48 protein-coding genes (2 of these 48 running past the window's edge) are annotated in these 57,671 nt (G+C 61.8%); 32 read left to right on the forward strand and 16 right to left on the reverse strand.

What is annotated here, in order from left to right; genetic code table 11:
• Positions 1 to 577, reverse strand: partial view of an amino acid ABC transporter substrate-binding protein gene (locus TM49_RS04330; RefSeq protein WP_052699712.1) — the 5' portion only. Its footprint begins 446 nt before the window's first position; only the first 577 of its 1,023 coding nucleotides appear in the window; its start codon is at positions 575 to 577; its stop codon lies beyond the left edge, outside the window.
• A 43-nt stretch (positions 578 to 620) separates the two neighbouring features.
• Positions 621 to 1,781 carry a trans-sulfuration enzyme family protein gene (locus TM49_RS04335; RefSeq protein WP_045679687.1) on the reverse strand — a complete coding sequence of 387 codons (1,161 nt, stop codon included), beginning with the start codon at positions 1,779 to 1,781 and terminating at the stop codon, positions 621 to 623.
• Between the two features lie 93 nt (positions 1,782 to 1,874).
• Here TM49_RS04335 and TM49_RS04340 point away from each other — a divergent pair, with 93 nt between their 5' ends.
• Positions 1,875 to 2,774: a LysR substrate-binding domain-containing protein gene (locus TM49_RS04340; RefSeq protein WP_045679688.1), complete on the forward strand. Its 900-nt coding sequence runs from the start codon at positions 1,875 to 1,877 to the stop codon at positions 2,772 to 2,774.
• 272 nt (positions 2,775 to 3,046) lie between these two features.
• Here TM49_RS04340 and TM49_RS04350 read toward each other — a convergent pair whose 3' ends face one another.
• Positions 3,047 to 3,853 (reverse strand): AraC family transcriptional regulator, encoded by an 807-nt coding sequence (locus tag TM49_RS04350; protein ID WP_045679690.1) that lies wholly within the window; start codon positions 3,851 to 3,853, stop codon positions 3,047 to 3,049.
• Between the two features lie 75 nt (positions 3,854 to 3,928).
• On the opposite strand from TM49_RS04350, the gene TM49_RS04355 reads away from it, so the two are divergent.
• From TM49_RS04355 to TM49_RS04370, 4 genes are read left to right on the forward strand one after another with little or no spacing between them, the layout of a single operon-like run.
• Entirely contained in the window at positions 3,929 to 4,228 is a 300-nt protein-coding gene (locus TM49_RS04355; protein WP_144409472.1) for a hypothetical protein, read from the forward strand.
• A complete protein-coding gene (locus TM49_RS04360; protein ID WP_045679692.1) occupies positions 4,225 to 6,255 on the forward strand; it encodes an FUSC family protein in 2,031 nt (676 codons plus the stop codon). The genes TM49_RS04355 and TM49_RS04360 overlap by 4 nt, the downstream gene beginning before the upstream one ends.
• Positions 6,252 to 6,461, forward strand: coding sequence for a DUF1656 domain-containing protein (locus TM49_RS04365; RefSeq protein WP_045679693.1), 210 nt, complete (start codon positions 6,252 to 6,254; stop codon positions 6,459 to 6,461). Before TM49_RS04360 ends, TM49_RS04365 begins: the two co-directional genes overlap by 4 nt.
• A complete protein-coding gene (locus TM49_RS04370) occupies positions 6,458 to 7,369 on the forward strand; it encodes an efflux RND transporter periplasmic adaptor subunit (RefSeq protein WP_045679694.1) in 912 nt (303 codons plus the stop codon). Before TM49_RS04365 ends, TM49_RS04370 begins: the two co-directional genes overlap by 4 nt.
• A gap of 47 nt (positions 7,370 to 7,416) precedes the next feature.
• On the opposite strand, the gene TM49_RS04375 is transcribed toward TM49_RS04370, so the two are convergent.
• The gene (locus tag TM49_RS04375; protein ID WP_045679695.1) at positions 7,417 to 8,343 is read right to left on the reverse strand and encodes a LysR substrate-binding domain-containing protein; all 927 of its coding nucleotides are present in this window, start codon (positions 8,341 to 8,343) and stop codon (positions 7,417 to 7,419) included.
• A gap of 134 nt (positions 8,344 to 8,477) precedes the next feature.
• On the opposite strand from TM49_RS04375, the gene TM49_RS04380 reads away from it, so the two are divergent.
• The 5 genes from TM49_RS04380 to TM49_RS04400 all read left to right on the forward strand — a co-directional run bounded on the left by TM49_RS04380 (position 8,478) and on the right by TM49_RS04400 (position 13,499).
• Entirely contained in the window at positions 8,478 to 9,725 is a 1,248-nt protein-coding gene (locus TM49_RS04380) for an MFS transporter (RefSeq protein WP_045684761.1), read from the forward strand.
• Positions 9,726 to 9,729: 4 nt separating this feature from the next.
• Complete coding sequence (locus TM49_RS04385; RefSeq protein ID WP_045679696.1) at positions 9,730 to 10,491, forward strand: SDR family oxidoreductase; 762 nt, start codon at positions 9,730 to 9,732, stop codon at positions 10,489 to 10,491.
• Positions 10,492 to 10,768: 277 nt separating this feature from the next.
• The gene (locus TM49_RS04390) at positions 10,769 to 11,596 is read left to right on the forward strand and encodes an NAD(P)H-binding protein (RefSeq protein WP_045679697.1); all 828 of its coding nucleotides are present in this window, start codon (positions 10,769 to 10,771) and stop codon (positions 11,594 to 11,596) included.
• A 118-nt stretch (positions 11,597 to 11,714) separates the two neighbouring features.
• Positions 11,715 to 12,293 carry a TetR/AcrR family transcriptional regulator gene (locus tag TM49_RS04395; protein WP_201777029.1) on the forward strand — a complete coding sequence of 193 codons (579 nt, stop codon included), beginning with the start codon at positions 11,715 to 11,717 and terminating at the stop codon, positions 12,291 to 12,293.
• A 363-nt stretch (positions 12,294 to 12,656) separates the two neighbouring features.
• Entirely contained in the window at positions 12,657 to 13,499 is an 843-nt protein-coding gene (locus TM49_RS04400; RefSeq protein ID WP_144409473.1) for an enoyl-CoA hydratase/isomerase family protein, read from the forward strand.
• A 109-nt stretch (positions 13,500 to 13,608) separates the two neighbouring features.
• Here the strand turns inward: TM49_RS04400 and TM49_RS04405 are convergent, their stop codons facing one another.
• Positions 13,609 to 14,088 (reverse strand): MarR family winged helix-turn-helix transcriptional regulator, encoded by a 480-nt coding sequence (locus TM49_RS04405; protein ID WP_045679699.1) that lies wholly within the window; start codon positions 14,086 to 14,088, stop codon positions 13,609 to 13,611.
• Between the two features lie 103 nt (positions 14,089 to 14,191).
• Between TM49_RS04405 and TM49_RS04410 the strand changes: the two genes are divergently transcribed.
• The 13 genes from TM49_RS04410 (at position 14,192) to TM49_RS04470 (ending at position 26,343) form a co-directional block, all read left to right on the forward strand.
• Positions 14,192 to 14,917 (forward strand): SDR family oxidoreductase, encoded by a 726-nt coding sequence (locus tag TM49_RS04410; protein ID WP_045679700.1) that lies wholly within the window; start codon positions 14,192 to 14,194, stop codon positions 14,915 to 14,917.
• Between the two features lie 55 nt (positions 14,918 to 14,972).
• Complete coding sequence (locus TM49_RS04415; protein WP_082074614.1) at positions 14,973 to 15,626, forward strand: MBL fold metallo-hydrolase; 654 nt, start codon at positions 14,973 to 14,975, stop codon at positions 15,624 to 15,626.
• Between the two features lie 523 nt (positions 15,627 to 16,149).
• Positions 16,150 to 16,416 (forward strand): type II toxin-antitoxin system ParD family antitoxin, encoded by a 267-nt coding sequence (locus TM49_RS04420; RefSeq protein WP_045684767.1) that lies wholly within the window; start codon positions 16,150 to 16,152, stop codon positions 16,414 to 16,416.
• Positions 16,413 to 16,706 carry a type II toxin-antitoxin system RelE/ParE family toxin gene (locus TM49_RS04425; protein WP_045679701.1) on the forward strand — a complete coding sequence of 98 codons (294 nt, stop codon included), beginning with the start codon at positions 16,413 to 16,415 and terminating at the stop codon, positions 16,704 to 16,706. Before TM49_RS04420 ends, TM49_RS04425 begins: the two co-directional genes overlap by 4 nt.
• 535 nt (positions 16,707 to 17,241) lie before the next feature.
• On the forward strand, positions 17,242 to 17,331 hold the full coding sequence (gene kdpF / locus TM49_RS04430) for a K(+)-transporting ATPase subunit F (protein WP_045679702.1): 90 nt from the start codon (positions 17,242 to 17,244) through the stop codon (positions 17,329 to 17,331).
• A gap of 20 nt (positions 17,332 to 17,351) precedes the next feature.
• Positions 17,352 to 17,540 (forward strand): hypothetical protein, encoded by a 189-nt coding sequence (locus TM49_RS04435; RefSeq protein WP_045679703.1) that lies wholly within the window; start codon positions 17,352 to 17,354, stop codon positions 17,538 to 17,540.
• Between the two features lie 40 nt (positions 17,541 to 17,580).
• Positions 17,581 to 19,653 (forward strand): potassium-transporting ATPase subunit KdpB, encoded by a 2,073-nt coding sequence (gene kdpB / locus TM49_RS04440; protein ID WP_045679704.1) that lies wholly within the window; start codon positions 17,581 to 17,583, stop codon positions 19,651 to 19,653.
• Positions 19,654 to 19,779: 126 nt separating this feature from the next.
• Entirely contained in the window at positions 19,780 to 21,453 is a 1,674-nt protein-coding gene (kdpA, locus tag TM49_RS04445) for a potassium-transporting ATPase subunit KdpA (RefSeq protein WP_179945014.1), read from the forward strand.
• A gap of 16 nt (positions 21,454 to 21,469) precedes the next feature.
• On the forward strand, positions 21,470 to 22,024 hold the full coding sequence (locus TM49_RS04450) for a potassium-transporting ATPase subunit C (RefSeq protein WP_045679705.1): 555 nt from the start codon (positions 21,470 to 21,472) through the stop codon (positions 22,022 to 22,024).
• A 187-nt stretch (positions 22,025 to 22,211) separates the two neighbouring features.
• The gene (locus tag TM49_RS04455; RefSeq protein ID WP_045679706.1) at positions 22,212 to 24,932 is read left to right on the forward strand and encodes a sensor histidine kinase; all 2,721 of its coding nucleotides are present in this window, start codon (positions 22,212 to 22,214) and stop codon (positions 24,930 to 24,932) included.
• A complete protein-coding gene (locus tag TM49_RS04460; protein ID WP_045679707.1) occupies positions 24,929 to 25,621 on the forward strand; it encodes a response regulator transcription factor in 693 nt (230 codons plus the stop codon). The genes TM49_RS04455 and TM49_RS04460 overlap by 4 nt, the downstream gene beginning before the upstream one ends.
• A gap of 62 nt (positions 25,622 to 25,683) precedes the next feature.
• The gene (locus TM49_RS04465; RefSeq protein ID WP_045679708.1) at positions 25,684 to 26,136 is read left to right on the forward strand and encodes a PTS sugar transporter subunit IIA; all 453 of its coding nucleotides are present in this window, start codon (positions 25,684 to 25,686) and stop codon (positions 26,134 to 26,136) included.
• Positions 26,137 to 26,139: 3 nt separating this feature from the next.
• Complete coding sequence (locus TM49_RS04470) at positions 26,140 to 26,343, forward strand: hypothetical protein (RefSeq protein WP_045679709.1); 204 nt, start codon at positions 26,140 to 26,142, stop codon at positions 26,341 to 26,343.
• An 87-nt stretch (positions 26,344 to 26,430) separates the two neighbouring features.
• Here TM49_RS04470 and TM49_RS04475 read toward each other — a convergent pair whose 3' ends face one another.
• The 10 genes from TM49_RS04475 to TM49_RS04525 all read right to left on the reverse strand — a co-directional run bounded on the left by TM49_RS04475 (position 26,431) and on the right by TM49_RS04525 (position 44,659).
• A complete protein-coding gene (locus tag TM49_RS04475; RefSeq protein WP_144409474.1) occupies positions 26,431 to 32,913 on the reverse strand; it encodes an autotransporter outer membrane beta-barrel domain-containing protein in 6,483 nt (2,160 codons plus the stop codon).
• Between the two features lie 466 nt (positions 32,914 to 33,379).
• Positions 33,380 to 34,669: an SGNH/GDSL hydrolase family protein gene (locus tag TM49_RS04485; RefSeq protein ID WP_082074616.1), complete on the reverse strand. Its 1,290-nt coding sequence runs from the start codon at positions 34,667 to 34,669 to the stop codon at positions 33,380 to 33,382.
• A 21-nt stretch (positions 34,670 to 34,690) separates the two neighbouring features.
• Positions 34,691 to 35,440, reverse strand: a complete 750-nt coding sequence (locus TM49_RS04490) for an SDR family NAD(P)-dependent oxidoreductase (protein ID WP_045679712.1) — start codon at positions 35,438 to 35,440, stop codon at positions 34,691 to 34,693.
• Positions 35,441 to 35,457: 17 nt separating this feature from the next.
• Positions 35,458 to 35,793 carry a cupin domain-containing protein gene (locus tag TM49_RS04495; RefSeq protein ID WP_045679713.1) on the reverse strand — a complete coding sequence of 112 codons (336 nt, stop codon included), beginning with the start codon at positions 35,791 to 35,793 and terminating at the stop codon, positions 35,458 to 35,460.
• Positions 35,794 to 35,939: 146 nt separating this feature from the next.
• On the reverse strand, positions 35,940 to 37,496 hold the full coding sequence (locus tag TM49_RS04500; RefSeq protein WP_045679714.1) for an extracellular solute-binding protein: 1,557 nt from the start codon (positions 37,494 to 37,496) through the stop codon (positions 35,940 to 35,942).
• 148 nt (positions 37,497 to 37,644) lie between these two features.
• On the reverse strand, positions 37,645 to 39,978 hold the full coding sequence (locus TM49_RS04505) for a DUF4962 domain-containing protein (RefSeq protein ID WP_045679715.1): 2,334 nt from the start codon (positions 39,976 to 39,978) through the stop codon (positions 37,645 to 37,647).
• A gap of 142 nt (positions 39,979 to 40,120) precedes the next feature.
• Positions 40,121 to 41,704 (reverse strand): extracellular solute-binding protein, encoded by a 1,584-nt coding sequence (locus TM49_RS04510; protein ID WP_082074617.1) that lies wholly within the window; start codon positions 41,702 to 41,704, stop codon positions 40,121 to 40,123.
• 32 nt (positions 41,705 to 41,736) lie between these two features.
• Positions 41,737 to 42,621: a carbohydrate ABC transporter permease gene (locus tag TM49_RS04515; protein ID WP_045679716.1), complete on the reverse strand. Its 885-nt coding sequence runs from the start codon at positions 42,619 to 42,621 to the stop codon at positions 41,737 to 41,739.
• A gap of 10 nt (positions 42,622 to 42,631) precedes the next feature.
• Positions 42,632 to 43,546: an ABC transporter permease gene (locus tag TM49_RS04520; protein WP_045679717.1), complete on the reverse strand. Its 915-nt coding sequence runs from the start codon at positions 43,544 to 43,546 to the stop codon at positions 42,632 to 42,634.
• Between the two features lie 9 nt (positions 43,547 to 43,555).
• On the reverse strand, positions 43,556 to 44,659 hold the full coding sequence (locus TM49_RS04525; protein WP_045679718.1) for an ABC transporter ATP-binding protein: 1,104 nt from the start codon (positions 44,657 to 44,659) through the stop codon (positions 43,556 to 43,558).
• 178 nt (positions 44,660 to 44,837) lie between these two features.
• Between TM49_RS04525 and TM49_RS04530 the strand changes: the two genes are divergently transcribed.
• From TM49_RS04530 to TM49_RS04555, 6 genes are all read left to right on the forward strand, one after another.
• Positions 44,838 to 45,524, forward strand: coding sequence for a GntR family transcriptional regulator (locus tag TM49_RS04530; protein WP_045679719.1), 687 nt, complete (start codon positions 44,838 to 44,840; stop codon positions 45,522 to 45,524).
• Between the two features lie 449 nt (positions 45,525 to 45,973).
• Entirely contained in the window at positions 45,974 to 46,951 is a 978-nt protein-coding gene (locus tag TM49_RS04535) for a TRAP transporter substrate-binding protein (RefSeq protein ID WP_045679720.1), read from the forward strand.
• 115 nt (positions 46,952 to 47,066) lie between these two features.
• The gene (kduD, locus tag TM49_RS04540) at positions 47,067 to 47,828 is read left to right on the forward strand and encodes a 2-dehydro-3-deoxy-D-gluconate 5-dehydrogenase KduD (RefSeq protein ID WP_045679721.1); all 762 of its coding nucleotides are present in this window, start codon (positions 47,067 to 47,069) and stop codon (positions 47,826 to 47,828) included.
• 209 nt (positions 47,829 to 48,037) lie between these two features.
• On the forward strand, positions 48,038 to 49,129 hold the full coding sequence (gene bglB, locus TM49_RS04545) for a beta-galactosidase BglB (protein WP_045679722.1): 1,092 nt from the start codon (positions 48,038 to 48,040) through the stop codon (positions 49,127 to 49,129).
• Positions 49,129 to 49,965, forward strand: coding sequence for a 5-dehydro-4-deoxy-D-glucuronate isomerase (kduI, locus tag TM49_RS04550; RefSeq protein ID WP_045684772.1), 837 nt, complete (start codon positions 49,129 to 49,131; stop codon positions 49,963 to 49,965). The genes bglB and kduI overlap by 1 nt, the downstream gene beginning before the upstream one ends.
• Positions 49,966 to 49,991: 26 nt before the next feature.
• The gene (locus TM49_RS04555; RefSeq protein ID WP_144409475.1) at positions 49,992 to 52,460 is read left to right on the forward strand and encodes a hypothetical protein; all 2,469 of its coding nucleotides are present in this window, start codon (positions 49,992 to 49,994) and stop codon (positions 52,458 to 52,460) included.
• 59 nt (positions 52,461 to 52,519) lie between these two features.
• Here the strand turns inward: TM49_RS04555 and TM49_RS04560 are convergent, their stop codons facing one another.
• A complete protein-coding gene (locus TM49_RS04560; RefSeq protein ID WP_045679724.1) occupies positions 52,520 to 53,557 on the reverse strand; it encodes a LacI family DNA-binding transcriptional regulator in 1,038 nt (345 codons plus the stop codon).
• Positions 53,558 to 53,732: 175 nt separating this feature from the next.
• Between TM49_RS04560 and TM49_RS04565 the strand changes: the two genes are divergently transcribed.
• The 3 genes from TM49_RS04565 to TM49_RS04575 form a co-directional block, all read left to right on the forward strand.
• Positions 53,733 to 54,236, forward strand: coding sequence for a TRAP transporter small permease (locus TM49_RS04565; RefSeq protein ID WP_045679725.1), 504 nt, complete (start codon positions 53,733 to 53,735; stop codon positions 54,234 to 54,236).
• A 1-nt stretch (position 54,237) separates the two neighbouring features.
• Entirely contained in the window at positions 54,238 to 55,560 is a 1,323-nt protein-coding gene (locus TM49_RS04570; RefSeq protein ID WP_045679726.1) for a TRAP transporter large permease, read from the forward strand.
• 70 nt (positions 55,561 to 55,630) lie between these two features.
• Positions 55,631 to 57,671, forward strand: the 5' portion of a protein-coding gene (locus TM49_RS04575; protein WP_045679727.1) for a glycoside hydrolase family 31 protein. The gene runs 365 nt beyond the window's last position; the window shows 2,041 of its 2,406 coding nt (coding positions 1-2,041); its start codon is at positions 55,631 to 55,633; its stop codon lies beyond the right edge, outside the window.

The following is a 57,671-nucleotide window of genomic DNA, read 5'->3' on the forward strand; positions in this document are numbered from 1 at the left end:
CATCGCAACGGCCGGAGAAGAAGGCCTGGCGGCCGGCGGTGGTGTTGTCGAAGACAACGGGCTGAAGATCGAGATCGTTCTTGGTCGAGACGTCGTTGACGACAACCTCGGTGGTCGAGCCGGTCTGCACGCAAACGGATGCGCCCGCCATGTCCTCGACGCTGGTGATGCCGAGCGATTTCGGCATCATGAAGCCGGTGAATTCATAGTAATTCGGCGTCGTGAAATTGATGCCGTTGGCGTCGCGCTGCAGCGTCCAGGTGAGCGTGCGCGGCAGCATGTCGATCTCGCCGGTCTGAAGGGCCGGAATGCGCTGCTGGCCCGAAAGCGGCACGAAATCGACCGCATCCTTGTCATCGAGCACGGCCACGGCGACGGCCCGGCAGGTTTCCACGTCGAGGCCACGCCAGTAGCCATTGTCATCCGGCGCGCCGAAGCCGGGCGTGCCCTGGCTGGAGCCGCAGATCAGCCGCCCCCGCTCCTTCACGGTGTCAAGCGTCGAGGTCGATTGCGCAAATGCCGGCGTGGCGAATGCGGCGATCACCGCCATCGCGGTCAATGTGGTCTTGCAGGTCATGTTCCCGTCTCCTTGTTGGATTTTATATGCTGCATGTGACTTCTCAGCCACCGAGCGCAGTGAAGAAGCCGTCGAGGTCTTCCCTGAGATCGGAGGGATCTTCCACGCCGATATTGACGCGCAGAATGATGCGGTCCTTGTGGGGATGCGGCATTTGCCGCGATGTCTTGACGCTCATCGGCGCAATCAGGCTGCGGGTGCCGCCCCAGGAGGCGCCGATCGCGAAATAGCGCAGGCCATTGAGCGCGGCATCGAGGCGCGCTTCATGCGCGGCCGGCAGAACGACCGAAAACAGGCCGCTGGCGCCGGCGAAATCGCGTTTCCAGATGGCATGTCCGGGACTAGAGGCGAGTGCGGGAAACAGCACCGGCCCGACATCACGGCTTTCCAGCTCCACCGCGATCTCGCCGGCCACGCGCCCGACGTGGGCGAGGCGCACCGCCATGGTTTCCATCCCGCGCAGCACCAGTTGCACCGCGTCGGGCGAAACGCCGAAGCCCAGCATACGCATCGTGTCGCGCAAGGCCTTGCGCAGATCCAGATCGTTGACGCTGACCGAGCCCATCAGCAGGTCCGAGTGGCCGCCCGGATATTTGGTCAGCGCCTGCATCGAGAAGTCGACACCATGGTCGAGCGGCTTGAACAGCAGCGGCGTCGCCCAGGTATTGTCGATGCCGGTCAGGATGCCGCGCCTTTTCGCAATCGCGGTGACGGCCGGCACGTCCTCGATTTCCATGGTTGTGGAACCGGGCGATTCCATCCAGATCAGCCTTGTGTTGTCGCGCACAACGTCCTCGATGCCAGCACCAATACCCGGCTCGAACACCGACCATGCGATGCCACGCGGCTCCAGGAAATTGCGGCAAAGGCCAATGACCGGGGGATAGGCGTTGTCGGCGACCAGAACATGGTCGCCGGGCTTCAGGCACGAGAGCATCACGACCGCGATCGCGGCCTGGCCGGACGGCAGGATGACCGTCTTCAGGCCGTTTTCGAGTGCTGTAAGCTGCGCCTCCAGCACGCGCTGCGTCGGCGTGCCGTGCAGGCCGTAGGAATAGCCGTCGAGATCCCGTTGCGACCGGGTGGCATAGGCTTCGGCGTCCGGAAAGACGATGGTCGAGGCCCGGTGGGTCGGAACGCCGAGGGCGGCATAGCCTTCTTCGCCGATCTTCGGGTGATGAACGCTCTTGGTTGCGTCGCGCATGTGAACTCCTGAAATAACGATGCCATCGTTGCCTTTTGTTGGCAGCAGGAATACTGATCAGGGCACATAGTTCTATGCGGAAACCTTATAGGCATGAATTTTCGCCAGCTCGAAGCCTTCAATGCCGTGATGATCTCGGGCTCGACCGTCCGGGCCGCCGAGCTGATGGGCGTCACCCAGCCGGCCGTGTCGCGTCTGATCGCCGAGCTGGAAGCGGCGGTGCGGTTTCCGCTGTTCGACCGGGTGCGCGGTCGGCTGATCGCGACTCCCGAGGGGACACTGTTCTTCCGGGAGGTCGAGGTCAGCTTCAAGGGACTGGACCGGCTGCAGGCCACCGCAGCCAGCATACGGGATTATGGGGCCGGCACGCTAAAGATCGCCTCGCTGGCGGCTGCCGGCGCTATTCTGGTGCCCGCGGCCATCCGCGCCTTCCGGAGGCAGAATCAGGGCGTGAGGATCACCTTCCAGATCACCTGGTCGTCGGCGATCCGGAACGGCATCACTGACGGGCAATACGATCTGGGGCTCGCAGCAGACGAGATCGATCGATCGGGCATCGACAGCCAGTTGTTCGGCAGCTTTCCGGGCCTCGTCGCCATGCCGAAATCCCATCCGCTGACCCTTCACAAAGCAATCACACCCGATCTGATCGCGGAATGGCCGCTGATCGGGCTCAGCCCGGAGGACCGGGCGAGGCAGCGCTTCGACGAGACAATGAAGCAAGCCGGGCAAGAGCCGAAATATGTGATCGAGACCCCGAACGCCGCCACCATCTGCGCGCTGGCGCAGGAGGGAGATGCCGTGGGTCTGGTCAACCCGCTGGTTATCGGCGACACGGAAAGCCGTGCGATCGCGCTCCGCCCCTTCACGCCCGAGGTGATGTTCCGCGTCTACCTTCTCTTTCCCGCCGACATCCAGAAGTCCGCCCTCGTGCGCGGTTTCACGGCCGAACTTTTCCGGCTGCGAAACAGGTACGAGCTGCCGACGGCGTAGGAAAGCGGAAAGCAGACTGCTGGGCGGCCGCTGTGCTCCAGCTACACGGTTCATTCTGATGGGCTGCTTCAGGTCTTGATGGGATACGAACCATCGACGCCTTCGTTCAGCTTCTCCATCAGCGGCATCATTTCTTTATCCCGCCCATTCGTGAACTGACGAGTTCCAGAGCGATCGGTCTCAAAGGGAGGAGCGGTTTCCTTGCCGAGAGCGCGATTTTGATCCCGGTCGCGTTGGCCGCGGATCCGCACATCAACCGGCCGGCCACTCCATCACCCGCCAAAGACCCTGAGATACCTAGCCGGCGAGGTACCGAGCGCCTTCCTGAACATCGTGATGAAGGCCGACACCGATTCGTAGCCGAGATCGCCCGAGACCTGCTGAACCGTCGCGCCGGCGGAAAGACTGCGGATGGCGATGATCAGCTGCAATTGCTGGCGCCAGCGACCGAAGGTCAGACCAGTCTCCCGCTGGACGAGCCGGGCGAGCGAATTCTCGCTCATGGCCACGCGGGCCGCCCATTGCGCGACCGTGCTGCGATCGCCCGGATCATTCGCCAGCGCCGACGCGATACGGTTGAGCCGTGGCTCGTCCGTCAGCGGCAGGTGCAGATGCTCTACCGACATCCGCGAGAGCGCCGACAACAGCAATGTCGTCATGGTGTCGGCCTCGGCCTTTGCAACATCGGTCTGATCCGCCATCTCGATAATCAATTCCCGGACAAGCGGCGAAAGCGACAGCGTGCAGCATCGATCGGGAAGATCGGCCGCGCCCGGCTCGACAAACAAGAAGAACAGGCGGGCATTGGCCGTCGCGACATTGCTGTGGGTCATTCCGCCCGGCACCCAGATACCGCAGTGCGGCGGCACCATCCACATCCCGCTCGGAACACGGCAGGTGACGCCGCCCCTCAGCGCCATGACGAGTTGCCCCTTGCGATGGTGATGTTCAGGCGCTTCCCGTTCGTTTTCTGACACATCGATCCTGATGGCACTCGCCCGCGCCGTTGACCTGTCAAGGTCATTATCGCTGCGCGCCCAGGAAAGCGCCATCGGTGTTTGGTTGAATTTCGCTATCATCTTGATGAATGTCTAAATTCATCAATCGCAATTGTCGATACCATTTCCCGGAAGATATGAATTTCGGAGATGACAATGGACATTCGTCAATATCGTCAGCACACGGAAACAAACGCATCCGATGAAGCCGCACCACGTCAACGAGCGTTGCGGAAGCTGGCCGGCCTTTTCCGCGCCAAAATCCGTTCGTGGTTCACGCCACCCGCCTATGACGGGCCGATCATTTCATGTTCGGACCCGGAGGAGGCCTATCGGCAGGCCTGCCTTTCCGCGCCGCCATTCTGCTATGTTTCTCCGGCGCTTTACGGCCTCGGCCCAACAGCCGGTGAAGGAAAGGATGCGCATCCGGCGACACAACCGGGCGATGAAGCATGAGCGGCCGATCAGTCGTCACCACCGCGAATGTCGTCTTCTCCCTCAAGACATTCCTGGCGGCCATGCTGGCCTATTTCATTGCGATCCGGTTTGGTCTGCCGCGCCCCTTCTGGGCGGTGGCGACCGTTTATATCGTCGCGCATCCGATCTCTGGCGCGATCGTGTCGAAATCGGTCTATCGGCTCATCGGAACCATGATCGGGGGCGTCGCAACGCTTGTCATGGTTCCCAATCTTGTCCAGGCGCCGATCCTGCTGTCCTCAGCCATCATTGCCTGGGTCTCTGCCTGCACCTTCGTCAGCCTTCTGGACCGCACACCGCGCAGCTACGTGCCTCTGCTCGCCGGCTACACGGTGCTTCTTGCGGGATTGCCTCTGGTCACGGCGCCAGCCGACACGTTCGAAACCGTCGTATCACGCATCGAGGAGATTGGTCTGGGGATTATCTGCGCCTCGCTTGTAAGCCAGCTCATCCTCCCGGTTCATGTCGGTACCGTGCTGATGGGCCGGATCGACGGATGGGTGGCGAATGCGCACAGGCTGTTGTCCGAGACGGCGGCCGGCGCGGCAGATAAAAGACAGAAAAGGACTGAGCGGCACGGACTGGCGGCGGAAGCCGCGGATATCAGATCATTTGCGACCCATCTCCAATATGATGGTTCCCGATATCGGCCCGCCGTATCGCTGGTCCGGTTGTTGCAGCACCGCATGATTACGCTTCTGCCCTTGTTGGGCGAACTGGACGATTTGCGAACGGCACTGACAAGGCTGAACGCGCCCGCAGCGGGAAAGGCTTTGTCATTGATCGCCGAGGCCGGTCAACTTTCTCCAAGATCCGCAGAAGCACGCGATGCCGAGATCAACGCGCTCGTGCGCCCCGATGCAAACCGGTCTTGGGAAACACTTGTCCTCGCCAATGTCTCCCGAACGCTTAAGGACATTCTGCGTGTCTCGGATGAATGCGATGCACTGCGGGAAGCCATCGACGAGGAGAATGCGGCGAGAACGGCGCACCGTTTCTCAGATTTCGACGGGATACCGGCCTATCATCGCGACCTCGGCATGGCTTTTCTGTCCGCTTTTGCTGTCGCGACCTGCCTCGCCACATCGATCAGCTTCTGGATTGCGAGCGGCTGGTCCGACGGCATGACATTCGCTCAGATATCGGGCGTCCTGTGCTGCCTGCTTGCCACCATGGACAATCCGATACCCGCCATGCGCAAGTTTGTCGACGTGACCATCGGCGCGGTGATCGCAGCCTTCATCTATGGCTTCGCGGTCCTTCCGATGATCGATGGCTTTGTGCCGCTCGTTGCCGCGCTGGGCCTGTTCCTGATCCCGGCGGGCCTATGTCTCGCCGTACCGTCGCTGGCCATCGTCGGCATGGGGCTTTGCATCAATTTCCCCCTTCTTCTGGCGCTGCAGGCCAAACAGAGTGCGGATTTCCTCACCTTCGCCAACACGGGGGTTGCCACCATACTCGCGATGATCTGGACGATCATCGTCTGTGGGCTCACACGCTCCGTGCGGGCGGAAACGAATGCCAGAAGGCTGTTTGCCGTCACCCGGAAACATGTCGCCAGGATTGCAGCCGGTCGACATGCCGACGGCCATATGACGCAGCATAAGGTTCTCGATGTCACCGGGCTGTTTGCCTCAAGGGCGGGGAGCCTGCCGCCAAGCTCCGAAGCCTCAAACCCAGATATGATCCGGGTTCTGAGAGCGGGACTTCATCTGACGGCCATGCAGGATCTCCTGGACGACGTCTCGCCCGCTCTGCGTATCAGGGCGAATACCCTCTTCAATGCCGCGAAGAGCCTCTACCGCCGAAAGCCAACAAAACAGTCTGACGCTTTGGAAGCGGCGCTCACGCTTCTGGACGACCTCATCCTCTCTGCTCAGGGCGGGCATATTTCGGAAATAGAGCGGGAATTTCTGGTGCGCGCCGCAGCCCTGCGTCTTTGCCTCGCGCCGGAGGGCGAGCCTTCAGCTTCAATGCCCCACCCGGAAAGGAGAATGGTTGCTTGACCGGACAGATCGACCTTTGCGGTGTTTTCATCCCGTCGCTCGCCGCGCTCGCGCTTGCCGCGTACATCGTCTTCCGCGCCCTTGTCTCCGTTCTGGTCAAGGTCGGCTTCTATCGCATGGTATGGCATCGCGCCCTGTTCGACGGCGCCCTTTACCTCATGCTTTTCGGCTTCGTTTCAATCGCATTAGACTGGTTTCAAACATGAACAAGATCACGATCCTGTCGGGGCGCGCCCTGTTGACGCTTGCCATGGTCGGCTGCGCCGCAGTCCTTTCCTGGCACCTCTGGTCCTTCCATATGGAGGCGCCATGGACGCGCGATGCGCATGTTCGCGCCGATATCGTTCGGCTGACGCCGGATGTCTCCGGGCCCGTCACAGCGGTGCTGGTGACCGACAATGCCAAGGTGCAGAAAGGGGATGCACTGTTTCGCATTGAAACGGACCGCTTCGAGATCGCACTGAGGGAAGCCGAAGCGCAAGTGGAGAGCACCAGGGCGGCGGCGGTGCTGGCCAGGACAGATTTCGAGCGCTATCAGCGCCTCGCGTCCAAGGAAGCCGTGAGCCTCAAGCAGATGCAGCAGGCAAAAAGTCAGATGCAACAGGCAGACGCCGCCCTTCAATCGGCGTTAGCCGCCCGTGATCTTGCAGCTCTGAATCTTGAACGGACGACCGTGAAGGCCCCGGCTGCCGGAACGGTGACGAATTTCTCACTGCGCGCTGGAAACTACGTTTCAGCCGGCAATTCGGTCGGCGTACTCCTCGAAAGACAGGCGATCTACGTCGCGGGCTATTTCGAGGAGACAAAGCTTGCCCGAATCCACATCGATGATCGCGTCAGGATCGACATCATGGGAGAACCGGAACCGGTCTTCGGACATGTGGCGAGCATTGCCGCCGGTATCGAGGACCGGGAGCGAAGCGACACCGCCGGCTCGCTCGCAAGCGTTGCACCCACATTCTCATGGGTCCGTCTGGCCCAGCGCGTTCCGGTCAGGATCGCGATCGACGACAGTCCGGGGACGGGCCACCTCACCGTGGGTCGGAGCGCCACTGTAACCGTTGAAGAAAAGGGCAAATCGGATGCAAAGTCGCGCCAGAGCAACTCCGGCTGATGCGGATGCCGGTTCACCGTCTGGAATTGCTTACAAGATAGCGCGATTCAGCGCCGTGGCGGATTTTCCGCCGCGGCCTTTTCGCCTCGGTGGGCCTCATCAACCAGCCAGTCCACGAAACCGCCGACGATGCCACCGCTGTCTGCCTGGCGGGGGATGACCGCGACATAACCGGTCCTTGGTACCCGGATCTCCGGCAGCGGCGTCATCAGACGATGGCTGGTGATATCGATGTCGAGCATGGGAAGGGGACCGATCCCGATGCCAAGCCCGTCTTCCACTGCCTGGCGCGCGACGAAGAAGTGGTCGAATGTCTGACGCGGAAGGCCGGTCAGATGCTGAAGCCCTGCCTTTTCCAGCCAGTTCGTCCAGTCGCCGGGGCGGGTTTCGCTGGCAAGCAGCGTATGCCCCTCGATGTCTGCCGGCTTCAGGATCGGACGGCTTTCGAACAGGGCCGGGCTCATGATCAGCGTATCCACATCCTCCAGTACCGGCACGACATCATGCTGCGGCCAGACATCGTCACGCACGACACCGCGCCGGATGGAGAGATCGACGCCGCCGCGCAAATCCTCCTGAACGCAGGACACGGTGGTGACGACGACCTCGACCTGCGGGTGATCGGCGTGGTAGCGCGAAAGCCGGGGAATGAGCCAGCGCATCGCTAGGCTGGTCGGGGCGCTGACCCGCAGAATACGCCGCGCGCCTGGACGACCGCAGGCTTCTGCCGCGACCGACAGCCTGTCGAACGACAGGCCGACCTCCGCGGCGAAGATCTTGGCCGTCGGCGTCGCGACCATGCGCCGCCCCTCCTTCACAAATAGCCTCTGCCCCAACCAGCCCTCCAGCACGGCGATCTGACGGCTGACCGCACCATGGGTAAGCCCGAGTTCAGCGCCGGCCTCGGCGTAGCTCCCGGTCCGGGCAGCAACTTCGAATATCCGCAGGGCATTCAGAGGTGGAAGGTGACGCATTCTGTATCCGTGAGAAAATGGAACGGCATCCGTGATCAAATGCAGTCTAGTCCACGAAATCTCACGCGTATAGCTTGAAGAGAGAATATCGCCGGCTGCGGCAGGAGAACAAGAAGACAGAAGAAAAGAAGGACATGAGCCACAACAGACGATGGAATACGGAAAAACGCAGCCTTGCCGGCGCCTGTCTCGTCCACGCGCTGCATGATGGATACACGGATGCGCTCTATGCTTTCATGCCGGTTTGGCAGGCACAGTTCGGGCTTTCCTATGCGGCGCTTGCAGCCATCCGCGCCCTTTACTACGCAACCATGGGCGGATTGCAAATGCCCGCCAATCACCGCCTGCGCGGCTGGACGCCGCGCGCAGCGCTGATCCTTTCGACAGCAATTGCCGCAATTGGCCTCATCTTCATGTCGCTACCATTCGGTCTGACCGGACTTTGCGTCGGTCTGATGGTAGCAGGCATCGGATCGAGCATACAGCATCCCTGCGCCTCCGTGCTGGTCAGCGAAAGCTTCGGAACGGCCACGCGCCGCCCGCTCGGGATATATAATTTCTCCGGCGACCTTGGCAAAGCCGCCTTACCGGCGCTTGTCGCGTTGCTATTGCCGGTCATGAGCTGGAGACCCGTGCTCGGGTTGATGGCGGCGCTCGGCCTCGCCCTGATCTTCGCCCTGATGCGTTTACTTCCCGCCATTCCTGCAACCACATACAAGGAGAAACGGCCTAAGCCCGGTTCCCGGCGCGATGGCTTCCGTCTTCTGACAGTCATTGGCGGCTTCGATACCGCAACCCGAATGGGGTATCTGCTGTTTCTTCCCTTCCTCGTCGAGGGCCGCGGCGGCAGCCTGCCAACGGTCGGCATCGCGCTTGCCCTGGTGTTTATCGGAGGCGCATTCGGCAAGGCCATTTTCGGCGACCTCGGCGAACGGCTAGGCGTTGTCAGAACGGTGATGATTGCCGAGGCCACGACAGCATCGTTGATCGTGGCGACACTTTTCACCTCGCTCCCCCTGATGCTCATGCTCTTGCCACTGCTCGGGCTTGTACTCAACGGCACCTCGTCGGTCCTCTATGGCACCGTGCCCGAATTGTCGGATGGCGATACCGGTCGGGCTTTCGCGATATTCTATACAAGCGTTATCGGGTCGGGCGGCATCGCTCCGATCCTCTACGGCGCAATCGCCGATAATAGCAGCCGCACACTTGGTATCGTGGCCACCGCCGCCACCGCCGCCCTGATCCTGCCGCTGGTCCTGGCCTTGGGGCCGCATCTGACAAATCCTGCGGCAACGGTCGCTGAACCACGCAAATCCAGTCACCAGGCCCTGCGCCGCCGATCTGAGCCGCGCGCTACGCCAAATCCAGAGAAAAGATAGACCCATGAAGGCAGTTTCCGAGTCCCCCGTGATCGTGATAACCGGAGGAAGCCGCGGGGTCGGTGCGGCGACCGCGCGGCTCGCTGCCGCAAGAGGCTATGATGTCGTGCTCACCTTCGTCGCCAATGAAGCGGCGGCACATGCGGTTTCGGCCGACGTGGAAGCCGCTGGCCAGCGCGCGCTGGCGGTTCGGGCAGACAGCGCCGATCCCGGTGAGATCGAGCAGTTGTTTGCGGCCATCGACCAGACGTTCGGCCGCATCGATGTGCTGGTGAACAATGCCGGGATCATTGCGCAGCAATCCCGGCTCGAAGGGATCGGGTTTCAGCGGATGCAACGCATCTTCGCGGTCAATGCAATCGGTCCGATGCTCTGTGCGCAACAGGCGGCGAAGCGAATGTCCACCCGAAACGGCGGATCGGGCGGTGTGGTGATCAACATCTCCTCGGCCTCGGCGCGGCTCGGCAGTCCGAACGAATATGTCGACTACGCCGCCTCCAAGGGCGCGCTCGAAACCTTCACCACGGGCTTTTCCAAGGAAGTGGCGCGGGAAGGCATCCGCGTCTGCTGCATTCGCCCCGGCCATATCTATACGGACATGCACGCCAGCGGCGGTGAACCGGGGCGGGTGGACCGAGTACGCGACACGATCCCCATGGGCAGAGGCGGCCAGCCGGAAGAGGTCGCCCGCGCGATCCTCTGGCTTGCAAGCGAGGAAGCCTCCTTCGTGACCGGCACATTCCTTGACGTGACCGGCGGCAAGTAGGCGGCAATGCCCTCGGCGGGGTGGCGCTCTGGCCTGTCCGGCAACACTGTCGTTGACAGGACGTGTGGCGGAGGCGTATTTCAAAACCGCCTGAAAAGACAGCAATGCAGGTATGGTGATAACCTGCGGTCTCCTTCGAGACAGTCACGCTTGAGCGGTGCGCCGCTCTTGGCCATGGCCGGATGCGGCAGGGTTTTCCTGCCTGTGATCGGTCGTGGTTGCCTTGGCCTTCCCTTCCCGATCCGTGTCCGCGTTTTCAACAAGAGGACATGTGGAAATGACGATATTGGTGATTGGCGGAACCGGGCTGGTCGGTTCCCGCGTGGTGCAGGCGCTCAGCCGCCGCGATCTCTCCGTCAGGGCGACAAGCCGGAAGGCCGCCGCCTTCCCCGCTGGCATTGAGGGCGCAATTGTCGACCTTGCCGATCCGGCAACGCTGCGCGATGCGCTTAACGGCGTCACCGCGGTGTTCGCCTATACCGAGCCGGAGACGGCGCCGGTTCTGGCCGAAGAGCTGAGCCGCGCGGGCGTCCGCCGACTCGTGCTGCTGTCGTCGGAAGACGCGCTCCATGAGAGCGAGAGAAGCTTCAACAGCCGCCGCCATCGCGAGCCGGAGCGCACCATCGAACAATCCGGCCTCGAATGGACGTTTCTGCGACCCACGGCCTTTGCCTCGAATGCGCTGTTCTGGAAGGAGCAGATCCGCCACACCGCAACCGTTCGCTCCCCCTACCCCGAGGCAGCACAGGCGCTGATCGATCCGCTCGATATCGCGGAATGCGCGGCGGTGGCTTTCAACTCGGAGGCGCTGATCGGTGAGGCGCCGGTCCTGACCGGCCCGGAAAGCCTGAGGCAGCGGCGCCAGGTGGAGATCATCGCCGAAGTGATCGGCAAGCCGGTTGCGTTCCAGCCGCTCGGCGTTAACGAGGCGCGCGCAATGTTTAGCCGGTTCATGCCATCCGAATTCGTAGAACTGAAGCTTGCCGTGCTTGCGGCGGCTGAGGCGCGACCCGGCATGCCCACGAATAGCGTCTTCGAGATCACCGGACGGCCGCCGAGGCGTTTCTGCCAGTGGGCGGAGGACAATGTCGACGCGTTCCGGTAACGCCGACGGCTCGCGACTTGCGCCAGATCAGGGGCGGAGATAAGACTCAAATAGGCATCTAGGGCGGCATCGCGATGCAATCGGGAAGCCGCCACGCAAAGAACTAATGGAGGGCGATTTGGCGGGTGAACGACGGCGGGGTGAAGCGCTCGATCAGGCTCTGCTGGATGCGGCCTGGGAAGAACTGAGGACGCATGGTTACGCGCACCTGACAATGGAGGCCGTGGCGGAGCGCGCCGGCACCAGCCGCCCGGTGATCGCCCGCCGCTGGGACGGCAAGGCCCCGCTGGCGGTTGCCGCCATTCGCCGGCAGATGGAGGCATTTCCTGTCGACGTGCCCGACCAGGGCGATGTGAGAACGCAACTGCTTGCCTATCTGGCGCGCGCCTCCGACCGTGCGGAAGGCATCGCGGCAGCCTTCTCTCTGTTTACCAGCGAGTATTTCTCGGAGGTCGGTTCAAGCCCAGAAAGCCTGCACAGCGCGCTGATCCGCGGCGAGGCGGAAACCGAAACGCAGATCCTGAAACGCGCCGTTGCCCGCGGCGAGGTGGAGGGCCGCAAGCTGGTCCCGCCCGTCTCCACCCTGCTTGGAGACCTGTTCCGTCATCATGTCATCATGAACTTTTCCGCGCCGCCCATAGCCCTCAGGGAAGCCTGGGTTGACAGCATATTTCTTCCGCTGGTCCGGCCTGACTGACGGATTTGCGGCCCGTGAAGCGGCGCCGCGCCCTCTCCTCTTTGCCGCCCCTTGAGATTTCAATCTCCAGACCGCGTTTCAACGATCCTGTTCGAGACGATGCGCGGATAGTGCGCCGCCCCAAGCCGGCCCGCTCCTGGCGCCGCCTGCGCCTGAACTCGCCAACTTTAAATAAGATACATAAATGCATCTTGACGAGCGCTTGTGCGATGATTAGATGCAATTATGTATCTAATTGGCCTCGATGCTCGCCGACCTGACCCGCAAGCCTCGAACCATGACGCCAAGCGGATGCCATCGGGCGTCGCCTTTCAAGGCGGACGTGACCAAGCAACAGATGACGAGATGACACAGGAGTTACAGATGACCGAGCAGATGAGTTTCCTGAAGAACGGCCGCCACGAGCGCCTCGAGAGCTATCGGGAAAAATACAAGGACTTCATGGCGCTCGAGCGTGAGGACGGCATTCTCGAGTGCAGACTGCATCACGAGGATGGGCCGGCCGTCCATGGCTGGGAGGCGCACCATGCCTGGCGCGAGGTCTGGATCGACATCGGGCGCGACCCGGAAAACGAGGTACTGATCGTCACCGGAACCGGCGATCGCTGGCAGATCGGCAATCCCGAAGTCTGGAAGACGCCATTTCGTGAGTGGGATCGCGAGGAACAGCTTGCGCTTTACCACGACAGTTCGCGGCTGATCGAAAACATGGTCTTCAACATCGATATTCCGACGATCGGCATCGTCAACGGACCGGGCACGCATTGCGAGCTCGCAACGCTATGCGACATCACGCTCTGCACCGAGGATGCCGACTTCTTCGACCCGCATTTTCTCGGCGGCACCCCGCCCGGCGACGGCATGGCGCTGACGCTGCAGCGGACCATCGGGCCGAAGCGGGCGGCCTATTACGCCTATACCGGCAAGAAAATCGATGGCCACACCGCCGTGGAACTGGGGCTGGCGAATGAATGCCTGCCGCGCGAGGACCTGCTGCCGCGCGCCCGGGAGATCGCCCGGATGATGATGGAGCGCTCCAAGATGACCCGCCACCTCACCCACGCGATCCTGTCGCGCCCCTGGCGGCAGGCCGTGGTGGAGGACATGGGCTTCCACCTCATGCACCAGTCCTATGAGATGACCACCAATCGCGAGGGCGCGCTGGCAAACCTCATGAAGAACGCACACCGTTTCCGGGATCGGTGATGGCCGGGACAACCGAAGCGGCTGTTTTCGCGAGAGAGCAGCCGCTTAGATGTGTTTCAGCATGACCGCTGTGACGGAAAGTCCAGTTGGCGGGCGACCGCTTCGGGTCCTAAACGGAGGCCTGACGGGCGGTGCCCCTGCTCCCGGAAGCGACAACCTTCCGGCGCTCGATGAGCCTGGTCTCGATATGCTTCAGCGTTGCGTTCACGGCTTCAAGCTGACGGTCATCTTCGATCAGTCCCGCGAGGTCGCGGCTCCAGACCTCCTGCATCCGTTTGAAGTTGGCCTTGGCCCGATCGGTGAGGTAAAGCCTCTTACCCCGCGCATCGCGCTCATCCGCGTCCTGCCGCAGCAGGCCTTTTTCGGTTAATCCGCGAAGAACGCGGCTGAAGTTGCTCGGGGGCAGAAGGGCAGCCTCGGCGGCTTCGCGCGCGGACGTGCCGGGGTTTTGCAGAACATGGCGCATCACCAGGATTTCGACCGGCGTGCACGGCCCCGGCTCGAGGCCGTCCGGAACGGACAAGTGACGTCCGACGGCGTGAATCAGGTCTGCGAGCGTGTAGAGCTTGCGCGCGGTGTCGTCGTTCATGGTTGCCACTTTACCTATTATGTGATAGTTATCTTATGATAGCATATCTCAACCCATCGGCATAGGCCCGCATATCCAGCCGGCCACAACAGGGATAAACGGCATGAACATTGAAGGTTCCGTCATCATGATTACCGGCGCATCGTCCGGCATCGGCGCTGCGACGGCGCGGGCGACGTTCGCCGCCGGCGCGCGCCTTGTCCTGCTGGCGCGGCGCGAGGATCGCATCACCACCCTCGCCGAAGAACTGGGCAATGCACTGGCCGTCCGTTGCGATGTCACCGACAGGGATCAGGTAGCCGTCGCCATCCAGCAGGCCAAAGACACCTATGGACGGGTCGACGTGCTGGTCAACAATGCCGGTCAGGGACTCGAAGCCGCCATCGAAGATATCGCGATCGAGGATTTCCGGGATATTCTCGACCTCAACCTGGTGGCGCCGCTGATCATGATGCAGGCGGTGCTTCCACTGATGCACGCCCAGGGCGCCGGCGCCATCATCAATGTGAGCTCGGGGGTGACGTTTTACCCGCGCCCGCATAGCGGCGCCTATAACAGCGCCAAGGCAGGACTCAACATGCTCTCCGCCGTGGCGCGCGCGGAACTGGCCGATCAGGGAATCGCGGTCTCGACCATGCTTCCCTTCGTCACCGCCACGGAATTCACCGATGCACTCAAGGCCGGCAGCGAGGCGGCCAGGGCCGAGCCCGCCGCGGCCGTGGCCCACACGCCAGAGAGGGTCGCGGACAGAATTCTCGACCTGATCAGGAGCGGCGACGAGCGGGCGGATCTCGTTCCCCAACGTTTCGGCGGATCGCTTGCGGCGTGATGATGGACAGCAGCCGCAACATACAAGCCGCACAGACAATAAACGGAGGAAGCCAATGCTGATGCAGGTCACGAGCAGCGAAATTTCCCTGTCCAATCTCTTCACCACGCCGCCCGCGGACCTGCCCTTCATGCGCGATGTCGTCGTCCGGTCCTTCCTCATCACGGGAGAGAACGGCACGCTGGCGATCTACAACGCGCCAGGCCTGTCGGAAAGCGCCACGATGGAAGGCGGCGCGCCGAAAACGCTGCTGATGAGCCATTGGCACGAGGAAATGTATGGGCCGCCCGACCTGGACCTGACGCCCTATGTCGCGGCCGCCGATCGGGCCGAGACGGCACGCTCCCTGCCAAACGTCCGGACCTTCGATGCGTATCAAGATAGCCGGGCGGATATCGACATCATCCCGACGCCCGGTCACACCGCTGGCTCCGTCATGTTCCTCTGGACCTCAGGAGACCACAGGGTTCTGTTCTGCGGCGACAGCATCTGGAACCATGACGGCCGCTGGGAGGCGGTGGTGCTCGGCGAAAGCAAGCGCCAGAATTACATCGCCAGCCTTGAGGCCATCGCAGAACTGGACTTCGACGTGCTGATCCCGTGGGTGGCAAAACGCGGGGCCCCTTGCGTGAATGTGTGCGACAGACATACGGCGCGGACCAACATTCTGCAGATCGCCCACCGCCTCAGGCGCGGAGAACGCGCATGATACGGCAAGCGCCACATTTGTCACACACCTGTCGGCCGTCCTGAAACGCATGGTATCCCGGTGCAGCAAACAGCCCGCCGAGCCAGCGCATTTTCCACCGGTCCAGTTCACGCGAGAACCCGGTGCACGGGAATCACGGTGAAAATCCGAACGACAAAGAGTGCATAAGTCACTAACTCGATGCTGCCAATTTCAGCAGTGACACAACCTGTCAGTGGGGTTCGGCACAAAGGTCTTGATGGGAATCGAACTGCGGACCCATCAATTGCTACCCGTATGGCTTTTCGCAGAGCCATCCAAGCGCAGTTGCGACTGCGCTTCACGACATCCAGGAAGGTCTTGCCGGCAGGATCCCGCCCGACAGAACCTGAGTTTGCACAGTAAAAATGATCGCCGACGGGCCTTCAGGCAGATTGCGGAGGCAAGATTGGCCAGCACTGGCCATCAAGAATGAGCATGCTCTTCTTGATAATAGTTGATAATCCGCCTATGTTGTGTTTGTCACAATACGATGGAGGACCGCGTGATTAGCGCCGATCTGGGAAAGCAGCTTGAAAGCTATATTCAGCAACTCGTGGAGACAGGCCGCTACGGCTCGAAAAGCGAAGTGCTGCGTGAAGGCGTGCGACTGGTCCAGGACCGCGAGACCCGGCTTGCCGCGCTGGATGCTTCCATCATGCGCGGCATCGCCGATGCGGATGCAGGCCGGACCAAGCCGGCCAGCGATGTCTTCAACCGTCTCGACGCGAAATACAGTGCAATGGCTGACAACGCCGACAAATCGGCATGATCCTTGAGTTTTCCCGAGAGGCCGAAAACGATCTTGAGCAGATCGCCGATTATATTGCCGAACGAAACCCAAGACGCGCCCTTTCATTCCTCCGGGAATTGCGGAGCAGCTGTGAGGATATCGTCGTTAGCCCCAACGCCTTCGCTCTCGTCCCGCGCTATGAACATCATCAAATCCGTCGACGCGTTCACGGCAACTACCTGATCTTCTACCGCGCTGACAGTGCAAAGGTGGTCATAATTCATATTCTGCATGGCGCCACCGACTATGGCGCCATCCTCTTCGAATGATAAAAACCCCTCGAGCTGCGGCAACCTTGGGCACTGAAGCAGGACCGTGCGGCTACGGCATACGTCTGAGCGTCAAAGCCCAGATCAGCCATCCCACAACCGCTTTTTGTGCGGTTGCCGGGGTGTGATCAAACGACCCGTGTCCGCGAGCTGCTGAAGCATTTTTGCCGGTGATTTGAAGCTTGTCACCACGCGGACTGAAGAAGCCCGCCCAAGTCTAATGAAGATGTTCGGCGAATGTGGCGCGACGTTTATCTCTCTTGCCGCGATACGGCAATGTTCTAGGTCGACAGCGACCTGACCTATTTCCCGATCGCAAATTCGCGCTTTTCCTATGAGATTTTTATGTCTTGGCCTTTCCCCCTCTCTCGAACCCTTATGCGGTTCCGCGCCATATTCTTGCCATCATCGGTAGTCGGCCGGAATGCGACGGGCGCTCTCATAGCTCCCCATAGCGCATCCGATCTTGTGGCGATGACCTGCATGGCAAATGCGTGGAGCAAATAAAGACCCCGCATACGAGAAGAGGTGAGAAATGATCGTCGAGTATGCTCTGAGCGGTGCGGTGACGCTGTTCGTCGCTGCCTATCTGATCTACGCGCTGCTTCGGCCGGAGCGCTTCTGAGTTCCCGAAGGTCCAGTCCGATGAAACAGGCACGGACCATAGGAACGCCGCTTCGCCAGATCCGCAAATCCCTCGATCCGAAGCAGCCCACCCCCCCCAAGGCAGGAAAGCCGCTGCGGGCATCGGACATCATCCTCGCCCTGACCGTGGCGATGGTGCTGTTCGCGCTTGTCGCCCGGCTTTCCGCCGCGCTTTTCGGGTGCGGCTGAACGGACCGAACCGTCACTCATTAACATGCTGGAGTCACGCATGAGCCAGTCCCGATCCGCGAGTCTCTTCGACGCTCGCATCCTTGTCCCCGCACTTGGGGGCGCTTTCAAGAAACTCAATCCGCGTACGTTGGCGAAGAACCCGGTAATGTTCGTCGTCGGCGTCGTCTCAGTTCTGACGACAGTGCTGTTTCTCAAGGACGTCGCGACCGGCGCGGGCGACCTCGGCTTCTCCTTCCAGATCATCCTCTGGCTCTGGTTCACGATCCTGTTCGCGAACTTCGCCGAGGCGGTCGCGGAGGGACGCGGCAAGGCGCAGGCCGACTCGCTTCGCCGTTCGCGCACCGAGACGCAGGCCAAGCTGCTCGCCAATTCTGAGAGCAACGAGACCAAGCTCGTCCCGGGCACAAGCCTGAAGACGGGCGACATCGTCCTGGTCGAGGCTGGCGACATCATCCCGTCCGATGGCGAGATCATCGAGGGCATCGCCTCGGTGAACGAGGCGGCGATCACGGGCGAGTCCGCGCCGGTCATCCGAGAATCCGGCGGCGACCGTTCGGCGGTGACCGGCGGCACGCAGGTGCTGTCGGACTGGATCAAGGTCAGGATCACCGCCGAGGCGGGATCGACCTTCATCGACCGCATGATCGCCCTGGTCGAAGGCGCGGAGCGCCAGAAGACGCCGAACGAGATCGCGCTGAACGTGATGCTCGCCGGCCTGACGCTGATCTTCGTCATGGCGACGGCGACGATCCCCGCCTTCGCAGCCTATGCCGGCGGTTCCATTCCGATCATCGTGCTGGTGGCGCTGTTCGTGACGCTGATCCCGACGACGATCGGCGCGCTGCTTTCGGCCATCGGCATCGCCGGCATGGACCGCCTGGTGCGCTTCAACGTTCTCGCCATGTCCGGCCGCGCCGTCGAGGCGGCAGGCGACGTCGACACACTGCTGCTCGACAAGACCGGCACGATCACGCTCGGCAACCGTCAGGCGACCGAGTTCCGGCCCGTCAAGGGTGTCACCGCGCAGGAACTGGCCGATGCCGCTCACCTGGCCTCGCTCGCCGACGAGACGCCGGAAGGCCGCTCCATCGTCGTGCTCGCCAAGGAGAAATACGGCATTCGCGGGCGGGACATGCAATCGCTGCACGCGACCTTCGTGCCGTTCACGGCGCAGAGCCGCATGTCGGGCGTCGACATTGACGGATCATCGATCCGCAAGGGCGCCGTCGACGCCGTTCTCAAATATGTCGAACAGGCATCGGCCGCAAATGGGTCGACACGCGCCAGCGCCGAAAGCAAACGCGAACTCGAGACGATCGCCAACGACATCGCCAAGACAGGCGGCACGCCGCTTGCCGTGGTCAGGGACGGCAAACTGCTCGGCGTCGTCCATCTCAAGGATATCGTGAAGGGGGGTATTCGCGAGCGTTTTAACGAACTGCGCCGCATGGGCATCCGCACGGTGATGATCACCGGCGACAACCCGATGACGGCGGCGGCGATCGCGGCGGAAGCCGGCGTCGACGATTTCCTGGCCGAAGCCACGCCGGAAAACAAGCTGACTCTGATCCGCGAGGAACAGGCCAAGGGCAAGCTCGTCGCCATGTGCGGCGACGGCACCAACGACGCTCCTGCCCTCGCCCAGGCCGATGTCGGCGTCGCCATGAACACCGGCACGGTCGCAGCCCGCGAGGCCGGCAACATGGTGGATCTGGATTCCGATCCGACCAAGCTGATCGAGATCGTCGAGATCGGCAAGCAACTGCTGATGACCCGCGGGGCGCTGACCACGTTCTCGATCGCCAACGACGTCGCGAAGTATTTCGCGATTGTGCCGGCCATGTTCATCGCGCTCTATCCGAAACTCGGCGTGCTCAACATCATGGGGCTCGCAACGCCGCAAAGCGCGATCCTGTCGGCGATCATCTTCAACGCGCTGATCATCATCGCCCTCATCCCGCTTTCGCTCAAAGGCGTTGCCTACAAGGCCATCGGCGCGGACGGGCTCCTGAGGCGCAATCTTCTCATCTACGGGCTTGGCGGCCTGATCGTGCCGTTCATCGGCATCAAGGCGATCGACCTCGTCATCACCGCCATCGGCCTCGCCTGACCACAAGGAACGCGACACATGACCATCCTCTATCTCGTTCTCGGACTGGCGGTCTTCGGGCTTCTGCTCGTCATGACCGACGCCGTCGACCGCGCCTGATCTTCCAACGATGTCGGAGACTTCTCGATGTTCATTCAATCCATATTCTTCGTCGTCCTCGTCGTTGGCGGCACGGCGCTCATCTCCTGGCCGCTCGGCCGCTACATGAAATGGGCCATGGACCCGAACAGGGGCGAGGCCGGCGGCTTCACCCGCCTGTTCCAGTCGATCGGCGGCGCCACATGCATGCAGGACCAGAACTGGAAGCGCTACATGGTCGCCATGCTGGCCTTCAACATCGTCATGTTCGTGGTCACCTTCGGGTTTCTCGCCCTGCAACAGGCCCTGCCGCTCAATCCCGACGGCAAGGGCGCATTGGAGGGCAGCCTGATCTTCAACACGGCGGCCTCGTTCACCTCCAACACCAATCTGCAGCATTATTCGGGTGAGGTATCGCTCAGCTACCTGTCGCAGCTCGGCGGGCTGATGTGGTTGCAGTTTGTGTCTGCGGCCACCGGCATCGCGGCGCTTGCCGCGCTCGCCCGCGGTCTTGCCGGCAAGCCGCTTGGCAATTTCTTCGTTGACCTGCAGCGCGCCACCTTCCTCGTCCTGCTGCCGGTCGCCTTCGTATTCGCCATCCTGCTCGTTCTCGGCGGCGTGCCGATGACCTTCGATGGAGCGGCGGTCGCGATCACGCTGGAAGGCGTGCAGCAAACCATTGCCCGTGGTCCGGTCGCCGCCTTCGTGTCGATCAAGCAGCTCGGCACCAATGGCGGCGGCTTCTTCGGTCCCAACTCGACCCATCCGCTGGAGAACCCCAGCTTCTGGACCAATATCATCGAAATGGTCGCCATCATCCTGATCCCGATGGCCTGCGTATGGATGTTCGGCCGGATCTTCGAGCGCAAGCGCCACGCCATGGTGATCTTCGCGGTCATGCTGGGCTTCATCGCGGTCAAGATCGCTGGCGCGGTCTATTTCGAATCCGCGCCGACCGAAGCCTTCGCCAACCTGTCGATCGAGCAGACCGTCGGCAATCTCGAGGGCAAGGAACTGCGCTTCGGCGCGACCGGCGGCCCTCTATGGTCGGTGCTGACGACCTCGACTTCGAACGGTTCGGTCGGGGCCATGCATGACAGCCTCAACCCGATGACAGGCCTGATGCCGATGATCGGCATGTGGCTCAATTCCACCTTCGGCGGCGTCGGCGTCGGCATGATCAACATGTTCCTCTATATCGTCGTCGGCGTCTTCATTGCCGGGATGATGATCGGCCGCACGCCGGAATATCTCGGCTGGCGCGTGGAAGCGCGGGAGGTGAAGTTCGCGCTGTTCGCCCTGTTGGCGCACGGCCTCTTCATCCTGGGAGGAACAGCAATCTTCGCCGCAACACCGTGGGGCGCCGACACGCTCAACAATGTCGGACCGCACGGCTTCTCCGAAATGCTCTACGAGTTTACGTCGGCCAGCGCCAACAACGGCTCCGGCTTCGAGGGGCTCGGCGATGGCACCGTTCCGTGGAACATCGCGACCGGGATCGTGATGCTGCTCGCGCGGTTCATTCCGATCATCCTGCCGCTCGCGATCGTCGGCTCGCTCTCGGCCAAACGTCGGAGTGTCGAATCGAGCGGAACGCTCAGCGTCGAAAGCGGCGTCTTCGCGACCATGCTCGCCTCGACGATTTTCGTCATCGGCGCACTTACCTTCTTCCCGGCGGCGACGCTCGGCCCGATTGCCGAACACGTCATGTTCATGAACTGATCCGGAGATCCGAAAGATGCAACTTTTTCTCTCGAGTATTCGCATTGCCGCGGCGACCATGGTGATATGCGTCGCGGGCTATGCAACAGCCGTCTGGGCCGTGGCCCGGGCGATCGCCCCCGACACGGCCAATGGTTCGCTGATCATCGGCGAAAGCGGCGCGGTCATCGGCAGCCGCCAGGTGGCGCAGGCCTTCACCGAACCCCGCTATTTCTGGCCGCGGCCATCGGCCGTCGATTATAACGGCGCGGGCGCCGGCGGCAGCAACAAGTCGCCGACGAGCGCCGATGTCGAAGATCGCGGTCGCGCGATGGTGGAACGCTACGGCGCGACCCCGGACAACCCGTTGCCTGCCGATCTCGCAGCCGCATCCGGAGCGGGTCTCGATCCGCACATTTCCGAAGAGGGCGCGCTCTATCAGGCCGGACGCGTGGCGGCCGCGCGTGGACTGGAGAGGGCACAGATCGAGGAACTCGTCCGCCAGGCGTCGTTTTCGCCCGGCGGATTCCTCAGCACGGACCGCATCGTCAACGTCCTTGAGCTCAACATCGCATTGGACGCAGTGGATTGAGCGTGATTGTCCGCAGACCAAAAGCGCCATACCTATGCGATGACATGTCCATCGAAGCCGTCTCCGGGATCGACGGTTCGCAGACCCGGAGGCGGCATCATGGAAAGTGGAACGGCGGACGGCTCGACAAGCGGCTGCACGATCGGGTGGTTGCATTTGATGGCCTCAACGTGGCGGGAATAGCGAGATGGGATCGGAAGAGTCAACGCGCGATACAACACGGCCTTCTCCTGACGCGCTGCTGGAAAAGGCGGAGCAGGAAACACGCGGTCGCCTGAAGATCTTTCTGGGCGCCGCGCCCGGCGTCGGCAAGACCTACGAAATGTTGCTGTCCGGCCGCGCCCGCAAGTCCGATGGCGACGATGTCGTCATCGGCGTGGTCGAAACCCATGGCCGGAAGGAAACCGAGGCCCTGGTTCGCGGTTTCGAGATCATTCCAAGGACAAAGATCGAATATAAGGGCCGGATCCTTGAGGAAATGGATCTGGATGCGGTGCTGGAACGCGGTCCGGCCCTGGTGCTTGTCGATGAACTGGCGCACACGAACGCGCCGGGCAGCCGTCATCCCAAGCGGTATCTCGATGTTCTCGAACTCCTCGACCATGGTATCGACGTCTATACGACGCTCAATATCCAGCATCTGGAGAGCCTGAATGATGTGGTCGCGCAGATCACGCGGATTCGGGTCCGGGAGACGCTTCCCGATTCCATTCTCCAAAAGGCCGATGACGTCGAGATCATCGACATTACCCCCGACGACCTGATCAAGCGGCTGAATGAAGGCAAGGTCTATGTTCCGAGGACCGCCAAGCGCGCGATCGAGAACTATTTCTCGCCGCGGAACCTGACGGCGCTGCGCGAACTGGCCTTGCGCCAGACGGCCCAGCGGGTCGACCAGCAACTCCTCTCCCAAATGCGCCAGAGCGCGATCGAGGGGCCGTGGCCGGCCGGCGAGCGGATTCTTGTTTGCGTCAACGAGGATCCATGCTCGTCAGGGCTTGTGCGTTACGCCAAAAGGCTCGCGGACCGGCTGCACGCGCCATGGGTCGCGCTCCATGTCGAAGGGCGGCGCACGCAGAGCCTGGACGATGATGGTCGGGATCGGATCGCCGCGGCGCTGCGTCTGGCCCAGAGCCTCGAAGGGGATGCGGTGACCGTTCCCGGTGGAGGCGGTCGTGTCGCCGCCGATATCGTCGCCTATGCCCGCGCCAACAACATCACCCATATCGTCATCGGCAAGAGCGAGCGGTCTCGATGGTTCGAGATCCTGCACGGTTCCGTCGTTCACGAACTTGTCCGTCATGCTGGCGACATCAGCGTCGATGTGGTGGCCGGAAGCAAGCCTGGCGGCGTGCCGGCGTCCAGAGCCTCCGTCGCGGTCGCGGAACCGCGTTCGCGCCCGGACTGGAAGGCCTATCTGAAAGCAACGATGGTCGTTGCGATGGCGGTCGGCTTCGGCTTGGCGCTCTGGCCCTGGCTCGGCGTCGAACACATCGCGCTGATATTCCTGACCGGCGTGGTCACCGTCGCCGTCTGGTTCGGCCTGTTACCATCGCTTTACGCCAGCGTTTTGTCGGCCGCCTGCTACAATTTCTTCTTCACCAATCCCTATCATACATTCCTGATTTCGCGACCGCGCGAGATCGTATCCGTCGTGTTTTTCACGATCGTGGCCGTGATCGTGTCGAATGTCGCCGCGCGCGCCAGGGCGCAGACGATCGCCGCCAAGGCCCGGGCCCGAACGACGGAAGCGCTCTATTCATTCAGCCGGAAACTGGCCGGAGCAAGTACGCTGGATGACGTGCTGTGGGCATCGGCCCATCAGATGGCCTCCATGCTCAAGGCGCGCATCATCATCCTTCTGCCGGAAAACGGCACGGTGGCGGTCAGGGCGGGCGTGCCTCCGGATGATACGCTTGTCGATGCCGACATCGCGGCGGCACGCTGGGCGTTGGAACATAACCGACCGGCCGGACGGGGGGCGGACACCTTGCCGGGCGCCGCCCGCCTCTATGTCCCCCTCACCACAGGCGAGACGCCGGTGGGCGTGGTCGGCCTGGACAGTGACAGGCAAGGACCGCTGCTTACGCCTGAAGAGCAGCGGCTGCTGGATGCGCTGGCCGACCAGGCAGCGGTTGCCATCGAGCGCATCCAGTTGGTCGCGGACGTCGACAAGGCAAGGCTGGCCGCGGAAGCCGACAAACTGCGCTCCGCATTGCTGGCATCGATATCGCACGACCTCAAGACCCCGCTGGCGGCCATTCTGGGTGCTGCCGGAAACCTCCGTGACTATTCGGCGGCGCTGAGCGAACAGGATCGCAATGACATGCTTTCCACGATCGTCGACGAGTCCGAGCGGTTGAACAGGTTCATTGCCAATCTCCTCGACATGTCGCGGATCGAAACCGGCGCGATGGAGCCGAACGCTTCGCTGCAATATCTCGACGACATGGTGGGATCAGCGCTCCGCCGGGCGCAAAAGATGTTGTCGCGGCATCATGTTCGCACCGAACTGCCGGCAGATCTTCCCATGCTCAAGGTTGATCCCGTCCTGTTCGAGCAGGTGATCTTCAATCTTCTGGACAATGCGGCGAAATACGCGCCACCGCAGACCGCGATCCGGATGCGAGCGTGGAAGGATGGAAATTGGGTGATGATCCAGATACTGGACGAGGGACCGGGCATTCCGCCGGCCGACCTGGAAAGGGTCTTCGACAGCTTCCATCGCGCGCGCAAGCGCGACCATGTTCTCGCCGGCACGGGTCTGGGCCTTTCGATATGCAGGGGGTTCGTCGAGGCGATGGGGGGCACGATCACATCCGCCAACAGGACGGATCGCAGCGGCGCCGTCTTCACGATCCGGATGCCGACGCCGGCGAACCCGCCGAGAGTGGGAGATGCATCATGACCAATCCAACCATCCGGATACTCATCGTCGACGATGAAGTGCCGATCCGCAAACTGCTGCGCGTCGGTCTGTCGGTCGAAGGCTACAAGGTCGTCGAAGCGATGAATGCCAGGGAGGCGACGGAGAGCGTCGCCGCAGGCGAGCCCGACCTGATCATCCTGGACCTCGGCCTTCCCGATATGCCAGGACATGACCTCCTGGCCAAGTGGCGCAACGAAGGCGTCGAACTGCCGATCATCATCCTATCGAGCCGGACGGACGAAGCCGGCATCGTCAGGGCGCTGGAACTCGGCGCCGACGACTATGTCACCAAGCCCTTCGGCACCAAGGAACTGGCGGCGCGCATCCGCGTCGCCTTGCGTCACAAGCTCCAGCAACAGGGCGAACGTCCGGTCTTCCAGACCGGCGCGCTCTCCGTCGATCTCGTCAAGCGGATCGTCAGGGTCGGCGAAAAGGAGATCAAGCTGTCGCCGAAGGAATACGACATCCTGCGCGTTCTCGTGCAACACGCCGGCAAGGTCATCACCCATCGGCACTTGCTCGAGGCGGTCTGGGGCGGCTCCGCCGACGTCCAGTATCTCCGCGTCTATGTCCGGCAGCTTCGACAGAAGATCGAGCTGAGCCCGGACGAGCCGCAATACATCACGACGGAAACGGGCGTCGGTTACCGGCTGCGCGAAGCCGACTGATATCGACCTGGAAGCGCCCGCGAGCGCAGCCCACGGGGTCAAGCACTGGAAGTGAGTAGCATATGAAAATCTCCGAAGTCATGCGGCCGGACGATGTCCTGATCGATGTATCTGCCGCCTCCAAAGCCAACCTGCTGCAGCTGATGTCCAATCGGGGGGCACAGGTCCTTGGCGCTGATCGATCGGACATTGTTGGCGCGTTGGAGCATCGCGAGAAGCTGGGATCAACAGGTTTCGGCGCCGGGATCGCCATTCCTCACGCGCCGGTTGAAGGCGTAGCCGCGCCGTTTGCGCTCCTGATCCGGCTTGCGAGGCCGATCGCGTTTGAAGCGATCGACGATCGACCCGTGGATGTCATTTGTCTGATCCTCACGCCGCCCGGCGACCAGGCGGAGTACCTGAAGCTTCTATCGACGATATCCCGCAAATTGCGGTCTTCCGAAACACTCAAGACCATCAGATCCGCCACCGACGCCGGGCAGATCTACGCCGCGATCGCGATGTGCGAAGACTGACTGATGTCGCTCGACCTGTTGGAGCAATCGATCTTGCCATTGTTCGAGCTGTTTGGCGTGGAGATCGAACTGCCACAAGAGCCCGGCCATCGTTTTCCTGCCCTTGATCGCGACGGCGAAGACGCCGAAGAAGTCTCCAGGATTAAACCATCCAGCTTTCACGGGCAGAGCACTCCCTTTCGGGTCTTTGCCCGGATATTGGAATGAGACAGCCCTTAGCGATGGCCGGCATCAAAGGTCTCGAAGGGATTCGAACCAGCGATCCGGCAGGGATGACGTCCTCTCAGCAAGGAATTAAAATTGCATGGAAAATCTCAGCGTCGCTTCCTGGCTCCGGAAGTTTTCCGCAAATTGGCCCCGATACTCACCGCGAAGCTCGTACTTGTCATTGGCCATGAACTGCAGTCCAGCGGTCACATCAAGCAGGGTGTCTGGCATTGCTGCCGTTGAAGTAAAATCGAAGGCTTTCTGGCCGCGATAATAAGCCGTTACATCCGTAGCGATGCCATCGTTGGACTGATAGGTTAATCCGACGGAGGAATAAGGCCGCAGCCAGCTGCTTTGGCCGAGATCGAACCGCGCGCCCGTTTCGATCGCCGGATGGGCGGCAAAGGTCCATTGATCGATGCCGCTGACCGCCATGTTCAGGATCGTGCCATTCAACTGGTAGTCCGACATATGGGTATAAACGAGATCGAGGTCCACGAGCGGACGCAGATACCAGTCCGAGAACGAAAACTCGTAGGCCGCGCGGGCGCGCAGACCGGCGGTGAAGACGTTCGGCGAGGCCGAACTCGTCCAGACGTCATCGCCTATGTCGAATGTATTGGTTATCTCATTGCCGGCATAGCCGATTTGCGCCGCACCGGCGAACAGCCATCCACCGGACTGATGCTTCAGCGCAAGCGCGGCATCGCCGCTGTTTGCGCTGGTTTTCGTGAATTGATCGGCGCTGTTGCCCCAGGAATTGGTGTAGCCGAGTGTTCCGCCGAGATACCAATTGTCCCCGATTTCCCATTGCGCACCCACGCGCCAAGTCTGGTCATGATCAACGAAACCGTCGCTCTTTCCGGAATCGCCCGTCTCGGAACGGCGCGTACCGACCTTGCCCCAAACGCAGGCGCTTTCAACAACCATGGTTCCATCGCCAAGGAAGGTCGGGCAACTCAACGCCGAAGACAGGGACAACTGGCTTGAAAGCGTCATCGCCGCCGCATCCTGCATGGTGCTCTCCGGCGAAAGGCTGTCGATCGCCTCGTCGTAGTCGCCCCTCGTGTCCGCATTGGCGATCGCGCCAAATGCGTAGGCCGCATCCCCGTCGGATTGATCCCATGCACGCTGGAGCGCGTCGAGCATCGATGCTTCCGTGGGCGTCAACTGTCGCGGCGCCGAGGCAAGGAAGGTTGCGCTCGTCGCCGTCGCTGAAAGCGCCCCGTCCGAACCGCCGGAGTACTTCCATCTTATAGGAGAGCCATCCTTGATCGTCACCGGCGAGCCGACCAGTGTACCCATCGCCTTGGCGATCTTAAAAGTGTCACCGGGAAGCAGCTTGCCGACGACATGGGGATCGACGCCGCCGCCGCTCTGGAACTTTATGTCGCGAGTCGAGGTGACCATATCGGCGCTGTATTGATCGCTGTCGTCACGCAGCAAGTCTACGAGAAGGCTGCCGCCCGAGCGGACGACCAGATTGCCGTCAACCATGGTCGACGTGACGTTCTCCGTTCCGCCGACGTCGAAAACCCCTGAATTATAGAAAAAATGCCCCGAACTTGTTCCAAGGTCGACGATCCCGTTTGCAGCGGAACGATACGTCGCGCCGGTCTCGTTGTAGAAAAAGTTGCGCTCCTTCGCGCGGCCGCCATTAACCTCGATATTACCGATAATTGTACCGCGATTGTAGATCGTTTCGTTGCCGTAGGTTCCTTTGATCGCAACGCCTGAGCCGGCGCTGACGATAGCGTTGCGTCCGAAATTGATCGTGTTGCTCTCCGTTCCGCCTTCGATGAAGAGAGCAGCGCCGCTACCCGTGCCGCCGGTCAGAACCCCGTTATGGGTGATCGAGATGGACCCGCCTTTGCTGGTCTTCTGATCCAGAATGCCGCTCGTTTCCTGAAAGCCGCTCTGGGCGTAAATACCGTAGGAATCCTCGCCTGTCGCTGAAATGCTCCCGACCGTATCGATCGTGATCGCGCCACCCCTGCCCTTGGATTCAAAGCGTTCTTTGCTCGATGAGGCATCGGGAGCAGCGCCCGGTGCTGCGCCAAGCGCATTGAGAACGGTAAGGGCGCCGCCACCGCCGCCGAGCGATTGCGCCCATATGCCGTGGGACTGCTCGCCCGTCGTCGTGATCGCCATTCCGGGTTCGGCGCCTGACATCGCAATGTCGATCGCGCCGCCGTCGCCTATCGAACCGGTATCTCCGACAAAACCTTCATTCTTGTACGCACCGTAAACGCCGTTGGTCGTGCCGATGCCGCCATAGCCACCGCCACCGCCCACAGTCTGGGCGAAGATAGCATGGGAGGCGGTGCCCGCAGTTGTGATCACACTGCGATCGCCAAGTGTCAGCTTGATATTGCCCCCGTTTCCGGACGAGGCGCCATCGCCGCCGAAGCTGAGGTCATTCACAATGATGACACTGCCGCCGCTGGTTGCGTTCTTGCCAAACCCGCCGCCCCCACCGATCGTCTGCGCGAATATCCCCAACGCGCTGTCGCCCTCGGTCGAGACCTTGCCTTCGTTGACAAGATCGATGTCGCCGCCATGGCCGGACGCACCGCCATCGCCTCCCACCGTGACGGTCACTTTCGACAAAACCGGAAGCAGGTTCGTCGAAGAATCATATGTCGCCGTTCCGGCATCGGGCAGGACGCTAGCTGCCTGCTGCGTCTCGAACGCAAGATCCGAGATCAGCGTTTTGGTTTCCCGGATGCGTTTTGCAACGTCCGCCGAAACATTGTCCGCGTCGTTCAGCGCGGCGAGCGCAGCGTCGAGTTCACCAAGTTCCTCAGCGACGCTTTGCTGCGTAACGGAGGATGCCGCATCATCGAGATTGACATAAAACGCGCCGCCGCCACCCCCAATGGATTGCGCGACAATAGCGTGAGAGGAAGCGCCCGAGGTATGGACCGAGCCGGTATTGTTCACCGTAACCTTGCCGCCGTGGCCCTGCGCGCCCTCGTTACCTCCAACCGTCACGCCCACCGCTATGCTCAGCGCGTTATCGGAGGACGATGCGCCCCCAACGCCGCCGCCGCCGCCCACGGACTGCGCCCACATGCCATAGGAGCCGTCGCCCTCGGTGAGAATCGCGCCTGCATTGCTCGCGGCAACGCGACCGCCATCGCCGCCATCGCCGCCCGATCCGCCAACGGCAACCGTTACATTGAGCTTCTGCGTGCCGCTTGCATAGGCAGTTCCTCCGGCGCCACCGCCACCGCCGATCGACTGGGCGAACATGCCATAGGCGTTGCTGCCCGCTGTCGAAATGATCGCGCTTTCGTCGTTCGTCGCGGCGATATCTCCGCCTCGTCCGCCCCTGCCGCCGGAACCGCCAACGCCGACATTCACGGAGGCGTCGATCAAATCGAAGTCTTCATCGTAACCGAGCAACGAGGTTTTGAGCTTCTTCTGGAAACTTTCCAGGGCCTCCGCCTTCATCACCTTCAGATAGGTTGTGGCGGCGATGGCTGTGACCTTGAAGAGGTCGGCGGTTACCTCGGCATTGTCCATCCGGTCAATGGTCTCGTGGATCTCGTAGATTTCGCTGACCGCGGCGCTCAATTCCTTCGCTTTACCCAGAAACTTTGTAGACTTGCTGTCTTTATCGATCAGCTTGGAAATCGTCGACGCTTCCGAAAACGCCTCGGTCACAATCGAGAGCGCCCCATCGACGCTGGAAATATCGGAGAGGGAATAGGAATGACGTTTCTCGCCGGTAAACGAACCGCCATTGCCGCCACCACCGCCGACGGACTGGGCAAAGATACCGTGCGAACCCGCCCCCTCGGTTGTCACGGAGCCGGTATTGCCGGCGGTTATCGCCCCGCCCGAGCCGCCGCCGCCGCCCGATCCCCCAACGGATACATTGACGGAAATCGCCGTATCGCCGCTGCCCTGGAAGCCGCCACCATCGCCGCCGCCGCCGCCGATGGAACGGACAACAATCGCACTCGCATTGCTGCCAAGCGTGGAAATCGAACCGCGATTTGACACGGAAACCCGGCCGCCATCGCCGCCGTCGCCACCGGCGCCGCCAACCGCGACATTGGTCGAGATGAAGTCACCTTCCAGACCGAGAAGATCGAGATATTTGTCCAGCCCGTAATCGACGAACCAGTCGGCGGAAATACCGGAGCCGGACGCCGCGTCCGCCGATCCGCCATTGCCGCCACCGCCGCCGACGCTGCTCGCATCGATCGCATAGGCAAAGTTTCTGGCCGTGGAGATCGTACCTTCGTTCTCGACGCCGACGGTCCCGCCATTGCCGCCGCCGCCGCCCGAGCCGCCGACCGCGGTGGAGACCGACACACTGTTGAAATAACTGATCAGATCGCCGACCGAATCGGAATCGCCGCCATTGCCGCCACCGCCGCCAACGCTGCGGGCAATGATCGCCGTGGCGTTCGATCCTAATGTCGCCAGCGAACCGTAATTCGTGACAGCAACATTGCCGCCTTGACCACCGCCGCCGCCTGAGCCGCCGACAGCAACGCTGACATCCACGGCAGGCGCGTCCTTCAACTGCGCGGCCAGCGCATATGACGACGCATCGCCTGCATCGCCACCGCCGCCGCCAACGCTTTGCGCGGCAATCGCCGATGAATCGGCCCCGGCTGTCGTGATCGCACCGCGGTTGACGAGCGTGACCGTACCGCCAGAACCGCCATCTCCACCGGATCCGCCAACAGAAACGGGGAGCGATATGGCAGGAATCATTTCTGCCGAGATCGCCACCGAAGATGCATCGGCTCTACCACCTGTGCCGCCGCCCCCGCCGATGCTCTGGGCAAAAAGCGCGATCGCTGAATCGCCATAGGTGACCAGGTCGGAGACATTACCGACATTGACCGCTCCGCCAGCCCCGCCGCCCCCACCCGAACCGCCGACTGCAATGCTGATTGAGGGAAGGATTCCCGCGCTGTTCGAGGACGCCGCCCCGCCAGCGCCGCCGCCCCCGCCAATGCTCTGAGCCAGGATTGCGAAAGATGCCTCATCCAGGGTCACGATTGATCCGCGCGCACTCGTTTGCTGTCTGGCATCCCGAAGATTGCCGACCGTGACCGTTCCGCCATCGCCACCGTTGCCTCCGCTGCCGCCAATCGCCACCGATAGAAGGAATGAATAGTTTTTCGAGGCGCCTCCGTCCCCCCCGTCGCCACCGATGGACTGCGCCTGAATGCCGTTGGCGGCGATCCCTTCGGTCCTGATCGTTCCGGTATTCGAGACCCTGACGGTATTGCCCGCGCCGCCATTTCCGCCGCTGGCGGCTCCACCACCGAGAAACGAAAGAAAGCCGGCGCCACCGCCATCGCCGCCGCCGCCGCGCACGTAAAGGCCGGCGGTGGAATCGAACGCATTCATAGGATCGCCGCCACCGATTGACTGCGCGACGATTGCCGTTGAGCCATCGCCCAAGGTGAGGATTGTGCCTGCATTGTCGACGTCGACGCTGCCGGCAAGGCCGGAAGCGCCGCCATCCGCGCTGAAGACCGTGCCGCCGCGACCGTTCCCGCCTGAACCCGACACCGACTGCGCAACAATTCCGAAAGAAAACGCGCCGAGCGTGTTGATCTTACCCGCGTTGGTGGCCGAGACATTGCCTGCATCGCCACCGCGGCCGCCGTTTACGTCCTCCCCAAGGGCGGAGCCGCCCTTGCCGCCGACGCTTTGCAGCACGACAGCCGTCGAAGCGCTTCCCTTTGTGGTGATATTGCCACTATTGCTGAAGTCCACAGCGCCCGCATCGCCGCCGAACGCCGCGGTTATCGAGAAATGCTCTCTCCTCCATTTGTCGCTTGAACCACCTTCGCCGCCGGCAGACAGCAATATCAGTGCGGGCGCGTTCCGCCCGTCTGTCTCGACCAACGAGGTTATGGTGGCTTTCACGTTTCCACCATTGCCACCCCGCGCGTCGCCAGAATGCTTCGTCTCTCTTCCGCCGTTTCCACCTCTGGAGACAAGTTTGGCAATAGCATATCGGTCGCCGCGCACTGTCGTCGGTGAATGGATCCCAAGTTTGACTTCAGAGCCATTGCCGCCGAGCCCGCCTGTCGAAACAGCATAATAGTTGCGCTCACCATCCGCTCCGTTACCACCTGTTGAACTCAGAAGAATCAAGGGTGTGGCGGAACTCTGATTGCGGGAAAGCGTGACGATCGTTCCATGCTGGTAGAAATCGACCGCGCTTCCATCACCGCCGGAGTAGGAGTTCACGTTGTAACCGAACGAACTGGTCGGCGGATCTCCCCTGCCACCATTTCCACCGACCGATTCCAGCTTGATCTGCGCGCCGGTTTGTCCAGCCTCGCCCATCGTGCCGAAATTGCGGTCATAGATGTCGGAGGGGCGTTCGCCGTTGGTTGGAAATGTACTGGAGCCGAAGAAGCTGTATCTGTAGTCTTGTCCGTTGTTCCCGCGATTGTAGACGTGCAATGTTCCGTATTGCCCACGATAATCGTGGGCCTCGGCAATAGTTGAACACAAGCAAATTGCGATGATCAGCGTGCTGGCACTGTGACGAAATGACGATGAGGAGAGACGATTGTCGGGCACAGACGGACTTCCATATTGTTCATAAATGCGGCTTCGCTTGCCAAGCCTTACATTCAGTCGGCGATCGAGAAGCGGAAGTCAAATCTAACCGCGATAAAATCAATGCAGGACCGAGACCATTTCTGGTAATACTTTGAACTGCACTGCCCCCTTGAAAACCGGACCGTTCACTGAAGTCGCCCGAACATTTCGCTTTATGTGAGCGGAATGCTGCTCTGGAGCTCGACAAGAAGGCTTGCCCTCAAGGCAATGTCGCTCCCCACCTTGATGCCCACGACACGCACGACCGTCGAAACCTCATCCCGTTTCAACAATCGCGACACGCCCGCTTTCGAACTGTTCAGGGAAGCGCTTCGCGCAAACAAAGTTGCATGACGGCTTGCCATGACGCAGGGCATACCGATCAAGGCGGCCGCCGTCGGGCGTGTCCCGACAGATGCGATGGACATGAGGATACCGGCTGTCTCTAGACGCCGGACGACAGAAGCGGGGACAATACCGGCCGCAATTCCACAGCGCTCACCTTAAGCGCGGCGTCGCCTTGACCATCGGCAAGACGGGTCCTGAGCGTCAGCCGTACACGGTCACCACTCGCGGCCATCCGGATTGGCGGGGTCCGCAAGACCCCGGTCCATGTTTCGGTCGGATAAAGGAACGGGAAGCTCTCGGCCGGAGGGGCCATCGCCGTCGCCGTCAGACCCGTTTCCGACGGGTCGACCAGTTCCAGTGAAATCTGACGCCAGCAGGAACTGGCCGAGACTTCCACCTGGCATGCGGCCTCGACCCACGTACCCGCACTCAATGACTGGGGTGTGTCAAAAACAACTCTGCCCTCCCCGACACCGACCGCGAGGCGCTGCCAGTTTCCAGAGCCGTCATTGCGCCGGCACAGACCCGCAGGCATGATGCTTCCCTCAAGCGATACGCATTTGCCGCTGCTGCCCTCTCCGTCCAGAAACGGGTTGGGGAAGAGACAACCCAGAGGATTGTCAACCGGATCGTAACGGTCATCCCGGGAATGAAGCGATACGGGCAGCGGAGGCAGGATCTGTTGTAGCCGGCCTGCCAGCCACTTGCCGACATGGTAGCCCCCCAGAATCGAGAAATGCGTTCCGTCGTTGGAATATCCGTCCCGAGGAGAGCCGTCGGGGCTCATCGGGTCAACCCACGCTTCGTTCCAGTCGAGCACGTGGCAATTGACGTGCGCGTCCGCAAAGGCGAGGCCCATGCGATTGATCCAGTGCGCCTTGGCCCGCGGCGCGCTGCCGGCAACCCACTTCTCGGTTCCCCGCGCGAGGACCGGCAGAAGCAGAACGGTCTTTCCGGCATCGAGCAGGCGGCGGCAGATGCGTTCGCGGATGGCAAGGATGGTTTCCTTGGTTTCGACCATCATGTCGTTGGTGCCGGCGTCGACGATGATGATGTCGAAATCGGCGGCCAAAACCCGGTCCAGCCGGCGCTCGATCTCGATCGCTTTTTGTCCGGAGACGCCGAAATTGAACCCGGAGAATCCGCGCGTTCTTCCGGGCTGGCCGCTCGGTTCCCAACCGGGGATCACCCGCGGGTCATGAAACACCGGCGTCCGGAAGCGACCGCCGGACAGAACCTCCGCCCAGCTCATCCAGCCGCGCGCCGAGGTCTGGATATTGCGTGCATCGGCCCAATGATTCTGCTGCACCAACGAGGTGCCGATCAGGGCAACCCTCCCACTTCGTGGAAGGATTGCAGGGACATGCCTTTGGCTCTCAATCGACATGATGGGGAAGGTCCTTTTGTTCTAGAGAAAATCCTGGCCGCCGTTCACCTGGATGATCTCACCGGTCAGGAAGGAGGCTTTGTCGCTCACCAGAAACTCGATGACCGAGGCAACTTCCTCGGGCTGGCCAAGCCGCTTCATCAGAATGTTGTCCTTCCAGCTCGCGAACACCTCGGGCTTGCTCGCCTTGATGTTGGCGTGGAAGTCCGTGTCGATCGTGCCGGGAGAGACGGCGTTGACCCGGATGCCGTATTCCGCGAGGTCCTTCGCGAGCGCCCGGGTGAGCGTGGTGACCGCCGCCTTCGAGGTTCCATAGACGCCGGCACCCGGACCGCCGGCATTCCAGCCCGCGTTGGAGGTGAAGTTGACGATCGAGGCGCCCCCGGCCTTCTTGAGAAGCGGGATCGCCGAACGGGTGACGAAGAACACGCTGTCGAGATTGAGCGCCATCACCTTGCGGAAGAAATCCGTTTCCATGCCCTCGAACCGGCTCCGACCGCCAAGCCCGCCGGCATTGTTGACCAGCACATCGAGATCCTGAAATCTCGCCCCGATCTCATCAAAGGCGGCAAGGACGGCGTTCTCGTCGGTCACGTCGAAGAGGTAGAGATCGACACCGATCCCCTCGGACTTCAGCGCCGCAACCGCCGCCTTGCCCTGCTCCTCGTCGATGCCGTTGAGGACGATGTGATAGCCCTGACGTCCGAGAACCTTTGCCGTGGCAAGGCCGATGCCGGCGGTACCGCCGGTGATCATTGCAATCTTGTTCATTTCAAAACTCCGTTCTGTCACTTGAGAAAATCAGCCCGGCAGGGCGTGAAGATATCGAGAAGCGTGCCGGCCTCCAGGCAGACGGCGCCATGCTCGATGTCGGGCTGCTTGTAGGTGGCATCCCCGGCGGACAGGATTTTCTTCGTCCCGCCGATGTTGAATTCGAACCGACCCGACAGGATGTAGGTGATCTGCTCGTGCGGATGGCTGTGCAGCGCGCCGACCGCGCCGGTTTCGAAATGCACCTCGACGCACATCAGATTGTCGGCATAGGCGGTGACCCTGCGCTTGATGCCGCCGCCGATATCCTCGAGTTCGCTTCCCGCTGCAGGGAAATAGTTCTGGACTGTCATCGCTGGTCTCCTGAAGATCCGTGATGGGATTCCGGTCTGCCTCCGGCGGAGGGCAGAAACCGGTTGGCTGAACAATTATTTCGCTTCGTTCCGACGCGCGGAGCGATCATGTGGTCGCAGCGCGCGCCGGCTGATCCGGGCTCTCCCTACTCCCCGTACTGGCGGTCATAGGCCTGCTGCATCACCGCGAGGACGTCGCCGTAGCCAAGCGTGTCCAGCCGCTTCAGATAGCCCTCCCAATCGGCATCGACATCCGCCGAGCCGAGCAGCCAGACCTGCTGCTTTTCCAGCATGCAATCGAGGATCGGCGGCCACTTCTTGTCGTAGACGGCCTGTTCCTCCGGGCTCAGCGCCACGCCGGGGAAGAGGTCGATCAGGTAGTCGCCCTGGTCATAAAGCGCGATGCCGTCGAGCGCGGCCTGGTTGGTCCACTGCCGCTCCTGCTCGTAGTCGCGGGGATAGCCGCGCGTCTGCAGGCCGGCGCCGATCGCGATCATCTGCATGTTGACGGGCTGGGTGCTTTCGAGAACGTCGGGGCGCAGTTTCGCCTTGCCGTCGACCATGTCCCATTGCACGCCCTCGACGCCGAAATTGACGAGATTCTTGCCCTCGGGCGAGAAGTAGAAATCGAAGTACTTCATCGTCTCTACAGGATGCTCGTTGGCATAGGTTATCGCCCAGCCATCCGGACGGACAGGGCTGCGCCGGGTCTCCTCCATGCGCACGCCGGAAACCGAGGCGGGCGGCGGGAAGGCGCGGAAGTCGAAGCCTTCGACCTTGGCACCAATGGAATCATTGTAGCCGGCCGTCGAAGCGAACCAGTCGTGGGTCATGCCGCCGAGGTTTTCCGACAGCAGATATTCGCGCGACGACGAGCCACGGGTGAAGATTTCCGGATCGATCAGCCCTTCGCTATACCACTGGGCAAGGTTGCGGATACCGACATGATAGCCCTCGCCGGCAAAGCCATGGGCGATCTTCCCGTCATCGACGTAGAAGTCGTAATAGGTATCGGAACCGGAGGTTCGTCCGTCCCACAGGGTGACGAGGCGCGGGAATTCCTGCCAGGCCCGGTCGAAGAACGGGATCTCGTCCTTCAGGCCGTTGCCGTTCGGATCGCCGTTGCGGAAGGCGAGCAGCACCTCGTGCAGCTCGTCGACCGTCTGGGGCACGTCGAGGCCGAGCTTGTCCAGCCAGTCGTAGCGGATGAAGTAGCCCATCGTGTACTTGCCGTCGGGCATGTCGGGAATGAAATAGATATTGCCATCCGAGGATGTTATCGCCGACCGTATGTTCGGGTTCTCATCGAGGATCGCCTTGATGTTCGGCGCATACTGGTCGATCAGGTCGTTCAGCGGCTGGAACGCACCCTCGGGCCCGTATTTGTTGACCACGTCGCGAATGCCCATCATGCCGACGATATCGGGCATGGTGCCGGAGGCAAGCAACAGATTGAAGGCCTCCTTGTCGTCCTCGGTGTTGGAGCCGACCGTGGCGTTCTTCAGGCAGATATTGGTGCGCCTGCACGCCTCGATCTCCACCGGCCAGCTTTCGTCGTAGCGCGGATAGCGCTTGTTGTGCATGTGGATCGTGAGCGCCAGCGGCTCCTCCACGATCGGCCGCGTGGCCGTGTTGTCGTCCGCATAGGCGGGTCCACCCGCCGCCGCGAGGGCGAGAAGCCCCAATATCAAAGTTCTTCGCATGTCATCCTCCCGAAATTTTGCAAAAGCTCTCCCTGCCGGCCCCGCGCGCGCGGGGCCGGGTCTTGCCGTTTCGTCTGCCTACGCTCTGACCTGTCGGAGCGGCGCATTGTGCTATCCGAAAATCGATTTTGACTTTCGGGCCGTTCCGCTAGGCGCGGGCTTTTTTCTTCACCACGACGCGGAAACTGTTTTCACCGGCGTCGGTGAAATAGAGGTCGCAGTCGTATCCCTGGTCATCGAGGAAGGAGAACACGCGGCGCGGGCTCGCCGCCGGATAGGGCACGATCAGGGTTGCAATCCTGTGGCGCGTCGCCGCGGCGAAATGCGCCTTCAGATGGGTCGAGACCGGCAGGCCCTCGATCTCCTTCGGATCGACATCGCCATAGCCTTCATGCTGGGAAAGTTCGGGCGCACCGGATTCGGAAAACAGGAACTTGCCGTAGAAGCCGGCCTTCTCGCCGGTATAGCGGAAGGTATCGCGGCCGAGTTCGAAGCCATGATTGGCATGCAGCAGGAAATCGACCGTGACCGGCGTCTCCGCGTCGATGCTGTCGACGATAACGAAATAGCTGTCATGGATGAAGTAGACCTCGCGCATGGCTCCGGTCACCTCCGGCGTCAGACTGCGATAGGCCGCGGTGGCATCGCCCTTGATGTAGACGTGATCGCCCCTGTCGACGGCTTCGACGAGCCGGCCGGTCGCCTGCATCGCGCGCGCCTTGTCGCGGTCGGCATATTGGCCCTTGCCGTTGATCAGGATGGCGTTCTTGGAGTGCGTCTGCCGGCGCCAGTTGCGGTGCATGGTCGAGCCGAAGGCGACGTAGTGGCCGGACTGGATGGCCAGATCCTCGCCGAAGGCGGACAGGCAGAAGGCGTTCTGATCGCCATGGCTGTGGCTGATCGAACCATAGGGCGACGACTTGAACACAAAGGAGATGTGCTCGTCCGGGTCGCCCATGCGATGCTGGATCGCGGCCCAGCCGATGCCGTGGAAGGCATGCAGGCGGTCGCCGTCGGCGGGCGGCGCCCCTTCGATGATCGGATAGTCATGGCGGTAGCACATCTCGTCGAAGTTGAGGTCCCACCAGCCGTAATTGTAGAAGGCCATCTCCGTGCCCGGATCCTGGGCCTTCAGCCGGTCGTAATACCACTGATAGGCCGGATTGCCGGTGACGCCGGCATACTGGCGCAGGTTGTAGCCGACCTTGAGGCAGGGCAGATCGCCCATGGTGCTGTCATCGCCGAAAGTTCCGCGACGCGTATCCGGCGCCTTGGTGTAGAGCGGAAAGTCACCGGTCTTCTGGAAGAACGGCCGGCGATAGAGGTCGAGCCCGGTGTATTTCTTCAGGAGATTGGCGGCATCGATCAGATAGGCCATGCCGGTCATCCAGTAATGCGGGCCTTCCGCCCAGCCGCCATCCTCGTCGCCCCAGGGCGAATAGACGGTGAACAGGAACTCGATCGCGTAGTCGAGCCAGTCCGCCGCCTCCGCCGCATCGTCGTAAAGCGCGATCGCCGCCGGCACCAACACGGCCGAAACGGCGCGCACGGCGTGGCTGTCATAGGGGAAGAGGTGGATATTGGCGTGATTGATGATGTGATCGGCCACCTCTTTCGTACGCGTCACAAGGACGTCGCGCACAGTGACGCGCTCCTCCTCGCTCAACTCGTCGAACAGCCAGTCATAGCCCCAGGCAAGCGCGACAGTGACGCGGAAGGCCCATTCATCGGTATAGGCGCGCGACGTGGTGCCATCGGGGTCCCAGGCGGCGATGGCAAGGAGGAAGCTCTTGGCGCGATCGAGCATGGCCTGATCGGCGAGCACATGACCGGCGATCGCCAGATGACGGATCGCGTAGATCAGTTCCTGGCACTCGATATAGGTGCTGCGCCAGATATCGGCGGTCCGGGTGTTGTTGGGATAGGGCGGCGGCTCGTCGATGATGCCGCGCTCGAGCCAGGGTGCAACGCTCTTTTCGAAAAAGGTCGACCAGGTGCAGGTGTCGGCATCGTCCGTGACCGCCACGCGGAAAGCCGCGAGCTCATCCGGGGAGAGCCAGAGACGCGGATGGGCCCTGTTGACGCTCCGGTAGCGATCGGCGCGCGACGGCAGCGGCGTTTCCGGCAGGCCCTCGACAATGGTGAAGTCCCGCACGGTGCTCCACCCGGTTGCCGGCCGCTTCGCAGTCGGGTCCCACACCGCGTAGGCCCAGTGCCAGTGGCCCGGTTCGAGCACCCTGTCCGGGGTGAAGACGTTGAGCGGAAGATCGGCAAAGACCAGCGTCGCGTCGGCGGGAAAGGCCGGATCGCGTGAAAGCCGCAGCACGTAATGCGCCTCCTCCTCGATGACCGGCAGGAACGTGAAACGCGGCGGGTTCTCGATGACGACCTTGTTGTCGGACGGGGCATACTGAACGGTGAGGCGGCCGGCCCGCGGCTCGTCCAGCGCGGCGCGGGTCTTGGAAGAAGCGGTCGTTGTCATCGACAAAATTCCTTGGATCGACAGGCCGGGGGCATCCCTTCCGGCTTTCTCGGTTGGCTGCGGCCGGGTGCACCGGCGCATGCTTTATGGAGGACTTGTCGTCGCCCGCGGCGGATGGACCCCGCGGGCGACAAGCGCGTCGTCAGTTGCTCTTCTTGTACTGGCGGTCGTAGGCTTCCTGCATGGCGGCGATCACCTTCCAGTAGCCCATCTTGTCGACCTGGTTCAGATAGCCTTCCCAGTCGTCGTCGACACTGGCGGAGCCGAGGATCCAGGCCTGCTGTTTTTCCAGCATGTAGGTGCGCACGGCCGGCCAATACTTGTCGTAGACCGCCTGTTCCTGCTCGTTCATCGAAACGCCGAGGAACTGGTCGATCAGGTAGTTGCCCTCGTCATAAAGGGCGATACCGTCGAGCGCGGTCTGGTTGGTCCACTGTTCCTCATAGGCATAGTCCTGCGGATAGCCACGGGCCTGGAGCTGCGCGCCGACGGCATAGAGCTGGTTGTTGACCGGCTGGCCATTGGTGAGGATTTCCGTCTTGAACTGCGGATGACCGTCGACCATGTCCCAGTACTGGCCCTCGACGCCGAAATTGGCGAGATCCCTGCCCTCCGGCGTGAACCAGAAGTCGAAATATTTCATGGTCTCTTCCGGATGCTTGTTGGCATAGCCCATCGCCCAGCCGTCGGGCTTGACCGGAATCCGGCGATGTTCCTCCATCCTCACACCCGAGATCGAGGCGGGCGGGGCCATGGCTCCCCAGTCGAAACCGGCGATCCTGTCCTTGAGGCTGTCGTTGAAGCCGGCGGTCGAGGCGAACCAGTCATGGGTCATCCCGCCGAGGTTCTGGCCGAGCAGCGTCTCGCGGGAATTATTGCCACGGGTGAAGATTTCCGGATCGATCAGCCCTTCCCGATACCACTGGGCGAGGTTGCTGATGCCCTCATGATAACCGTTCTCGACGAAGCCGTGGTGGATTTCCCCGTCCTTGACGTAGAAATCGAACTGGGTGTCGGAACCGGAGGAACGGCCGTCCCAGAGCGTCACCAGCCGGATCAGCTCGTTGAACTGGGTCGCGAAATAGGGAACCTCGTCCTTCAGCCCGTTGCCGTTCGGATCGCCATTGCGGAAGGCGAGCAGCACTTCGTGAAGCGCTTCGACATCCTGCGGCACGTCGAGGCCGAGCTTGTTCAGCCAGTCATAGCGGATGAAGTAGCCGCGCCCGTATTTGCCGTCCGGCAGGTAGGGAATGTAATAGATATTGCCGTCCGACGAGGTGATGGCATCCCTGACCTCCGGATGGTTGTCGAAGAAGGCCTTGATGTCGGGCGCATACTCGTCGATCAGGTCGTTGAGCGGCAGGAAGGCGCCTTCCGGTCCGTATTTATCGACCTGCGGCTTGATCCCGGCCATGGCGACGATGTCGGGTATCTTGCCGGATGCGAGCAGCAGGTTCAGCGCCTCGTCCGAATTGTCCGAATTCGAGCCGACGGTGGCGTTTTTCAGGTAGATATTGGTGATCTCCCGCGCCGCCTGCTCGACCGGCCAGTTCTCGTTGTAGCTGGTGTAGCGCTTGTGGTGCATGTGGATCGTGAGCTCGAGCGGCGTCTCGACGATCGGCAGTTGCAAGAGGCCGGAGTCGGCCGTGTCCTCTGCATGAGCCGTGATGGCGCCGAGACCAAGGCCCAGGCTGAGCGCCGTCGTTGCCAGTATCAGTTTTCGCATGAAATCCTCCCATGGCTCTCGCGAAATCAGGGCTATTCCTTCACACCCCCGAGAAGGATGCCCTTGTTGAAGTACTTCTGGATGAAGGGGTAGAAAATCAGGATCGGGATGATCGAGCAGACGATGATCGCCGCCGTGACCGTCTCGACCGAATAGGGCGCCGTCATCAGCGTCGCGGTGAACTGATCGTCATCGGCGATGGTGGCGATCGTCTGGCGCAGGTAGACCTGCAGCGGCACCTTGCCCTCGTCGGTCAAAAGCACCATCGCCCAGAAGAACCCGTTCCAGCGCGCAACGACGCAGAACAGCGTGACGGTGGCGATCGCCGGCTTCGAAAGCGGGATGAACACCTTCCAGAGGATCTGGAATTCATTCGCCCCGTCCATCTTCGCCGCCTCCTCGAAGGATTGCGGAATGCTCTCGAAGAAGTTGCGCAGCAGGATGACGTTGAAGGCGGAGACGGCAAAGCCGATGATGATGCCGAAATAGCTGTCGAGCAGACTGAGGTCGCGCATGTTCAGGAAGAACGGGATCATGCCGGCATGGAACCACATGGTGAACGCCACCAGCAGGTTGAAGAAGCGCCGGCCGAACAGCTTGCGCCGCGACAGCGCATAGGCGCCCGGAATGATGATCAGAAGCGACATCGCCGTGCCGCCGATCGTGTAGATGAAGGTGTTGAGATAGGAGAGCCAGAATTGCGGCTCGGAAAGCACCCGGCCATAGGCGGCAAGTGTGACGTTGACCGGGGTGAGCACCACCTCGCCGGCGCGGGCGGCAAAGCCCGAGGAAAACGACAGCGCGGCAATATAGATGAACGGGTAGAGCGTCGAGAGCGTGAACAGGCCGATCAGGACAATGTTGATCCAGACGAACAGCTTGTCGCCGCGCGAATAGAGGTTCATGTTTTGCGACATCTTGTCCTCCTCACCACAGCGACGTGCCGGAACGGCGCTTGGCAATCGTATTGGCCGTCATCACGAGCACGAAGGCGACGACCGCGTTGAAGAGGCCCGCGGCGGCGGCGAGATCGTACTGGCCCTGCTGCAGGCCCTGCCGATAGATGAAGGTGTTGATGACGTCGGCCGTCTCGTAGGTGGCCGGCTGATAGAGCAGCAAAACCTTTTCGAACGAGACCTCAAGCAGGTTGCCGATGCGGATGATCAGCATGATGACGATGGTCGGCATGATGCAGGGAATGGTGATCCGCCACATCATCTGCCAGCGCGAGGCGCCGTCGACCACCGCGCTTTCATAGAGCGAGGGCGAGACTCCGGCTATCGCCGCCAGGAACACGATCGAGCCGAAACCCGCCTCCTGCCAGATACCGGAGGTGATGAAGATGGTGCGGAACCATTCGGGCCGGGTGAGGAAGTAGATCGGCTCGACGCCGAACCAGCCGATAACGGTGTTGACGATGCCGGCCGACGGCGACAGCGCCGTGATGATGATGCCGGCGATGATCACGGTCGAGATGAAGTGCGGCAGGTAGACGATCGTCTGGGCCGTGCGCTTGAAGCTCTGGTGCAGGATCTCGTTGAACATCAGCGCGAGAATGATCGGCATCGGAAAGCCGAAGACGAGGCTTTCGAACGAGATGATCACCGTGTTCTTGAAGGCCCGCATGAACTGCGGACTGTCGAACAGCGCCTGGAAATGCTCGAAGCCGACCCAGGGGGAGCCCGAGATACCCCGGAAGACGCTGTAGTCCTTGAAGGCGATCTGCAGGCCGTACATCGGCTTGTAGAGGAAGACGACGAGCCAGATGACCATCGGCGCGAGCATAAGATAGAGCTGCCATTCGGCGCGCAGATGGTCGACGATGCGTTGGGAGCGTGTCATGGCCGTGCCTCACGCGCTGACCAGGGCCGGCGCGTCGAAGGCGCGACCGGTCTCGGCATCGAAGACCTTGATCAGGTCGGGCGGGAACTGAAAGGCGGTGACGCCCTTCAAATGATCGATCCGGCCGTGGGTCTCCACCTTGGCAACAAACGGCACGCCGCCGACATGGGTATGAAGCAGCGCCTCCGAACCGAGCGTCTCGATCAGGTCGAGTTCCACCGGCACGGGTCGTCCGCCCTCGCCAAGGATGACATGCTCGGGCCGGACACCGATAACGACCTTCCGGCCCTCGAAATGGCGAAGCGCCTCGAGCGGCGGCAGCGCCACCCGTGTGCCGTCGGCGATCACGCCCACCGGCCCCTCCGGCGTAAGCGCGACGGTCGCATCCATCTGGTTCATCGGCGGCGAGCCGATGAAGCCGGCGACGAAGGTGTTTGCGGGATTGTTGAACAAGTCCATCGGCGCGCCGATCTGCTCGATCATGCCGTTGTTCATCACCACGATCCGGTCGGCGAGCGTCATCGCCTCGACCTGGTCATGGGTGACGTAGATGGAGGTGACGCCGAGCCGGTTGTGCAGGCGTTTGACCTCGGCGCGCATCTGGGTGCGCAGCTTGGCATCGAGGTTCGACAGGGGTTCGTCGAACAGGAACACGTCCGGCCGCCGCACGATCGCGCGGCCCATGGCCACGCGCTGGCGCTGGCCGCCGGAAAGATCGGAGGGCCGGCGTTCGAGATAGGGCGTGAGCCCCAGAACCTCGGCGACATCGGCGACCGATTTCTTGATCTCGTCCTTCGGCGTGCGCCGGATCCGGAGCCCGAAGGCGATGTTCTCGGCGACGCTCAAGTGCGGATAGAGCGCATAGTTCTGGAACACCATCGCTACGTCGCGATCCTTCGGGGCGACGCGGTTGACGACGCGCTCTCCGATTTTCAGCGTGCCTCCCGAGATCTCCTCGAGCCCCGCAATCATGCGAAGCGTGGTCGACTTGCCGCAGCCCGACGGGCCGACAAGCACCACGAATTCCTTCTCACGCACCTCGAGATCGATACCGCGAACGACCTCCAATGCCCCGTAGAACTTAACGATGCCTTCAAGACATACGCCAGACATGCACTACCTCCCTTTTGCCAAGCGCTTCCCCAACGCAGCAATACGAGCGATCGAGTCGCTTCGTCGCCAACTGGTATACTAGTCATTAGACTGGTATACAAGATAAATTTCGTGTAGCGTTGAAAACAGCGAAAACCTGAATAGATTCGGAAACCGAGGGTAAGACGGAGATGACGCAGTGGCAGAGGCAGTAGATACGAGCGGGCGGCGTCCGCGGGTCGATGACATTTTCGAGTATCTCGAAAAGGAAATCATGACGCTTCGGCTCCGTCCCGGCGACAAGATATCGGAAGCGGAGGTCGCGGCGCGCTTCGGCGTGTCGCGCCAACCGGTGCGCGACGCCTTCAGCCGCCTTGCCAACATGGAACTTCTGCTGATCCGCCCACAGCGCGCGACGGAGGTGAAGCGGTTTTCCTCGCGCGAGATCGAGAAGGCGCGCTTCCTGCGCGCCGCCGTCGAGAGCGAGGTCCTGCGCCGGGCAGCCGAACACTGCGACGCGCAAGGTGCGGCCATGCTTGACGAAGCCCTCGCCAGACAGGACGAAGCACTGGAAAACAAAAGTGTCGATGACTTTGGAGCGCTCGACTACCAATTTCATCAGACACTTTGTCAGATCGCCAAGGTCGACTATGCTTTCGATATCATCCTGGCGGAAAAGGCGAAGGTTGACAGGCTTTGCATGTTGGGCCTTTCGAAAGAAGACCGCATGCCCGACCTGATTGAGGACCATCGGGCGATAGCCGATGCGGTAAAGGCCCATTCTCCTCAGCTGGCGGTGAGCAGGGGCATGCTCCACCTTTCCCGTCTCGATGAGACGATTGCCCACCTTTCGCAAGCCGGAGCAAACTACTTTGATCCGGAGTGACCCGAACACCGAACCTTGTCTGGATTGGGTTTAGTTCGCCGCAGCCTTGCAGTCGCCCATTGGTCGGACCGCCGGCGGCTGCGATCCGCTTAACGCTGGGTTGCCTGACAATCGAGGGCGCGGCGACGCCGCCCGGCCGGTGGTTTCCGATAGCTGGCAAGACATGACAGGCAAGGTCATGACCCTTGCCGATCTCCATTGCGTCGCCGCAACGATCCACACCCGGCATTTGCGGGCAGGACAGCTTTCAGCAACCATCGATCCGGTCCTTTATTCGCCTCGCGGGTGGGCGGGAAGTCGGCTGAACCCAGCGCGCGTCAAAAGGGAATGAAATTTTCTTTCATATTGAGAATATTTTTTCATACTGCATAATGAATTCCATCACGAGCGTTCATTTGCGTTTTGAACGCCAGATGAGCGGACGACAATGTGCCACAGGGAGTGAGACAATGAAGAAAATGACATCTGCACTGGCTGTATTGGCCGCAGGCATGACGCTTGCAGCCGGTTCCGCCAACGCCACCGTGCGCCTGAAGCTGGCCGACGCGCTGGCCGCCGACCATCCGACAAGCGTGATTCTGGAACAGTTTGCCGACGAGGTTGAAGAAAAGACCGACGGCGAGGTCAAGATCCGGCTCTACATGAACGGCGTTCTCGGCTCCGAGCGCGAGGTTCTGGAACAGGTGCAGAATGGCGCCGTGGACATCACCCGCGTCAGCGCTGCCAATCTCGAGAACTTCAATCCGATCTACCAGGCCTTTACACTGCCCTACCTGTTCAACAGCCAGGAGCATTTCTACGAGGTCATGGATGGTCCGATCGTCGACCCGGTCTACCAGGCTTCGCTCGACAGCGGCTTCATGGGCCTGACCTATTTCGACAGCGGCGCCCGCTCGTTCTACACCAAGTCGAAATGCGTCGAGACGCCCGACGACCTCAATGGCCAGAAGCTGCGCGTCATCAACTCGCATACCTCGATCCGGATGGTCGAACTGATGGGCGGCATTCCCACGCCCCTGCCCTATGGCGAAATCTACACCGCCCTGCAGCAGGGCGTGATTGACGGCGCGGAAAACAACCCGACAGCGCTGACGCTCGGCCGTCACGGCGAAGTGGTCAAATGCTATTCGCTGGACGAACACCTGCGCATTCCGGATTTCCTGGTGATCTCCAAGACCGCGTTGGACAAGCTGACGGATGAGCAGGTCGCCATCATCAAGGAGGCCGCCGTGAAAGCCACGCAGGCGCAGAAGCAGGTCTGGAACGAGGCCGTCGACGAGGCCATGCAGCAGATCAAGGAAATGGGCGTCACCATCGTGACCCCCGACAAGGCGCCTTTCCAGGAAAAAGTTGCCCCTCTGATCGAGGAATACAAGAAGGATCCGGCAATCGGCCAGCTGGTCGATGCCATTCAGAACGCTCAGTAAAATCCTCCCGGATTTGACCGCTAAGGCGCTTCTTGTCTCATCAAGCAGGGAGCGCCTTTTCTTTTCCAGACGTTGCCGCGGCAACGTTCCCCCATCAAAAGACTGGAAGAAACCCATGATCACCGATGATTTTCACCTTTCCGGAAAAACGGCCATCGTCACCGGCTGCGATACCGGCCTTGGCCAGGGCATGGCCGTCGCGCTGGCCGAAGCGGGTGCGGACATTGTCGGCGTCAATATCGTCGCTCCGACGGAAACCATTGCCAAGGTCGAGGCGCTTGGACGCCGTTTCGTGTCGATCGAGGCCAATCTGATGAAGCAGGATGACATCCCTCAGATCGTGGAAACGGCCGTCCGCGCATTCGGAAAAGTCGATATTCTGGTCAACAATGCCGGGATTATCCGCCGCGAGGATGCCGTTGCCTTTTCCGAAAAGGACTGGGACGACGTCATGAACATCAACATCAAGAGCGTCTTCTTCCTTTCGCAGGCCGTTGCCCGCCGGTTCATCGAACAGGGGCATGGCGGCAAGATCATCAATGTCGCGTCGATGCTGTCGTTCCAGGGCGGCATCCGGGTACCCTCCTACACCGCCTCGAAGAGCGGCGTCATGGGCATCACCAAGCTGCTTGCCAATGAATGGGCGCATCATGGCATCAACGTCAACGCCATCGCTCCCGGCTACATGGCCACCAACAACACCGCGGCGCTCAGGGCCGACGAAGAACGCAGCAACGAGATCCTCGGCCGCATTCCGGCCGCGCGCTGGGGTCTGCCGCGCGATCTTGCCGGACCGGTGGTGTTTCTTGCCAGTGACGCCTCCTCTTATGTGAACGGCTATACCCTCGCGGTCGATGGCGGCTGGCTCGCCCGGTGATCATACTGCGGCCTGCCGATAACCGGCGGTCAGTCTGCAGGACAGAATCTGAACAAGGCGGTTGCGCGCAAGCTCAGCCGCTTTTGTGTATTGGCCGCTGCAAACGGTCGCGCGCCAAACACTCCGGTATGAAATTTTCTTTCATGTTTCGCAAACATTTTTCATGATGCATATTACTGCCATCACAATCATGCACCGGAGGAAAAGCCGTGCTTTCCAAAAAGCAACTGAAACAGAAGATCGAACTCCTGGTCGCGGGCCTGAAGTCACTGCGGGATGAAGGCAAGTTCAACGAACCGAATCTCGACGGGACTGCCGGCGACTATGTCAGCTTCAACGCCTGGGAATGGCCGCAGGGCGTCGGGCTCTACGGTCTCGCCCAGATGTGGCTGAAGACGGGTGATGCCGATGTGAAGACCCTGCTGGAGGACTGGTATTCCGCCCATATCGAAAAGGGTCTGCCGCCGCAAAACGTCAACACCACCGCGCCGATGCTGGCGCTTTCGCTGCTGTGGCGCGAAACCCGCGATCCCCGCTTCGAAGCGCCGATGAAGGACTGGGCGGACAGGATCCTGACCGAAATGCCGCGCACGCGCTGCGGCGGTTTCCAGCACAATGTCTCGGACAAAATCAATGACGACGAATTGTGGGACGACACGCTGTTCATGGTGGCGCTGTTTCTGGCAAGCTATGGCGAGGGCGCGGGACGCCGCGACCTCGTGAGCGAGGCCGCCTTCCAGTTTCTGGTGCACACGCATTATCTGGCGGAGCCGGAAACCGGGCTGTGGTTCCACGGCTGGACCTTTGACGGCAACCACAATTTCGCCCGCGCCCGCTGGGCGCGCGGCAATTCCTGGATTTCCGCCGGCGTTCTTGACCTTCTCGAGCTTGCCGAACTCGATGACGCCACCAAGCGCTACCTCACGGAAGTGGTCAAGGCCCAGCTTGAAACGCTGATCGGCTATCAGGCTAAAAGCGGCGCCTGGCACACGCTGGTGGACGACCCGTCTTCCTATGAGGAAATCTCCGCCACCGCCGCCATCGGCTACGCGCTTCTGAAAGGCGCGCGGCTCGGCATCGGCCCGGAAAGCTGGCGCGAGGCAGGTCTGAAGGCGCTTGCCGTCACGCTCGACAATATCGGCGAGGACGGCATCGTCGACAATGTGTCCTATGGCACCCGCATGGGCCACGATCTCCAGTTCTACAAGGACATTCCGATCCAGCCGACCGGCTATGGCCAGTCCATGGCCCTGCTGCTGCTGGTCGAGGCCCTCAATATTGCCAAAGCGGAGGAAGAATGATGTTTGAAGACACACGCTATTCCGTTTCCCCGAAAGACGTTCGCGGCTACAGCAACGAACGCCTGCGGGAGGAATTCCTCATCGACAACCTGTTCGTCGCCGACACGCTGCAGATGGTCTACACCCATGTCGACCGGATGATCATCGGCGGCTTTCTGGCGGTGGACGGCGAAGCCGAAATCGCTGACGGCGCCGCGGTTGGCACGCCCGGCTTCTTCGATGCCCGCGAGATGGGCATCGTCAATCTCGGCGGCACGGGAACCGTGACGGTCGACGGTACGGTCCATACGGTCGAGCACCGCGATATCGTCTATGTCGGACGCGACACGAAATCCGTCCGCATGACCTCCGAGGACCCGGCCAACCCTGCCGCGTTCTACATGAACTCGGTTCCCGCCGGTTACGCCGTGCCGTCGGCGCTGATCCGCAAGGCCGATTCCAAGCCCGTCACCATGGGCGACGAGGCGCATGCCAACAAGCGCACGCTGCGCATGTATATCCATCCGGAAGTGTCGCCGAGCTGCCTGCTGTTGATGGGCATCACCGAACCCGCGCCCGGCAGCATCTGGAACACCGAGCCGCCGCATGTCCACGAACGCCGCATGGAAGCCTATGTCTATTTCAACATGTCGCCCGAAGACCGGGTCATGCATTTCATGGGCGAGCCGAAACAGGTGCGCAATATCGTGGTCGCCGACCGGCAGGGCATTCTTTCGCCCGCATGGTCGATCCATATGGGTGCCGGCACTGGACCCTACTGCTTCGTCTGGGGCATGACCGGTGAAAACAAAGCCTATAATGATGTGACGCCCGTTGCCGTGAAAGATCTTCTGTGATGGCCCAACAACCAAAAAATGGCGCAATGCGCCGGCCGCTGCCGAACGGCACGCCGGTCTGCTACTGGCATGTATCGGCCATTGCGCAAGAAGAATACAACGTGCCCGACGCCACCATGTCGGGCCATATGGATGCCCAGTTCTTCCTCACCAAGGAAAAGAACTTCATCCCGCACGAATATCCCTGCCGCACGCAGTTCGTCAGCGAACGGCGCGGCAAGCGCCCTTTGATCGTCGAAAAACAGAGGCCCGGGCGGATCTGGACGCCGTTCGGCTCGCCGCGCGTCGACCTGTCCGGCTTCTGGTTCCGCGCCACCGCGGTTTCCGCTTGGGCGGAAACGCGCATCGAGGCTAAAACCGCCGGAACGGCGACGCTGAAACTCAGCTGCTGCGGCGGCGCCATCCTCTTCGTCAACGGCGAAGAGGCGGGGTTCATGAGCGTCTATCAGCGCAATTTCGAAACCGATCAGGCATTCGAAGTGGAGCTGAAAGCCGGACTGAACGAGATTGCCGTATTCTTCGATGATCTCGCCGAACGCGACGCCCGCTATTTCTTCGAGCTCGACTACTGCGACGGGCCGGAAGCCGTCGTTTCTCTAGATGTCCCTTGCGAAAGCGGACTTGCCGACGAGATCGAAAGCATGCTGGAAACCATGCATTTCGAGCAGCCGGCCTATTCCTCGGGAACCGTCGCCTTTCATTGCCCGCAGACCGTCAGCCGCGACCTCGATGTCGAGATCCTCGTCGCGGGCGATTTCCTCGCCGAGGAACACGACACATTTACGACCCGCCTACCCGCCGGTTCCGAGCGGCTGGTCGTCGGCGACGTGTCGTCGTTTCACAGCGACTTCCGCCATTTCGAGGTGCGCCTCAGCGCCGGCGGCCTGACCCTGTCGCGGCCGTTCACGGTTGAGATCGCGCGCTGCGAGGACCAGGGCGCACCACCCGAAAGCCTCGACGGTCGCATCGACGAAGCGCTCCGCCATGTCGCCGAGAATGGCTATGCGGATGCGATTTCGGCGCTGGCGCGGCTCGGACTCGGTCTTGGCGACGCAGAGACCGAGGCGATGATCGAGGCTTCTCTGCCGAAAATCGAGAACTGCCACGACTGCGCCGATTTTCATCTCGTGCCGCTGCTGTTCGGGCGGATCCGCTACGGCGATCTTATTTCGGAGGCCATTCGCGCGCGGATTGATGCCGCCACGCTCAACTTCCGCTACTGGCTGGACGAGCCCGGCAATGACGTGCAGTGGTATTATTCGGAAAACCACGCGCTGCTGTTCCACACCGCCGCCTATCTGGCGGGGCATTTCCATGCGGACAAGATGTTCGTTCGCGCCAATGTGACGGGGGCCGAACAGTCAGAACGCGGCGCGGCGCGGCTTAGGGACTGGTTCGACCATTTCGAAAAATGGGAGATGGCCGAGTTCAACTCGGTTCCCTATTTCCCGATCGACCTCAAGGGCCTGACGACGCTCTACGCCCTTGCCCATGACGAGGATATCCGCGAGCGCGCCGGCAAGGCGATCCTGCGGCTGATCTCGGTGGTTGCCGCCTCCGCCCATCACGGCACGCTGACCGCCGCACAGGGCCGCTCCTACGAGCATACGCTGATGGCCGCACGCACCAGCGAACTGTCGGCAATGGCCCGCGTTCTCTGGGGGCTCGGCAATTACGGCCGCACCTTCCAGACGCTACCGCAATTCCTGCTGTGCCTGCGCGATTTCGGCCTTTCGATCCCTGAAAGCGATCGCGACAAGGCCCGGCTTGCCGGTGGCGCACACCAGGAATGGACGTTCTCGCAGGGCGAAAACCGGTTCGCTCACCTTTACCACTACAAGACCGCGGAAACGGCGATGGGCTCGCTGGCCCGCTATCGCTGGGGCGAATGGGGCTATCAGGAAACCGTGCTGCAACTGCGGATCGGCCGCAATCCCGATGCCCAGATCTGGGTGAACCATCCCGGCGAGGTGATCCATTGCGGTTTCGGCAGGCCCTCCTACTGGGGTGGTTGCGGCGCGCTGCCACGTGTGCACCAGTACCGCAACCTTGCCGTGGTTCTGTTCGAAACCCATGAGGGACAACCGGATTTCAGCCATATCTGGTTCCCCGCAAGGGCCTTCGACGAAACCGTCGCAGCGCCCAGCCTTGCCTGCGCGCGTTCGGGTGACGGATTTGTCATGGTCAGCGGTACGGCCCCTCTCGAGCCGATCGAGAACGGCCCGACCGCCGGAATGGAAATCCGCCAGACCGGCCGCAGGACCGCATGGCTGTTCCGGCTGGCGGAAAGCGGAGAGGTGGAAGGCGGGCTCGCCGACTTCCGCCAGCGTTTCGAAGCCTTGGCCTACGCCCTCGCCGAAGACGGGACCATCACCGTCGACGATCCGGACTATGGCGCCGTCGCCTTCGGAACGGATGGCACGATTGCGGCGGAGGGCCGCAGCCTCAACCCCGCCGACTGGACGATCGAGGGCACGATCCGCAGCTTCGACTAGGCGGTTCGAACAATGCCGGCGGGCGGCGCCCTGGGCCTCCGCCGGCGTGTTCTTCTCGCTCAGCCCTTGCCACCCTTCGCCCGCGCCGTCGACCCGCGTTCGGTCAGCGAGCAGGACAGTTCCGTGCGGCGCGACAGGAAGGGTTCGTTGTCGAGAAGGTCGCGGATCATGTCCAGCGCAGCCGCCCCCATCTCGCGCATCGGGATCTGAACCGTGGTCAGCGGCGGATCAAGGAAGTCGCTTTGCGGCAGGCCGTCTATCCCCATCACCGAAACATCGCCGGGAACCGACAGGCCAAGTTCGCGCAAACCGAAAATGGCGCCGGCCGCAAGGCTGTCGCCGGCCGCGAGAACGGCCGTGAAGGCGTTGCCCTTTTCCCCGACATGACGGCGTATCGCCTCGATCGCGGCCTCGGGTGTCCAGTCGGTCGCATCGACCACGAGATCACGCCAGTGGACGCCCTCGATCGTCTCGATCTCGTCGCGCCAGCCTTCGAGGCGCCGCAGAATGGTGCGCCGGCCGGGGCGGGCAAGAAACAGGATGCGGGAATGGCCAAGCGATTTCAGGTAGCGTGTGGCAAGGGCTGCGGCCGCGCGATTGTGGGGCGCGATGCTCGACAGCCGCATCAGCGGATCGTCGCCATTGACCAGCAGAACGGGCTTGCGGAACGCGCGGGCCGGCACCAGCATCTCATCCTCATCGATGGTCAGCATCAGCACACCGGCGATTTCGGGATCACCGGCAGCCTCGTCCAGCATGCGGCGCTCGTCCTCCGCGTTCGAAATCGCCTTTGTCGCCAGCGACAGGCCGAGAATCTCGGCGCGCTCGCGCATGCCCTCCAGAACGAAGGCGGTGAACTGGTTCCGCTGATAGTCGAGCATGGCGCTGGCGCTGGCCGCGACGATGACCTTCAGGCCCGCGATCGACATCGGCACATGGTAGTTCTGCGACTTGGCCGCCTGCAGGATCTTTTCCCTGAGCTCCGGCCGCACCCCCGGCGTACCCGACAGCGCGCGCGAGGCGGTTGACGGCGAGACGCCGCAATAGCGCGCCAGATCGCTCAGCCGGACCCGCCTGCTTTCCTTTTTCATGTGCATCCCTCCGTTTCCAACAGCATGAAATATTCTTTCATATAGCGCAATCTTTTTTCATGATGCATGATATCATCAAAATCGGTAGCCCAGGGAGGAAACCTTCGCTGCCGCATCAAACTGTCCCGGACGACATCGCGCCAGTGCCCGCGCTCCTTCGTTCGCGACATGGAGGACGCTCATGATAGATAAAACAAAACACGCGCTGGAAAGCCTGCTGTTGTACCTGACCTCCGCCATGCTTGCGATCATGGTCGGTCTGATGCTGTGGCAGGTCTTCACCCGCTACGTACTCGCCGCGCCGGCGCTCTACACCGAAGAGCTTCTCCGGTTCATGATGATCTGGATGGCCTTTCTGGGGTCGGCCTATGCCTTCGGCACGCGCCAGCATCTCTCGCTGGTCTTTGCCATCGAGGCGCTGTCCGGGCGCAAGAAGCTGATCCTGATGCTGATCAACGACACCGTCATCCTGGTATTCTCGGTGCTGATCATGTTCCTCGGCGGCATCAAGGCGGTGACCTCCTCGATGACGCAGTTTTCCCCGATCATGCGCATCCCCATCGGCGACGTCTACCTGATCATGCCGATCGCCGCCGTTCTGATCTTCATCCTTCAGTCGCTGAACATGATCATTCTCGTCCGCGACAGCAACCGGGCACCGCTGGAACCGGTGGGGAGCCTCTGACATGGACTTTATCTTCGACTATGTGGACGAGACCATTTTCGCGTCCATCCTGCTCTTCGGCCTGTTCTTCCTGATGCTGGCCCAGGGCATCGCCATCTCGGTCGCGATCGCGGTGTCATCGATCCTGACCGGCCTGTTCTTCCTGCCGCCGAGCGTCGCCTTCTTCGTCGCAACGCAGAAGATGTTTGCGGGCGTCGATTCATTCACCCTGCTGGCAATCCCCTTTTTCATCCTCGCCGGCAACATCATGAACAAGGGCGGCATCGCCATCCGGCTGGTGAACCTCGCCAAGCTGATCGGCGGACGCCTGCCGGGCTCGCTTGCCCATACCAACGTGATCGCCAACATGCTGTTCGGCTCGATCTCGGGCTCGGCGATCGCGGCGGCCGCCGCCGTCGGCGGCACCATGGCGCCCCTGCAGAAGAAGGAAGGCTACGACCCGACCTTCTCCGCCGCCGTCAACATCGCCTCGGCGCCCTCCGGCATCCTGATCCCGCCGAGCGGTCCGCTGATCCTGTTCTCGCTGGTTTCGGGCGGCACCTCGATCTCCGCGCTCTTCATCGGCGGCTACGTGCCCGGCCTGCTGATGGGCCTTTCGGTGATGATCGTCGCCGGCGTCATTGCCAAACGGCGGAAGTTTCCGGTCTCGGAAATCCCCGGCTTCGGCGAAGCCGCGAAGATCGTCTGGCAGGCCCTGCCGCCACTGCTGATGGTGGTGGTCGTGATCGGCGGCATCGTCATCGGCGCCTTCACGGCGACCGAGGGCGCGGCCGTGGCCGTCCTCTACTCCTTCGTCCTGTCGCTGATCTACCGGCTTGCAACCTGGCGCGAATATGTCGATGTGCTGAAAAGCTCGATGGTCACCAGCGCCGTCATCCTGTTCCTGATCGCGGCGTCAGGGGTGATGTCCTATGTCATGACCATCACCGGCATTCCGGACGCGATCGCTGATGCGCTTCTGACCTTCAAGAACCCGATCGTCATCTTGCTGATCATGAATATCTGCCTGCTGATCATCGGCTTCTTCATGGACCTGACTCCGGCGGTGCTGATCTTCACCCCGATCTTCCTGCCGATCGCGCGGGAAGTGGGCATGGACCCGGTCCAGTTCGGCCTGATGATGATCTTCAACCTCGGCATCGGCTCGATGACGCCGCCGGTGGGCTCGGTCCTGTTCGTCGGCTGCAGCATTGCCGGCGTCAGCATCGAGAAGGTGGCAAAGCCGCTGCTGCCCTTCTTCATCACGCTGGTGATCGCCCTCCTGATGATCACATACATCCCGGCGCTCACGCTCGGCCTGCCGCGCCTGCTGGGTCTGATGTAGGGCGCTGCCCTCTGCTACACCGGCTGCGGCGCCCTGCGCCGCGCCTTTCACTAAAATCCGGAACATTGTCATGCGCACCCTGAAAAACTGGAAACTTGCCGAGCAGAACGACCACGCCGTAAGGCTCATCGTCGATGACCGCCACAGCCTGGACATCTCCGTTCTCGAGGAGACGCTGTTCAGGGTAGCGTTGCGCAAGGATGGGACGTGGCGGCTCGACCGCACCTGGTCGATCGCGCCGACGGAAGACGTCCCCGCCGAAGGCCGCTCCCGCGACGACCTTGCCGGGTTTTCGCGCCCCCGGGCCGAGGTCAAGATCGACACGGACGCATGTCGGCTGACGATCGCCACCGCCACGCTGCGCGTGACGGTCGAACGGCCGCTGACCCTGCGCTGGGAACATCGCACGGCAGAAGGAAACTGGGCCCTCGTGGCCGAGGAGCGGCCGACCGGCGCCTACATGCTGGGTATCGGCGACCACCGCAACAGCCACTTCCTGCTGCGCAAGCCGGGCGAGCGGGTTTACGGCCTCGGCGAGAAAGCGGGTGACCTCGAGCGTTCCGGACGCCGCTTCGAGATGCGCAATCTCGATGCGATGGGCTACGATGCCCGCACCACCGACCCGCTCTACAAGCACCTGCCGGTAACATTTACCGTGACGCCCGAGGCCGGCGCGTTCTCGCTGTTTTACGACAACCTGTCGTCGTGCTGGTTCGATATCGGCAACGAGTTCGACAATTATCACAAGCCGTTTCGCGCCTATCGCGCCACCGATGGCGACCTCGACTATTATTTCGCCTGGGCGACGAAACTGCTCGACCTCGTCCGCAACCACACCCGCCTGACCGGCGGGACCGCCTTCATGCCGCGCTGGGCGCTCGGCTATTCGGGCTCCACCATGGCCTATACCGACCGACCGAACGCGCAGCAGGAACTCGAAGGCTTTCTGGCGCAGCTCGCCGAGTACGATATTCCCTGTGACAGCTTCCAGATGTCGTCGGGCTATACATCCATCGACGGCAAGCGCTATGTCTTCAACTGGAACGAAGACAAGTTTCCCGATGTCGAAGGCATGACGCGCCACTATGCGGCCGCAGACGTCACGCTGATTGCCAACATCAAGCCCGCTTTGCTGCAGGACCATCCACGCTTCCGCGAAGCGCTGGAGGCCGGCCTGTTCATCCGCGACAGCGAGAGCGAAGGCTACGCAGACGCCGTCTTCTGGGACGATTCCGGCGCCCATCTGGACTTCACCAATCCCGCCGCCGTGGCGTGGTGGAAGGACGGCGTGACCACGCAGCTTCTTGAACGCGGCATCGCCTGCACCTGGAACGACAACAATGAATATGAAATCTGGGACGACGGCGCCCGGTGCCACGGCTTCGGCCGCGAAATTCCGATCGCCCTGATCCGGCCGCTGCATTCCATGCTGATGAGCCGGGCGTCCCGCGACGCCCAGCAGGCATTCGCGCCTGAGAGCCGCCCCTATCTCATTTCCAGGGCCGGATGCCCCGGCATCCAGCGCTACGCCCAGACATGGACCGGCGACAACTACACCCGCTGGGAAACCCTGCGCTACAATATCCGCATGGGCCTCGGGCTCTCGCTGTCCGGCATCTATAATATAGGTCACGATGTCGGCGGTTTTTCCGGTCCGAAGCCCGAGCCGGAGCTGTTCGTGCGCTGGGTCCAGAACGGCATCTTCCATCCCCGTTTCACCATTCACTCATGGAACGACGACGGAACCGCGAACGAGCCGTGGATGTACCCGGACGTCCTGCCGCTGATCCGGCAGGCGATCAGGTTGCGCTACCGGCTGCTGCCCTATCTCTACACCCAGACCTGGATGGCGACGTGCGCGCACGAGCCGATCCTGCGCCCGACCTTCCTCGATCATCCCGACGATCAGCGCACCTACGACGAAACCGACGACTTCATGCTCGGAAGAGACATTCTGGTTGCCAATGTCGTCGACAAGGCGGCCACCGAACGGGACGTCTACCTGCCCGAAAACGCCACCGGGTGGTGGGACGCGCGAAGCGGTCAGTATCACGCGCCGGGCACGTCCGTGACCGTTCCGGTCGCGCTTGACAGCATTCCCCTGTTCATTC

This window comes from Martelella endophytica, from assembly GCF_000960975.1.
Taxonomy (GTDB): Bacteria; Pseudomonadota; Alphaproteobacteria; order Rhizobiales; family Rhizobiaceae; genus Martelella; species Martelella endophytica.

Bases quoted from the DNA above. Each gene is read 5' to 3' on its own strand.
- TM49_RS04460 (WP_045679707.1), top strand. From the start codon at position 24,929: ATGACCAATCCAACCATCCGGATACTCATCGTCGACGATGAAGTGCCG.
- TM49_RS04355 (WP_144409472.1), top strand. From the start codon at position 3,929: ATGGACATTCGTCAATATCGTCAGCACACGGAAACAAACGCATCCGAT.
- TM49_RS04385 (WP_045679696.1), top strand. From the start codon at position 9,730: ATGAAGGCAGTTTCCGAGTCCCCCGTGATCGTGATAACCGGAGGAAGC.
- TM49_RS04505 (WP_045679715.1), bottom strand. From the start codon at position 39,978: ATGACAACGACCGCTTCTTCCAAGACCCGCGCCGCGCTGGACGAGCCG.
- kdpF (WP_045679702.1), top strand. From the start codon at position 17,242: ATGATCGTCGAGTATGCTCTGAGCGGTGCGGTGACGCTGTTCGTCGCT.
- TM49_RS04335 (WP_045679687.1), bottom strand. From the start codon at position 1,781: ATGCGCGACGCAACCAAGAGCGTTCATCACCCGAAGATCGGCGAAGAA.
- TM49_RS04370 (WP_045679694.1), top strand. From the start codon at position 6,458: ATGAACAAGATCACGATCCTGTCGGGGCGCGCCCTGTTGACGCTTGCC.
- kdpA (WP_179945014.1), top strand. From the start codon at position 19,780: ATGTTCATTCAATCCATATTCTTCGTCGTCCTCGTCGTTGGCGGCACG.
- TM49_RS04465 (WP_045679708.1), top strand. From the start codon at position 25,684: ATGAAAATCTCCGAAGTCATGCGGCCGGACGATGTCCTGATCGATGTA.
- TM49_RS04555 (WP_144409475.1), top strand. From the start codon at position 49,992: ATGCGCCGGCCGCTGCCGAACGGCACGCCGGTCTGCTACTGGCATGTA.
- TM49_RS04570 (WP_045679726.1), top strand. From the start codon at position 54,238: ATGGACTTTATCTTCGACTATGTGGACGAGACCATTTTCGCGTCCATC.
- TM49_RS04485 (WP_082074616.1), bottom strand. From the start codon at position 34,669: ATGTCGATTGAGAGCCAAAGGCATGTCCCTGCAATCCTTCCACGAAGT.
- TM49_RS04410 (WP_045679700.1), top strand. From the start codon at position 14,192: ATGAACATTGAAGGTTCCGTCATCATGATTACCGGCGCATCGTCCGGC.
- kduI (WP_045684772.1), top strand. From the start codon at position 49,129: ATGTTTGAAGACACACGCTATTCCGTTTCCCCGAAAGACGTTCGCGGC.
- TM49_RS04510 (WP_082074617.1), bottom strand. From the start codon at position 41,704: ATGCGAAAACTGATACTGGCAACGACGGCGCTCAGCCTGGGCCTTGGT.
- TM49_RS04375 (WP_045679695.1), bottom strand. From the start codon at position 8,343: ATGCGTCACCTTCCACCTCTGAATGCCCTGCGGATATTCGAAGTTGCT.
- TM49_RS04490 (WP_045679712.1), bottom strand. From the start codon at position 35,440: ATGAACAAGATTGCAATGATCACCGGCGGTACCGCCGGCATCGGCCTT.
- kdpB (WP_045679704.1), top strand. From the start codon at position 17,581: ATGAGCCAGTCCCGATCCGCGAGTCTCTTCGACGCTCGCATCCTTGTC.
- TM49_RS04390 (WP_045679697.1), top strand. From the start codon at position 10,769: ATGACGATATTGGTGATTGGCGGAACCGGGCTGGTCGGTTCCCGCGTG.
- TM49_RS04495 (WP_045679713.1), bottom strand. From the start codon at position 35,793: ATGACAGTCCAGAACTATTTCCCTGCAGCGGGAAGCGAACTCGAGGAT.
- TM49_RS04425 (WP_045679701.1), top strand. From the start codon at position 16,413: ATGATCCTTGAGTTTTCCCGAGAGGCCGAAAACGATCTTGAGCAGATC.
- TM49_RS04470 (WP_045679709.1), top strand. From the start codon at position 26,140: ATGTCGCTCGACCTGTTGGAGCAATCGATCTTGCCATTGTTCGAGCTG.
- TM49_RS04450 (WP_045679705.1), top strand. From the start codon at position 21,470: ATGCAACTTTTTCTCTCGAGTATTCGCATTGCCGCGGCGACCATGGTG.
- TM49_RS04515 (WP_045679716.1), bottom strand. From the start codon at position 42,621: ATGTCGCAAAACATGAACCTCTATTCGCGCGGCGACAAGCTGTTCGTC.
- TM49_RS04535 (WP_045679720.1), top strand. From the start codon at position 45,974: ATGAAGAAAATGACATCTGCACTGGCTGTATTGGCCGCAGGCATGACG.
- TM49_RS04350 (WP_045679690.1), bottom strand. From the start codon at position 3,853: ATGATAGCGAAATTCAACCAAACACCGATGGCGCTTTCCTGGGCGCGC.
- TM49_RS04500 (WP_045679714.1), bottom strand. From the start codon at position 37,496: ATGCGAAGAACTTTGATATTGGGGCTTCTCGCCCTCGCGGCGGCGGGT.
- TM49_RS04435 (WP_045679703.1), top strand. From the start codon at position 17,352: ATGAAACAGGCACGGACCATAGGAACGCCGCTTCGCCAGATCCGCAAA.
- TM49_RS04565 (WP_045679725.1), top strand. From the start codon at position 53,733: ATGATAGATAAAACAAAACACGCGCTGGAAAGCCTGCTGTTGTACCTG.
- TM49_RS04560 (WP_045679724.1), bottom strand. From the start codon at position 53,557: ATGCACATGAAAAAGGAAAGCAGGCGGGTCCGGCTGAGCGATCTGGCG.
- TM49_RS04360 (WP_045679692.1), top strand. From the start codon at position 4,225: ATGAGCGGCCGATCAGTCGTCACCACCGCGAATGTCGTCTTCTCCCTC.
- TM49_RS04405 (WP_045679699.1), bottom strand. From the start codon at position 14,088: ATGAACGACGACACCGCGCGCAAGCTCTACACGCTCGCAGACCTGATT.
- TM49_RS04520 (WP_045679717.1), bottom strand. From the start codon at position 43,546: ATGACACGCTCCCAACGCATCGTCGACCATCTGCGCGCCGAATGGCAG.
- TM49_RS04415 (WP_082074614.1), top strand. From the start codon at position 14,973: ATGCTGATGCAGGTCACGAGCAGCGAAATTTCCCTGTCCAATCTCTTC.
- TM49_RS04400 (WP_144409473.1), top strand. From the start codon at position 12,657: ATGACCGAGCAGATGAGTTTCCTGAAGAACGGCCGCCACGAGCGCCTC.
- TM49_RS04340 (WP_045679688.1), top strand. From the start codon at position 1,875: ATGAATTTTCGCCAGCTCGAAGCCTTCAATGCCGTGATGATCTCGGGC.
- kduD (WP_045679721.1), top strand. From the start codon at position 47,067: ATGATCACCGATGATTTTCACCTTTCCGGAAAAACGGCCATCGTCACC.
- TM49_RS04525 (WP_045679718.1), bottom strand. From the start codon at position 44,659: ATGTCTGGCGTATGTCTTGAAGGCATCGTTAAGTTCTACGGGGCATTG.
- TM49_RS04380 (WP_045684761.1), top strand. From the start codon at position 8,478: ATGAGCCACAACAGACGATGGAATACGGAAAAACGCAGCCTTGCCGGC.
- TM49_RS04455 (WP_045679706.1), top strand. From the start codon at position 22,212: ATGGGATCGGAAGAGTCAACGCGCGATACAACACGGCCTTCTCCTGAC.